The 57,028-nt window shown below is 68.6% G+C and carries 51 protein-coding genes and 2 tRNA genes (1 of these 53 cut by a window edge); 31 read left to right on the forward strand and 22 right to left on the reverse strand.

The features are described 5' to 3' along the window. From folK to HCX50_RS09655, 5 genes are all read left to right on the forward strand, one after another. Positions 1–494, forward strand: a 494-nt coding sequence (folK, locus tag HCX50_RS09635; protein WP_205828992.1) for a 2-amino-4-hydroxy-6-hydroxymethyldihydropteridine diphosphokinase, incomplete at its 5' end; no start/stop codon positions are given. Further along, on the forward strand, positions 491–973 hold the full coding sequence (locus HCX50_RS09640; protein WP_091035744.1) for a DUF3180 domain-containing protein: 483 nt from the start codon (positions 491–493) through the stop codon (positions 971–973). The genes folK and HCX50_RS09640, both read left to right, overlap by 4 nt. Beyond that, complete coding sequence (locus HCX50_RS09645) at positions 924–1,505, forward strand: PH domain-containing protein (RefSeq protein WP_091035741.1); 582 nt, start codon at positions 924–926, stop codon at positions 1,503–1,505. Before HCX50_RS09640 ends, HCX50_RS09645 begins: the two co-directional genes overlap by 50 nt. After that, on the forward strand, positions 1,502–3,520 hold the full coding sequence (locus HCX50_RS09650; RefSeq protein ID WP_167634054.1) for a PH domain-containing protein: 2,019 nt from the start codon (positions 1,502–1,504) through the stop codon (positions 3,518–3,520). The genes HCX50_RS09645 and HCX50_RS09650 overlap by 4 nt, the downstream gene beginning before the upstream one ends. A 2-nt stretch (positions 3,521–3,522) precedes the next feature. Beyond that, complete coding sequence (locus HCX50_RS09655; protein ID WP_091035736.1) at positions 3,523–4,215, forward strand: DUF2520 domain-containing protein; 693 nt, start codon at positions 3,523–3,525, stop codon at positions 4,213–4,215. A 13-nt stretch (positions 4,216–4,228) separates the two neighbouring features. On the opposite strand, the gene HCX50_RS09660 is transcribed toward HCX50_RS09655, so the two are convergent. Continuing rightward, a complete protein-coding gene (locus HCX50_RS09660; protein ID WP_167634056.1) occupies positions 4,229–6,106 on the reverse strand; it encodes a DUF2207 domain-containing protein in 1,878 nt (625 codons plus the stop codon). 79 nt (positions 6,107–6,185) lie between these two features. Here HCX50_RS09660 and lysS point away from each other — a divergent pair, with 79 nt between their 5' ends. Continuing rightward, complete coding sequence (gene lysS, locus HCX50_RS09665) at positions 6,186–7,718, forward strand: lysine--tRNA ligase (protein ID WP_091035731.1); 1,533 nt, start codon at positions 6,186–6,188, stop codon at positions 7,716–7,718. Positions 7,719–7,734: 16 nt separating this feature from the next. Here the strand turns inward: lysS and HCX50_RS09670 are convergent, their stop codons facing one another. Then, positions 7,735–8,865 carry a DUF4192 family protein gene (locus HCX50_RS09670; protein WP_167634058.1) on the reverse strand — a complete coding sequence of 377 codons (1,131 nt, stop codon included), beginning with the start codon at positions 8,863–8,865 and terminating at the stop codon, positions 7,735–7,737. A gap of 112 nt (positions 8,866–8,977) precedes the next feature. Here HCX50_RS09670 and HCX50_RS09675 point away from each other — a divergent pair, with 112 nt between their 5' ends. From HCX50_RS09675 to HCX50_RS09685, 3 genes are all read left to right on the forward strand, one after another. After that, a complete protein-coding gene (locus HCX50_RS09675; RefSeq protein WP_167381640.1) occupies positions 8,978–9,151 on the forward strand; it encodes a hypothetical protein in 174 nt (57 codons plus the stop codon). Between the two features lie 86 nt (positions 9,152–9,237). Further along, on the forward strand, positions 9,238–10,698 hold the full coding sequence (gene cls / locus HCX50_RS09680; RefSeq protein WP_167634059.1) for a cardiolipin synthase: 1,461 nt from the start codon (positions 9,238–9,240) through the stop codon (positions 10,696–10,698). A gap of 56 nt (positions 10,699–10,754) precedes the next feature. Further along, on the forward strand, positions 10,755–11,483 hold the full coding sequence (locus HCX50_RS09685) for a hypothetical protein (RefSeq protein ID WP_167634061.1): 729 nt from the start codon (positions 10,755–10,757) through the stop codon (positions 11,481–11,483). 108 nt (positions 11,484–11,591) lie between these two features. On the opposite strand, the gene HCX50_RS09690 is transcribed toward HCX50_RS09685, so the two are convergent. Continuing rightward, positions 11,592–12,590 (reverse strand): diacylglycerol/lipid kinase family protein, encoded by a 999-nt coding sequence (locus HCX50_RS09690; RefSeq protein ID WP_091035719.1) that lies wholly within the window; start codon positions 12,588–12,590, stop codon positions 11,592–11,594. An 83-nt stretch (positions 12,591–12,673) separates the two neighbouring features. On the opposite strand from HCX50_RS09690, the gene HCX50_RS09695 reads away from it, so the two are divergent. After that, entirely contained in the window at positions 12,674–13,204 is a 531-nt protein-coding gene (locus tag HCX50_RS09695) for an RNA polymerase sigma factor (RefSeq protein ID WP_167634063.1), read from the forward strand. A gap of 33 nt (positions 13,205–13,237) precedes the next feature. On the opposite strand, the gene HCX50_RS09700 is transcribed toward HCX50_RS09695, so the two are convergent. After that, complete coding sequence (locus tag HCX50_RS09700; protein WP_167634065.1) at positions 13,238–13,618, reverse strand: YybH family protein; 381 nt, start codon at positions 13,616–13,618, stop codon at positions 13,238–13,240. 111 nt (positions 13,619–13,729) lie between these two features. Between HCX50_RS09700 and serS the strand changes: the two genes are divergently transcribed. From serS to HCX50_RS09745, 9 genes are all read left to right on the forward strand, one after another. After that, positions 13,730–15,046 carry a serine--tRNA ligase gene (gene serS, locus HCX50_RS09705; RefSeq protein ID WP_091035711.1) on the forward strand — a complete coding sequence of 439 codons (1,317 nt, stop codon included), beginning with the start codon at positions 13,730–13,732 and terminating at the stop codon, positions 15,044–15,046. Beyond that, entirely contained in the window at positions 15,043–15,864 is an 822-nt protein-coding gene (locus HCX50_RS09710; RefSeq protein WP_167634067.1) for an HAD family hydrolase, read from the forward strand. The genes serS and HCX50_RS09710 overlap by 4 nt, the downstream gene beginning before the upstream one ends. Before the next feature lie 43 nt (positions 15,865–15,907). Then, positions 15,908–15,992 (forward strand) — tRNA-Ser (locus tag HCX50_RS09715). A gap of 50 nt (positions 15,993–16,042) precedes the next feature. Next, positions 16,043–17,278, forward strand: a complete 1,236-nt coding sequence (locus HCX50_RS09720) for an LCP family glycopolymer transferase (RefSeq protein WP_167634069.1) — start codon at positions 16,043–16,045, stop codon at positions 17,276–17,278. A gap of 63 nt (positions 17,279–17,341) precedes the next feature. Then, entirely contained in the window at positions 17,342–18,346 is a 1,005-nt protein-coding gene (locus HCX50_RS09725) for a LacI family DNA-binding transcriptional regulator (RefSeq protein ID WP_091035703.1), read from the forward strand. A gap of 179 nt (positions 18,347–18,525) precedes the next feature. After that, positions 18,526–20,166 carry a glycoside hydrolase family 13 protein gene (locus HCX50_RS09730; RefSeq protein ID WP_205829000.1) on the forward strand — a complete coding sequence of 547 codons (1,641 nt, stop codon included), beginning with the start codon at positions 18,526–18,528 and terminating at the stop codon, positions 20,164–20,166. Positions 20,167–20,208: 42 nt separating this feature from the next. Further along, a complete protein-coding gene (locus HCX50_RS09735) occupies positions 20,209–21,576 on the forward strand; it encodes an extracellular solute-binding protein (RefSeq protein ID WP_167634073.1) in 1,368 nt (455 codons plus the stop codon). A gap of 6 nt (positions 21,577–21,582) precedes the next feature. Further along, the gene (locus HCX50_RS09740) at positions 21,583–22,548 is read left to right on the forward strand and encodes a carbohydrate ABC transporter permease (protein ID WP_205828993.1); all 966 of its coding nucleotides are present in this window, start codon (positions 21,583–21,585) and stop codon (positions 22,546–22,548) included. Beyond that, positions 22,545–23,492, forward strand: a complete 948-nt coding sequence (locus HCX50_RS09745; protein ID WP_091035694.1) for a carbohydrate ABC transporter permease — start codon at positions 22,545–22,547, stop codon at positions 23,490–23,492. Before HCX50_RS09740 ends, HCX50_RS09745 begins: the two co-directional genes overlap by 4 nt. Positions 23,493–23,498: 6 nt before the next feature. Here HCX50_RS09745 and HCX50_RS09750 read toward each other — a convergent pair whose 3' ends face one another. Then, positions 23,499–24,506, reverse strand: a complete 1,008-nt coding sequence (locus tag HCX50_RS09750; protein WP_167634075.1) for a substrate-binding domain-containing protein — start codon at positions 24,504–24,506, stop codon at positions 23,499–23,501. Between the two features lie 149 nt (positions 24,507–24,655). Here HCX50_RS09750 and HCX50_RS09755 point away from each other — a divergent pair, with 149 nt between their 5' ends. Genes HCX50_RS09755 through rhaS form a run of 4 tightly spaced genes read left to right on the forward strand, consistent with a single transcriptional unit; the run spans position 24,656 to position 29,355 of the window. Beyond that, complete coding sequence (locus HCX50_RS09755) at positions 24,656–26,185, forward strand: sugar ABC transporter ATP-binding protein (RefSeq protein ID WP_091035689.1); 1,530 nt, start codon at positions 24,656–24,658, stop codon at positions 26,183–26,185. Beyond that, positions 26,182–27,210, forward strand: coding sequence for an ABC transporter permease (locus tag HCX50_RS09760; RefSeq protein WP_091035687.1), 1,029 nt, complete (start codon positions 26,182–26,184; stop codon positions 27,208–27,210). The genes HCX50_RS09755 and HCX50_RS09760 overlap by 4 nt, the downstream gene beginning before the upstream one ends. Further along, positions 27,207–28,256: an ABC transporter permease gene (locus HCX50_RS09765; RefSeq protein ID WP_167381639.1), complete on the forward strand. Its 1,050-nt coding sequence runs from the start codon at positions 27,207–27,209 to the stop codon at positions 28,254–28,256. The genes HCX50_RS09760 and HCX50_RS09765 overlap by 4 nt, the downstream gene beginning before the upstream one ends. 55 nt (positions 28,257–28,311) lie before the next feature. Then, positions 28,312–29,355: a rhamnose ABC transporter substrate-binding protein gene (gene rhaS, locus HCX50_RS09770; protein ID WP_091035684.1), complete on the forward strand. Its 1,044-nt coding sequence runs from the start codon at positions 28,312–28,314 to the stop codon at positions 29,353–29,355. Between the two features lie 197 nt (positions 29,356–29,552). On the opposite strand, the gene HCX50_RS09775 is transcribed toward rhaS, so the two are convergent. The 6 genes from HCX50_RS09775 to HCX50_RS09800 all read right to left on the reverse strand — a co-directional run bounded on the left by HCX50_RS09775 (position 29,553) and on the right by HCX50_RS09800 (position 36,999). Then, positions 29,553–30,950, reverse strand: coding sequence for a rhamnulokinase (locus HCX50_RS09775; protein WP_091035682.1), 1,398 nt, complete (start codon positions 30,948–30,950; stop codon positions 29,553–29,555). Between the two features lie 106 nt (positions 30,951–31,056). Continuing rightward, positions 31,057–33,093, reverse strand: coding sequence for a bifunctional aldolase/short-chain dehydrogenase (locus tag HCX50_RS09780; RefSeq protein WP_167634077.1), 2,037 nt, complete (start codon positions 33,091–33,093; stop codon positions 31,057–31,059). A gap of 94 nt (positions 33,094–33,187) precedes the next feature. After that, positions 33,188–33,949 carry a DeoR/GlpR family DNA-binding transcription regulator gene (locus tag HCX50_RS09785; RefSeq protein WP_167634079.1) on the reverse strand — a complete coding sequence of 254 codons (762 nt, stop codon included), beginning with the start codon at positions 33,947–33,949 and terminating at the stop codon, positions 33,188–33,190. 34 nt (positions 33,950–33,983) lie between these two features. Beyond that, positions 33,984–35,393, reverse strand: a complete 1,410-nt coding sequence (locus tag HCX50_RS09790) for a hypothetical protein (RefSeq protein ID WP_091035674.1) — start codon at positions 35,391–35,393, stop codon at positions 33,984–33,986. Between the two features lie 44 nt (positions 35,394–35,437). Further along, the gene (gene rhaI / locus HCX50_RS09795) at positions 35,438–36,604 is read right to left on the reverse strand and encodes an L-rhamnose isomerase (protein WP_167634081.1); all 1,167 of its coding nucleotides are present in this window, start codon (positions 36,602–36,604) and stop codon (positions 35,438–35,440) included. Further along, the gene (locus HCX50_RS09800) at positions 36,601–36,999 is read right to left on the reverse strand and encodes an L-rhamnose mutarotase (protein WP_167634083.1); all 399 of its coding nucleotides are present in this window, start codon (positions 36,997–36,999) and stop codon (positions 36,601–36,603) included. Before HCX50_RS09800 ends, rhaI begins: the two co-directional genes overlap by 4 nt. Positions 37,000–37,142: 143 nt before the next feature. On the opposite strand from HCX50_RS09800, the gene HCX50_RS09805 reads away from it, so the two are divergent. Next, positions 37,143–38,150 (forward strand): LacI family DNA-binding transcriptional regulator, encoded by a 1,008-nt coding sequence (locus HCX50_RS09805; protein WP_337749436.1) that lies wholly within the window; start codon positions 37,143–37,145, stop codon positions 38,148–38,150. Between the two features lie 21 nt (positions 38,151–38,171). On the opposite strand, the gene HCX50_RS09810 is transcribed toward HCX50_RS09805, so the two are convergent. From HCX50_RS09810 to HCX50_RS09830, 5 genes are all read right to left on the reverse strand, one after another. Then, entirely contained in the window at positions 38,172–40,766 is a 2,595-nt protein-coding gene (locus tag HCX50_RS09810) for an alpha-L-rhamnosidase (protein WP_167634085.1), read from the reverse strand. Positions 40,767–40,811: 45 nt separating this feature from the next. Continuing rightward, positions 40,812–42,425 carry an MFS transporter gene (locus tag HCX50_RS09815; protein ID WP_167634087.1) on the reverse strand — a complete coding sequence of 538 codons (1,614 nt, stop codon included), beginning with the start codon at positions 42,423–42,425 and terminating at the stop codon, positions 40,812–40,814. Then, positions 42,422–43,150: an ion channel gene (locus HCX50_RS09820; RefSeq protein ID WP_167634089.1), complete on the reverse strand. Its 729-nt coding sequence runs from the start codon at positions 43,148–43,150 to the stop codon at positions 42,422–42,424. Before HCX50_RS09820 ends, HCX50_RS09815 begins: the two co-directional genes overlap by 4 nt. Then, positions 43,147–44,616, reverse strand: a complete 1,470-nt coding sequence (locus HCX50_RS09825; RefSeq protein WP_167634091.1) for a DUF2252 domain-containing protein — start codon at positions 44,614–44,616, stop codon at positions 43,147–43,149. Before HCX50_RS09825 ends, HCX50_RS09820 begins: the two co-directional genes overlap by 4 nt. Before the next feature lie 170 nt (positions 44,617–44,786). Continuing rightward, on the reverse strand, positions 44,787–45,497 hold the full coding sequence (locus tag HCX50_RS09830) for a potassium channel family protein (RefSeq protein WP_167634093.1): 711 nt from the start codon (positions 45,495–45,497) through the stop codon (positions 44,787–44,789). A 186-nt stretch (positions 45,498–45,683) separates the two neighbouring features. Here HCX50_RS09830 and HCX50_RS09835 point away from each other — a divergent pair. Together HCX50_RS09835 and HCX50_RS09840 are read left to right on the forward strand one after the other, a co-directional pair. Continuing rightward, positions 45,684–45,772: transfer RNA gene (locus HCX50_RS09835), tRNA-Ser, on the forward strand. A gap of 58 nt (positions 45,773–45,830) precedes the next feature. Continuing rightward, positions 45,831–46,505: a haloacid dehalogenase type II gene (locus HCX50_RS09840; RefSeq protein WP_167634095.1), complete on the forward strand. Its 675-nt coding sequence runs from the start codon at positions 45,831–45,833 to the stop codon at positions 46,503–46,505. A gap of 25 nt (positions 46,506–46,530) precedes the next feature. Here the strand turns inward: HCX50_RS09840 and HCX50_RS09845 are convergent, their stop codons facing one another. Next, positions 46,531–47,043 (reverse strand): hypothetical protein, encoded by a 513-nt coding sequence (locus HCX50_RS09845; RefSeq protein ID WP_091035654.1) that lies wholly within the window; start codon positions 47,041–47,043, stop codon positions 46,531–46,533. Positions 47,044–47,198: 155 nt separating this feature from the next. Here HCX50_RS09845 and HCX50_RS09850 point away from each other — a divergent pair, with 155 nt between their 5' ends. The 3 genes from HCX50_RS09850 to HCX50_RS09860 all read left to right on the forward strand — a co-directional run bounded on the left by HCX50_RS09850 (position 47,199) and on the right by HCX50_RS09860 (position 49,898). Further along, positions 47,199–48,821 (forward strand): sodium-dependent transporter, encoded by a 1,623-nt coding sequence (locus HCX50_RS09850; protein ID WP_091035651.1) that lies wholly within the window; start codon positions 47,199–47,201, stop codon positions 48,819–48,821. After that, a complete protein-coding gene (locus HCX50_RS09855; protein WP_081859865.1) occupies positions 48,818–48,952 on the forward strand; it encodes a methionine/alanine import family NSS transporter small subunit in 135 nt (44 codons plus the stop codon). Before HCX50_RS09850 ends, HCX50_RS09855 begins: the two co-directional genes overlap by 4 nt. Positions 48,953–49,034: 82 nt before the next feature. Further along, positions 49,035–49,898, forward strand: coding sequence for an AraC family transcriptional regulator (locus tag HCX50_RS09860; RefSeq protein ID WP_167634097.1), 864 nt, complete (start codon positions 49,035–49,037; stop codon positions 49,896–49,898). A gap of 26 nt (positions 49,899–49,924) precedes the next feature. Here HCX50_RS09860 and HCX50_RS09865 read toward each other — a convergent pair whose 3' ends face one another. From HCX50_RS09865 to chvE, 5 genes are all read right to left on the reverse strand, one after another. Then, a complete protein-coding gene (locus HCX50_RS09865) occupies positions 49,925–50,704 on the reverse strand; it encodes an ATP-binding cassette domain-containing protein (RefSeq protein WP_167634099.1) in 780 nt (259 codons plus the stop codon). Then, entirely contained in the window at positions 50,701–51,879 is a 1,179-nt protein-coding gene (locus tag HCX50_RS09870) for an ROK family transcriptional regulator (protein ID WP_167634101.1), read from the reverse strand. Before HCX50_RS09870 ends, HCX50_RS09865 begins: the two co-directional genes overlap by 4 nt. Positions 51,880–51,916: 37 nt before the next feature. Continuing rightward, positions 51,917–53,095 carry a multiple monosaccharide ABC transporter permease gene (gene mmsB, locus HCX50_RS09875; RefSeq protein ID WP_029263765.1) on the reverse strand — a complete coding sequence of 393 codons (1,179 nt, stop codon included), beginning with the start codon at positions 53,093–53,095 and terminating at the stop codon, positions 51,917–51,919. Continuing rightward, positions 53,092–54,633 carry a multiple monosaccharide ABC transporter ATP-binding protein gene (gene mmsA / locus HCX50_RS09880; RefSeq protein ID WP_029263766.1) on the reverse strand — a complete coding sequence of 514 codons (1,542 nt, stop codon included), beginning with the start codon at positions 54,631–54,633 and terminating at the stop codon, positions 53,092–53,094. The genes mmsB and mmsA overlap by 4 nt, the downstream gene beginning before the upstream one ends. Positions 54,634–54,697: 64 nt before the next feature. Further along, positions 54,698–55,849, reverse strand: coding sequence for a multiple monosaccharide ABC transporter substrate-binding protein (chvE, locus tag HCX50_RS09885; protein ID WP_167634103.1), 1,152 nt, complete (start codon positions 55,847–55,849; stop codon positions 54,698–54,700). Positions 55,850–56,158: 309 nt separating this feature from the next. On the opposite strand from chvE, the gene HCX50_RS09890 reads away from it, so the two are divergent. Both HCX50_RS09890 and HCX50_RS09895 read left to right on the forward strand, forming a co-directional pair. Further along, the gene (locus HCX50_RS09890) at positions 56,159–56,794 is read left to right on the forward strand and encodes a GyrI-like domain-containing protein (RefSeq protein ID WP_167634105.1); all 636 of its coding nucleotides are present in this window, start codon (positions 56,159–56,161) and stop codon (positions 56,792–56,794) included. Positions 56,795–56,858: 64 nt separating this feature from the next. Then, positions 56,859–57,028 carry the 5' end (the start) of a DUF1206 domain-containing protein gene (locus tag HCX50_RS09895; RefSeq protein ID WP_167634107.1) on the forward strand. It continues 631 nt past the right edge of the window, so only the first 170 of its 801 coding nucleotides appear in the window; its start codon is at positions 56,859–56,861; the stop codon falls past the right edge of the window.

The following is a 57,028-nucleotide window of genomic DNA, read 5'->3' on the forward strand; positions in this document are numbered from 1 at the left end:
CTGCCCGCCCGGAGACCGTGGCGGTCGTCGCTCTCGGCGCGAATCTCGGAGATCGGCATGAGACGATCCGTGCGGCGGCCCAGCGGATCGCGCGGCTGCCGCTCGTGAGCGACGTGCGTCTCTCCGACCTGTTCGAGACCGTCGCACTCCGCCTCGACGGACCGGATCCCGAGGCACCGGGGTACGTGAACGCGGTCGCCCTGGTCACCACGCGTCTCGCCCCGGAGATCCTCCTCGGGATGCTGCACGCCATCGAGGACGAGAACGGTCGGGAGCGCCGCGAGCGGTGGGGCGACCGCACGCTCGACCTCGACCTCATCGCCTACGGTGACGTCGTCTCGGACGAGCCGCGTCTGCAGCTGCCGCACCCGCGCGCCGCGGAACGGCTGTTCGTGCTCGACCCCTGGCTCGACGTGGACCCGGATGCGGTGCTTCTCGGACGAGGACGCGTGGCCGACCTCGCGGCCGAGCTGCACGGTCGGGGCGAAGGATGAGGCGCACGTCTGCGGGGCTCCTGCTCCTCCTCGCGCTGCTCGCGGCCGGCGGCGGGTTCCTGCTCGATCATCTGCTCACGGCGTCCGGCCGCGTCACTTTCACGCCGTCGCTGCTGCTCCCGGTGCTGCTCCTGCTGATCGCTGCCGCCTCCCTGGGCGTCGCCTGGCCGGTGCGTCGCAGCGTGCGCTCGGGTGTGCGCATAGACCCGTTCCGCGCGCTGAGAGCGGCGACGCTCGCCCGTGCCTCCAGCCTGCTCGGCGCCATCATGGCGGGCTTCGGAGCGGGGCTGCTGGTGTTCCTCCTCTCACGGCCGGTCGATCCACAGGTAGGGTCGACTGTGGCCATGCTGGCCCTCGTCGGTAGTGCGATCGTCCTCACGATCGCCGCGCTCGTCGCCGAACAGTTCTGCACCCTGCCGAAGGATCCTGATGACTCAGAACCCAGAGACCGCGCCCCTGAACCCGGCGGAGGGCACTGACCTCGCCGCCCTCGACCAGGGCACGTACTCCGAGCTGCGGACGGCTCGGAACGAGGCCCGCCTGGAGCTCGACGGCGCGTGGCACCAGATCTCGCCGCGCTACGTGGTCTCGCAGATCGTGCAGAACGTGATCTTCCTCGTGATCGTCGCCGCCGCGGCGCTCGTGCTCAGCCTCGTGCTGCACCAGCAGTGGGTGTGGATCCCCGCCGGCATCGTCCTTCTCATCACGGTGATCGCGCTCATCATCCTTCCGCGCCAGGCGAAGGCGATCGGGTACATGCTGCGCGCCGACGACATCGTCTTCCGCAAGGGCATCCTCTGGCAGCGCATGATCGCTGTGCCCTACGGCCGCATGCAGCTGGTGGACATCACCCAGGGCCCGCTCGACCGCGGCTTCGGCATCGCGCAGCTCAAGATGGTGACGGCCGCCGCGACGACCGGCGTGCAGATCCCCGGTCTCACTCAGGAGGCTGCGGAGGCGCTGCGCGACACCCTCATCCACGTCGCCGAGACCCGCCGGACCGGCCTGTGAGCGAGCCGCAGCTCCCTCCGTCCCCGAGCGCGGCGGCGGCCGTCGGCGACTCGTCGACCACCCTCGCCAACGGCGAGTGGCACCGCATGCATCCGCTCACGCCGCTCTTCAAGGGCGGGCTGGTGCTGATCATCGTCGCCGGCATCGTGATCACGAACATGCGCGATCGTCTCATCACGTGGGCCGTCGCGCTCTTCGCGCCGGAGGAGGCGCACGTCGGCGACTACTCCGGCGGCGATCCCGTCGACTGGGTGCTCTCCAACAACCTGATCCTCGTCGCGCTGCTCAGCGTGCTCGGGCTCGTCATCGTTCTCGTGCTGATCTTCTGGTTCGTCTGGCGCTTCCATCAGTTCCGGATCACCGGCGACCACGTCGAGGTGCGCAAGGGGTTCATCTTCCGCTCGCACCGACGGGCTCCGCTCGATCGCGTGCAGGGTGTCAACCTGACCCGTCCCTTCCCGGCGCGCATCATCGGACTCGCGAAGCTGGAGGTCGTGGGCGCCGGAAACGATGCGAACGTCGAGCTCGAGTATCTCGCGACATCGCGCGCCGAGTCCGTGAGGTCGGACATCCTGCGCCTGGCATCGGGCGCCAGGGCGGCCCGCAACGCGGCGCTGAACCCGGGTTCCGCCCCGGCCCCGGCTGCGACCGCGCCGGGATCCGCGCGCGCGCAGCTGGTCGGATCGGTGAATTCCGGAGTCAACGACCTCCTCGCGGGTGTCGACCTCGCCGACGTCGTCCCCGAGAGTGTCGTCAAGATCCCGACCGGACGCCTCGTCGGATCGCAGTTGATCTCGGGCCTGCTGTGGGTGGTGTTCTTCGGCGCGATCTTCGCGATCGCGTTCGGCAGCGCGCTGATCGGCCTGCTGATCGACGGCGACACCGACGGCGGCGTGCTGCTCGGCCTGGGCTTCGGCATGGGAGTACCGCTGGTGATCGCCGTGGTCGGTATCACCTGGGCGCAGATCTCGAAGTCGCTGCGCTACTCGATCGCCCCCACCCCCGACGGCGTGCGCATCACGTACGGGCTCCTCACGACCGTGACCGAGACGCTCCCGCCGGGGCGCATCTTCGCCGTCGAGGTGACGCAGTCGCTGCTGTGGCGCCCGTTCGGCTGGTGGACGATCAAGATCAACCGGATGAGCGGCAAGAGCGCCGCTCAGCAGTCCTCCGGCAGTGGACAGCAGTTCAACGTGGTGCTGCCGGTCGGCAAGCGCGCCGACGTCGAGCGCGTGCTCGCGCTGGTGCTGCCCGATGTTCCCGCCGAGAGCATCCACTCCCTCTGGGAGCAGGGTGTCGTCGGCCCGATCGAAGGCGACACGTACCGCACGATGCCGCGGCGCGCGTGGTGGCGGCGTCCGTTCTCGTGGAAGCGCCACGGCTACCTCGTCGAGGAGTTCGGCCTGCTGCTGCGTCGGGGCATCGTCTGGCGCAAGCTCGCCGTGTTCCCGCTCGCGCGCCTGCAGGGCGTCTCGCTCAGTCAGGGGCCGATCGACCGGTCGCAGCGGGTCTCGGGCGCACAGGTGCATTCGGTTCCGGGACCCATCACCGGCTACCTCTCCGGCCTCGAGCGCGCCGATGCCCTGGCGCTGCTCGACGACGTCAGCCGGGCGGCCGCCGAGGCCGCATCGCGCGACACGACCCACCGCTGGAGCGAGCATGCGGCCGCCGCATCCGAGGCGCAGCCCGTGGGGCCGCCCGCGTACGCAGGTCCGCCGTCCGTGACTCCGCCGCCGCCATTCGTGCCGAACCTCGCGCCCCCGGCGCCGGGGGCGCGACCGGCGCCGTTCGCCCCGCCGGCATCGTACGCGCCGCCGGCATTCACGCCGCCTGCTGCGGCGCCGCCCGCCCCGGCAGCTCCGGCTGCCGCGCCGTCGGCCGCACCTGCGGTACCGCCCGCCCCTGCTGCCGCGCCGCCGGCGCCTCCCGCTGCGCCGGCCGCGCCTCCCGCCGAACCGCAGTTGCGGCGGCGGAGGACGCCGCCGCCCGCACCGTCGGATCAGCCGGAGGAGTGACGGTGGCGCGGGACGGGCGTCTCGGCGTCGGCATCATCGGCGCGGGACGTGTAGGTCCGGTGATCGGTGCGGCGCTCGGCGGAGCGGGGCACGCGGTGATCGGGATCACGAGCGGCTCCGATGACGAGCGCGCCTCTGCCGTGCTGCCGGATGTGCCCGTGCTCGACGCGCTGGAGGTCGTGCGTCGAGCCGAGCTCGTGGTCATCGCGGTTCCCTCCGAGCAGTTGCCGTCACTGGTCGCCGGCATCGCCGAGGTCGGGGGCTGGCAGATCGGGCAGCTCGTGCTGCACACCGATCCCGCGTACGGCATCGACGTGCTGCGGCCGGCCGCCGAGCGCGGCGCGATCCCGCTCGCCGTGCACCCCGCCATCACGTTCACCGGGACCTCGATCGACCTGCGTCAACTGCAAGCGGGGTTCGCCGCGGTGACGGCTCCGGCCGCAGTGCTGCCGATCGCCCAGGCGCTCGCGGTGGAGATCGGATGCGAGCCGGTCGTGATCGCGGAGGCAGACCGACCGGCCTATGCCGATGCGATCGCGACGGCCACCGAGTTCTCGCGATCGATCATCGGCCAGTCGACGGCCCAGTTGCGCGAGCTCGGCGTGGAGAATCCGGGCGGCTACCTGTCGGCGCTGGTGCAGTCGACGGTGGAGCGTGCGCTGCGCGAAGCATCCGACGCTCCTCCGTTGATCTGACGGTAGCGGCGGCTCATCGTCCGCCCGAGAACCCTCCGCCTCCGCCACCACCGGAGAACCCGCCGCCGAACGACCCGCCGGCACTCGACGAGCCGCCGGCTGATGGTGCGGAATACGTCGCTGCCGATTGCGACGACGCCATGAACGACGCCAGCTGCATGCGCAGGGCGAACGAGGTCGGGTCGCCGATCCAGGAAGCGCCGTGCTGCTCCTGTGCGTATGCACGCTCGAGCACGTCGCCCCATTCGTCCTCCATGCCGAAGAGGATCGCGTAGGGGAGGAGCCGCTCGTACACGTGGATGACATCGGCCGTGCCGTCTTGACGGCGCTCGGCGCCGCTGTAGGACTGCAGCATCTGCAGACGGTCGGCGTCTGCGACCCGGATGAACTCCTTCACCCCTTGCAGGTACTCGGAGGTGCGCGCTCCTTCTGCCGTGAGGACCGTGTGCTTCGAGAACGCGTACACGCTCGACAGGAACACGAGGAACGCGACGAACGACATGACGACGAGGGCGGGGATCGCCGAGAGGCGGCCGCTGGTGGCTGCCCAGATTCCCAGGCCCAGTCCGATCAGCGCGACACCGATCGCGCACCACTGCACGATCACGGCGCCACGACTTCGCACCCTCTCGGTGAAGCCACGGGATGCCGCTGCGGTCGTCCCGCTCTGCTGAAGCGCGGTCATGCGGGCGGCGAATGCCTCATCGGCGGCGGGCAGATCGACCACCCCGTCGGCGTCGGCGTCGAGGAACAGTGCGTCCAGCGCCTCGGCATCCAGCTCGTCCGGTGCTTCCGCCCCCGGGATGCGGCGCAAGCGTGACTCTTCGGCCTCCACGCCTTCTTCGATGCGCAGGCTTCCGCGCACGGCGAGGTGCACGATCTCGGCGGGGATCACGTCCTTCGCGCCGGTGATGACCGTCGCCGCGATGAGTGGGGGCAGGGAGTCCGGCACGTCGTACTGCGCCACGACGATGCCGGTGGCCACTCGGCGTCGGCGGCGGAACGCCCAGACGGCGAACCAGCTGCCGACCGTCAGGCCTGCAGCTCCCGCGGCCGCGACGAACGGAGCAACGTCGCCGACCGGGTCGGGTGTGCGCGCGAGGGGCTGTGCGACTGTGCCCGGCTCGAACCCGATCGCCACGGTGACCCCGTCGCCGGCGGCTCGCTCGCCGGATTCGACGCCGAACACCGTCACGCTGCCATCGGTCTGAGGACCCCGCAGCTCGCACTCCGTCCGGGACCCCGTCGGCCCGGTGTAGCACCGCGTCGAGCCGGTGAGTGCCGCGCCCAGCTCCTCATCGAGAACGATGTCAGCGCGAAACCGCTCGATGGGCTGCGTGCTGTCGAGGGGGAGCAGGTTCCAGTAGAACTCGTCCACCGACGGTGTCGACGCCCCCGCGGCCGGCTTCGTCGCGATGACCGTGTCGCGCATCTCGTACTCGATCACGTAGGTGGTGAGCCCGTGCACGTAGGTGTCGTCGTCGCCGGTGAGAACGTACAGCAGCCCATCTTCTTCGTCGGTCTCGTGCGGCACCTCCTGGCCATCCTCATCGGTCACGGAGAGGACCTGCGTCTCGGTGCTCGCCCCCTCGTAAGACGTCAGCAGGCCGCGGACGATGCCGTGGTTCTGGTCGGTCTCGGGGAAGCGGGCGACCAGCGTCTCGGTCACATGCGTCCGCGCCCTGCCTTCGTCGTCGAGCCCGACCTCGTACACGGCATCCCATGACGCATACGAGAAGTCGTCGACGCCGCCCGGTTCCGTGTCCGCGCGCACCTGCGGTGCGAGTCCGGGTCCGACATCGGCAGCGGCTGCCGCGGGCGGTGCGACGGCGGTGGTGGCGAAGGCGACGGCGAGGGCGGCGAACGCGCGGAGGATCCGTGGATGGGCCATTCTTCGAGGCTACCCAGCATGCGCCGTGAGCCGGCACGTCGCCTCGGTAAACTGGGAAGGACTTCCAAGGAGCCCCCACATGACTGACGCGTCTGCCGCGCCCGAATCGGCCTCGACCGACTCTTCTCCCGAAGAGGACGTCCACGAGCAGAAGGCCGTGCGCCTCGCCAAGCGTGAGCGCCTGATCGAGAAGCGTGCGGATGCCGGTGGGGGAGCTTTCCCCGTCGCAGTGCCGGTCACGCACACGATTCCCGCGCTGCGCGCCGAGTACGGCGAGCTCGAGGCGGGCGCCGAGACGGGTGTCATCGTCGGCATCGCGGGCCGCGTCGTCTTCAGCCGGAACACGGGAAAGCTCTGCTTCGCCACCCTGCAGGCCGGTGACGGCTCTCGCATCCAGGCGATGATCTCTCTCGCGAACGTCGGCGAGGAGTCGCTCGCGGACTGGAAGGAATACGTCGACCTGGGCGACCACGTCTTCGTTCACGGTGAAGTCATCTCCAGCCGCCGCGGAGAGCTGTCGGTCATGGCCGATGGCTGGGCGATCGCCTCCAAGGCGATCCTCCCGCTCCCGAACGCGTACTCCGAGCTCAGCGAGGAAGGCCGCGTGCGCAGCCGCTACCTCGACCTCATCGTCCGCGAGCAGGCACGAACGACCGTGCGTGCCCGTGCCGCCGTGAACGCGAGCCTGCGCGCGACGTTCACGAGCCACGACTACCTCGAGGTCGAGACCCCGATGCTGCAGGTGCAGCACGGTGGCGCCTCCGCTCGTCCGTTCATCACGCACTCGAATGCGTTCGACACCGAGCTGTACCTGCGCATCGCGCCCGAGCTCTACCTGAAGCGTGCGGTCGTCGGCGGCATCGAGCGCGTGTACGAGATCAACCGAAACTTCCGCAATGAGGGAGCCGACTCCACGCACAGCCCCGAGTTCGCGATGCTCGAGGCCTACCAGGCGTACGGCGACTACAACCAGATGGCCGCGCTCACACAGGAGCTCGTGCAGAAGGCGGCGATCGCGGTCGCCGGCTCCACGACCGTGACCTGGGCCGACGGCACCGACTACGACCTCGGCGGGGAGTGGGACCGCATCTCGATGTACGAGTCGCTCTCTGCTGCATCCGGTCGCACGGTCACACCGCAGGACTCGGTCGCGGACCTCATCGCCTTCGCCGAGGCGAACGACGTCGATCTTCCTCCGCAGGCCACCCACGGCAAGCTCGTCGAAGAGCTGTGGGAGCACTTCGTGAAGGGCGACCTGGTTCGCCCGACCTTCGTGATGGACTTCCCCGTCGACACGTCGCCCCTCGTGCGCGAGCACCGCTCGATCGCCGGCGTCGTCGAGAAGTGGGACCTGTACATCCGGGGCTTCGAGCTGGCGACCGGATACTCCGAGCTCGTCGACCCCGTGATCCAGCGTGAGCGGTTCGAAGAGCAGGCGAAGCTCGCCGCGCGAGGCGACGTGGAGGCGATGCCGGTCGACGAAGAGTTCCTGCGGGCGCTCGAGCACGGCATGCCGCCGTCCGGGGGAATGGGCATGGGGATCGACCGTCTGCTGATGGCGATCACCGGCCTCGGCATCCGCGAGACGATCCTCTTCCCGCTCGTCAAGTAGTCCCTGCAGCCGGCGGTCATGCCGCCGTGCTGCGATGGAACGCCCACTCCGGAAGCATCGCGCCGGCGATCATGGTCTCCAACAGGGCGGCCAGGGAGTACCGCGGGTCGATCTCGCGGACCAGCTCCAGATAGCGGGCGGCGTGGGTGGCTCTTCCCAACGCCCACGACAGCCATGCCGCCGCGGTGAGCGGTGCCGGTCGTGCATCGCGGGGTGCCCGCGCGGCCGCCTCGCGCACGACGGACAGTGCGAGGCGGAGTCGATCGAGGTCCGGGGCGGGGCCCTGGCCCAGGAACAGCCGCCCGAGCTCGTCGGGGACCATCTCACCGGACTTCGCGAAGGCGGTCTGCGCGTCGAGTGCGCGGATGCCTCCCGCGAGGTCGCTCGCCCACTGCGCGATCGCCACGTCTCGGAGCAGCGGACGCTCCAAACACCACAGCAGCGTCGCGGTCGCATAGGGCGGAAGAGCATCGGGGGCTGCGAGCACCGATTCGAAGAACGCAGGCACGTCTTCGAGCATCACGAGCGCAGCGATCAGCTGCGGATTCTCCCGCCCGGTCAACCGTCCCTTCCCCTCTCCCTCTCCCTCTTCGTCGAGCAGCGCCGCGAGTTCGAGTGCCGCTCTGCCCACCCGCTCCTTCTCGGAGAGATCGACCGCGGGGAGTCGAGCCCCGGCCGCCTGGTCTTCGCAGATGTCAGGTGCAGCGGTGCCCTCGGATGGGTGGCGGATCTCTGCCAGCGGGTGGAGGGCGGGGTCGCTCTCCGCATAGTTCGACCACCCGGAGGGCGTCACACAGAGCGCATCGACGATGCGCAGCCCCGCATCCTCCGCGCAGCCGAGCAGTTCGTCGACGGCCACGGCATGGGGGAGGACGAGCCCGTCGCGGGTGGCGTGCGAGCATTCGTCCGTGTACACGACGACGGCGATGGCATCCGTCCCCTGAACGCGGGCGACGAGACCGACCGCGGCGTCGGCGTACGTCTCGAGGTCGGTCCCGTCCGAGGGGAGATCGAGTCGCATGGCCCCATCGGTGCGCGTGCCGTGGAAGGGCAGCAGCACGACGCTCCGGCGAGGAGTGAAACCCGCGAGAGCGGGGACGATGCCGAGGAATGCGGCGGAATCGGTGGCGCGAAGCAGTGTTGTCATGCCGAGAGTGTCTCGGAGCGGAGATCCCTCGGGGGCGGGAAAGCCGGATTGTGGACGCGGAAGCTGAACGCGCGGCGGTGTGCACGAGGAGTGGCTCGCGTACCATGGGGTGATGGACAACTTCTGGCTCGCTGCGGCATGGTCGCTTCTGCCGACCATCGGGGTGAGCGTCGTGTTCGTCTTCGTGCTCCGCGGCATCCTCCGCTTCGACCGCACGGAGCGCAAGGTCCACGCGCAGATCGAGGCGGAAGAGCGCGCGGCACGGGGCCTTCCGCCGCGCGTCTGAGTCCCAGCCATCCGCTACTGTGAAGCCAGCGCCCCGGCTTCGGCGCGCTCCCGAGGTGATCGTCACCGCGGTGGGGAAGGTGCACGATGACCGCGGAGACCTGGGGCTGGTGGATCGCCGCCTTCCTGCTGGTGCTCGACATCGCGATCCGCGTCACGGCGATCATCGTCATCCCGCGCAATCGGCGTCCGACCGCCGCGATGGCTTGGCTCCTCGCGGTGTTCTTCATCCCGTTCGTCGGAGTCTTCCTCTTCCTGCTGATCGGAAACCCGCGCCTGCCGCGCGCGCGTCGACGCAAGCAGGACCAGATCAACGAGTACATCGCCGAGACGAGCGAGCACCTGCACTTCGGCACTCTGCGCCCGAACGCCCCCGCGTGGTTCGGGCCGATCGTCCAGATGAATCAGAAGCTCGGAGCGCTGCCGCTCTCGGGTGACAACGGTGCGCACCTGATCTCCGACTACCAGGAGTCGCTCGACGAGATGGCCGAGGCCATCCGCACTGCACAGGACTACGTGCATGTCGAGTTCTACATCCTCCAGTCGGACACGGCGACCGACAACTTCTTCCGAGCTCTCGAAGAGGTGTGCGCCCGCGGCATCGAGGTGCGCGTGCTTCTCGATCACTGGGCCAACCAGGGCAAGCCCCGGTACCGGCAGACCATCGCCCGACTCAACGCGATGGGTGCGGACTGGCACCTGATGCTGCCGGTGCAACCGCTCAAGGGCAAGATGCAGCGCCCCGATCTGCGCAACCACCGCAAGCTCCTCGTCGTCGACGGCAACATCGCGTTCCTCGGATCGCAGAACATCACGGATTCGACATACAACCTGCCGAAGAACATCAAGCGCGGGCTGCACTGGGTCGATCTCATGGTCCGCCTCGACGGCCCGGTGGTGCTGAGCGTGAACGCGATCTTCGTCGCCGATTGGTACAGCGAGACCGACACGGTGCTCGAGGGAATCGACATCGCCCATGCGAACATCGGCTCCGGCGACCTCGACTGCCAGGTCGTGCCGTCCGGCCCCGGGTTCGAGGTCGAGAACAATCTGCGTCTCTTCCTCGGCCTGCTGTACGCCGCGAAGAAGAAGATCATGATCGTCAGCCCCTACTTCGTCCCCGACGAGGCGCTGCTGCTCGCCGTGACCGCGGCGGTCGATCGTGGGGTCCACGTCGAGCTCTTCGTCTCGGAAGAGGGCGACCAGGCGATGGTCTACCACGCCCAGCGCAGCTACTACGAGGTGCTGCTCAAGGCCGGCGTCCGCATCTGGATGTACCGCAAGCCGTACATCCTGCACACCAAGACGCTCACGATCGACGACGAGGTCGCCGTCATCGGGTCCAGCAACATGGACATGCGCTCGTTCGGTCTGAACCTCGAGGTCTCGATGCTGGTGCGCGGCGAGGAGTTCGTCACAGAGATGCGCGAGGTCGAGGACAAGTACCGTTCGCTCAGCCGTGAGCTGACGCTCGAGGAGTGGATGCAGCAGCCGCTGCGCTCGACCGTGCTCGACAACCTCGCCCGCCTGACCTCCGCCCTGCAGTAGTCGTCGCGGTCCATCCGGGCTTTCCGGGCGATCTGCCCTCGGGCTACCCTGTGAGCATGACCTCTGCGCTTCGTCCCCTCGCCTCTGTCGTCGGCCTCGTCGCCGCAGCACTCCTCGTCGCGGGATGCACCGCCGGCCCCGGCTCCGACGCCCCGTCGAGTTCGCCGGCCCCCGGCGCGGGAGACGTGGACGACCAGAACGACTTCGAGGGCGCGCTGCTCGACAACGGCCGCATGTTCGCCGTGATCACGGTGGGCTCGTCGACGTGCGTGCCGCAGGTCGATCAGGTGACGGCCGAGGGGCAGACCGTCACCGTGACGCTCGTCGACCCCGAGGGCGAATCGCCGAAGCCGTGCACGAAGGATCTCGCTCCGCGGGCGAGCCTCGGCGCGCTGCCGGAGGGCGTCGACCCGAAGTCGGACATCACCCTGAACGTGACCTATGGCGACCTCACCGACGACGTCGACATCGACGGTGACCCGGCCGCCACCGGCACCCCGGGAACCACGACCGAGTTCCAGCCCTCCGCTGCTTGGCTCGACGACGACGGCCTCGTGCTGCTCACCTGGGGATCTTCGAGCTGCCTGCCGCAGGTCGAGTCTCTCGAGGGTGCGGGAAACACCGGAACCGCGTACTTCGTGACCGACGAGAATCAGGTCTGCACGATGGACATGGCACCCCGTGCGACCTTGCTCGCGTTCGGGGAGGACACGGTCGAGGACGACGGCACTTTCACGCTGACCCTGGTCGGCGGTGGACTCGACGGCACGGTCGAGGTCCGCTGACCCCTGCGGGAACCCGTGGAGATCTTCTGGGCCACGCTCATCTTCTTGGCCGTGATCAGCGTGGTGATAGTGAACAAGCGACGTAAGCGCTGACGGGCGCCACCCGCGTCAGAGCAGGTGAACCGGGTGGCCGGGCGGCAGCGCGAGCAGCAGCGCGCCGGGGTCGGCCCAACACGTGATGCGCACGGCGACGCCGAACTCGTCGCCGTCGAGCTCGATCGGAATCGGGGTCGGAGCGGCAGCCTCGGCCGCGGCCCCGTGGAAGAAGTGCACCGACGCGTTCTTGCCGCGGCGTTCGAGCACACGGCGCCCCGCACGGAAGCGCCGCAGCACGGAGTTGTCCCACCAGATCTTGCGCCACACGGCGAACCAGCCGAGCACTCCGGTGGGTTGGATGACGGCGATGTCGAGGGCGGCATCCGTGATCGATGCGTCCGGGATGAGGGCGATGCCGGCGGGAAGGGTGCCGCAGTTCGCGAAGAGCAGACTGTACGCACGGTGCGAATGCAGTCGCCCCTCATCGACCTGGTACACGGCGCGGAACGGCTTCGCGCGGGGGAGGGAGCGGGCTGCACCGTCGACGTAGGCGATCCATCCCACGGACTTCTTCAGATCAGAGCGGGTGTTCGCGATCATGTCGGCATCCAGTCCCATGCCGGCCAGAACCACGAACGCGTGCTCCTCCTCGTCGCCGTTCTCGCGGGTCAGTCGCGCCCGACCGATGTCGATCGGATGGCGGAAGTCGCCGAGCGCCGCTCGGATCATCTCACCCGGGTCGGCGAGCGGCAGGCCGAGATTGCGTGCGAGCAGGTTCCCCGTGCCGCTCGGCAGGATCGCCAGGGGAACTCCGGAATTGGCGATCGCCTCCGAGACCGCGCGCACGGTGCCGTCGCCGCCGGCGACCAGTACGACATCGACGTTGCGTGCGAGCGCCTGTGCGGTCGCGCCCTGCCCGGCATCCTCGATCGTCGTCGGATAGAAGGCCGGGTGATCCCATCCGGCCTCACGCGACAGATCGCGCACCGTCGCACGCAGATGCTTGCCGTCGACCTTGATCGGGTTGTAGATGAGCGCCGCCTGTCGCAGAACCGGGGCGCTAGAGGTCATGGCGCTACTCTAAACCGGGACACACCCGAGTGGCCTCACAAACGGACCGCGCTATTCCGGTCGCCAGGAAGAGGAGCATTCGGATGCACGATGACTCCGACGACGCGACCCGCGCGGTGCTCTCCCGGCTGATCACGGCCGAACCCGACAGACTCCGTCGGCGCAGCATCTCGTTGGGGGTACCGGCCGCGGACGCCGAAGACGCTGCGCAGACATCCCTCCTGCGCGCCTGGCGCTCGGTCGCACATCTGGAGACGCCGCAGCCCGGCCGCGTGTGCTCCTGGCTCGACGCCATCGCGCGGAACGTCGCCATCGACCTGGCACGGCAGCGTGCGCGCCGACCGGAGGCGGTTCTCGACGACGACACCGCCGGGGACCAGACGGGTGTGGATGCCGCGGTGGAGATCCGCGTGTTCCTCGACGGCGCGCTCGAGGCTCTGCATTCGCTGCCGGAGACCATCCGGGAACCGCTGCTGCTGACGGTGGTCGACGGGCTCTCCACCGAGGAGGTGGCGACGCGCCTCGGGATCGAGCCGGCAGCCGCGCGGCAGCGGATCTCCCGGGCGCGCAAGGCGCTGCGGGCCTGCCGCGCGACGGGCATGGGTGACGGCTGAGGGAGGCCCGACCTTCGGACCTCCCCGAGAGGTTCAGGCCGTGCCGAAGGGATTGTCGACGGCGTATCGCCAGCCGTGCACCTCGTCGTGCACCGCGACATCGGCCGTGGTGCCTGCGAGAGCGATCTCGGAGCCGTCGGGGCCGGTGCCGGTGATGGTCCAGTCCGCGATCGCGAGTCCGGTGCCGGCACTCTCGAAGACGTGACGGACGCGCATCGAGATGGGCAGGTTCAGCCCGAGGAACTGCTCGAGCGCGCCGCGCACGGCGGCCGTGCCCGTGACGGCCGTTCCCGGCGCCGGGGCGAAGACGACGTCCGATGTGTTCAAGGCCATCAGGCCGTCGAGGTCGCGGGCGTTGAACCGGTCGGCGAACGCGAGGTTCAGCTGGTCGAGGGAGGTCACGGGGATGGTCATGGGGTTCCTTTCCTGGGTCGACCGATTGCCGACCTCTGCAGAGGAAGACGACGCAGCCGCGAGCCTGTGACATCCGGATTCGCCGTCGGCACGGCACCGTAGACTTGGGAGATGATCGACCTCGCACTCCTCCGCGAAAACCCGGAGATCGTCCGCCGTTCACAGGCTGCCCGTGGAAACGACCAGAGCACCGTCGACGTCGCACTCGAGGCCGATCGATCGCGCCGGGCCGCACTCTCCGCTTTCGAGGAGCTGCGCGCCGAGCAGAACGCGTTCGGCAAGCAGGTCGCGAAGGCTCCCAAGGACGAGAAGGCCGCCCTCGTCGCGCAGGCGAAGGACCTCGCCGAGCGCGTGAAGCAGGCGCAGCATGCGGCGAACGAGGCGGCGGAGGCGGCATCCGCAGCCCTCGCCCGGATCGAGAACGTCGTCGTCGACGGCGTCCCCGCCGGCGGCGAGGCCGACTTCGTCGAACTGCGTCGGGTGGGCGAGGTGCCCGCATTCGACTTCGAGCCGCGCGACCACCTCGAGCTCGGTGAGCTCCTCGGCGCGATCGACATGGAGCGCGGAGCGAAGGTCTCCGGTGCGCGCTTCTACTTCCTGCGCGGCATCGGGGCCCGCCTCGAGATCGCCCTCATGAACCTCGCGCTCGACAAGGCCCTGCAGAACGGGTTCGTGCCTCTGATCACGCCGACCCTCGTGCGCCCCGAGATCATGCAGGGCACCGGGTTCCTCGGCGAGCACGCCGACGAGGTCTACCACCTCGACAAGGACGACGACCTGTACCTCGTCGGCACCAGCGAGGTCGCGCTCGCCGGGTACCACAAGGATGAGATCGTCGACCTCGCCGACGGAGCACTCCGCTACGCGGGCTGGTCGACCTGCTACCGCCGCGAAGCGGGTTCGCACGGCAAGGACACCCGCGGCATCATCCGGGTGCATCAGTTCAACAAGCTCGAGATGTTCGTCTACACGACCGCAGAGGAGGCCGAGGCGGAGCACCTGCGCCTCGTCGCGCTGCAGGAGGAGATGCTCACCTCCCTCGGGCTTTCCTACCGTGTGATCGATGTCGCTGCGGGCGACCTCGGCTCGAGCGCAGCACGCAAGTACGACATCGAGGCGTGGGTGCCGACGCAGGGCGCGTTCCGCGAGCTCACATCGACGTCGAACTGCACGACCTTCCAGGCGCGCCGACTCGACGTCAGGCACCGCCCGGCCGTCGATGCGACGGATGCTGCCGCGCAGGGCTCCGCGAAGACGCAGCACGTCGCCACCCTGAACGGCACGCTCGCCACCACGCGTTGGATCGTCGCTCTGCTCGAGACGCACCAGCAGGCCGACGGATCGGTGCGTGTGCCCGAGGTGCTGCGTCCGTACCTCGGCGGCCTCGAAGTGATCCTGCCCCTCGGCGACGGGCGGGCTGCTCGATGACGGGGCACTGGCTGGTCGGCCTCGACGTCGACGGCACCATCCTGCTGCAGGACGAGACCATGAGTCCCGGTGTGCCCGAGGCCATCGCGCGCGTGCGCGATGCCGGGCACGTGGTGACCATCGCGACCGGGCGCAGCTGGATGGCCACGCGCCGCTACGTCGAGGAGCTCGGTCTGACCGCCGACTACGTCGTGTGCTCCAACGGCGCCGTGACGATGCGCCGCGACGGCGACGACTGGGAGCGCTGGAACGTCGAGACCTTCGACCCCACTCCCGTCCTCGGGCTACTGCGCGACCGTCTTCCCGACGCCCGGTACATGGTCGAGCTCGCCTCCGGGCAGCGGCTGTTCACCGAGCAGCTCGACGACTGGACGCTCGACGGCGGCCGACAGGTCGACTTCGACGAACTCGCCGCGCTGCCGGTCTCGCGCATCGTGGTCGTCTCGCCCGGTCACGACGAAGACGACTTCCACCGCCTGGTGGCGGATGCCGGTCTCAACGAGGTCTCCTACGCGATCGGGTGGACCGCGTGGCTGGACATCGCCCCGCAGGGCGTCGACAAGGGCACCGCCTTGGAGCAGGTGCGCACCGAGCTCGGGCTCGACAGTGGACGCATCCTGGTCGCCGGCGACGGGCGCAACGACATCGGCATGTTCGGGTGGGCGCGCTCCCTCGAGGGACGGGCCGTGGCGATGGGGCAGGCTCCGGACGTGGTGAAGGAAGCCGCGAGCGAGGTCACCGCCGACGTCGAGGACGGCGGTCTGGCGCAGGCGCTCGACACGCTTCCAGCGCCCGCCCAGGTCAGCGGGGGAGAATAGAACTCGGCTAGACTCACGCCTTGTCGACAGATACGTCTGTCGAGGAGGGTTGTCCGAGCGGCCGATGGAGCTGGTCTTGAAAACCAGTGGGCAGAGATGTCTCGTGGGTTCGAATCCCACACCCTCCGCATACTGAGCACGGTGACCCCGCACCGGTGCTGAATCCGAAAGGGCCCGTGTGAGCGAGAACACCCGCCGCCGCACCATCGCACGACACGGTCAACTCGCGACGCCGAGCTCGCTCAGCCAGCTGCTGAAGTTCATCGCGATCGGTCTGGCCGTGGTGCTCGTCAGCGGGTTCGGCGTGGCGATGTACATCGCTTACGACTTCTCCAGCACGGTCGCGGCGAACGCCGTCGACCTGGACGGCCAGGAAGTCATCCCGCCGGACATCGGCGAGTACGAGAGCGGCTTCAACCTCGTCCTCACAGGTGTCGACACCTGCGAAGAGAAGTACAAGGATCTGTTCGGTGACCGGTGCACCGGGGGCGACGCCGAGGGCACACTCAATGACGTGAACCTTCTGGTGCACGTGTCGCAGGAGCCCCGCCGGATCACCGTCGTCAGCTTCCCGCGCGACCTGATGCTGCCCATCCCGGAGTGCACGGACGAAGACGGCAACGTGCACTCGGCGATGAGCAAGCAGCCTCTCAACACGGCCTACACTGACGGCGGCCTGAACTGCGTCGTCCAGACGATTTCGCAACTCACCGACCAAGAGGTCCAGTTCGCGGCATCCGTCACCTTCGGTGGCGTGATCGAGATCACCAACGCCATCGGCGGCGTCGACGTGTGCCTGGCGAACCCGATCAAGGACCGCTACACGGGCCTCGACATGGCCGCGGGAACCCACACCGTCGAGGGCCTGCAGGCGCTGCAGTTCCTTCGCACCCGTCACGGTGTCGGCGACGGCAGCGACCTGGGCCGTATCGGCAACCAGCAGCAGTACATGTCGAGCCTCGCCCGCAAGATGATCAGCGGGGAGGTGCTCGGCAACGTTCCGGTCATGCTCAAGCTGGCCAACACGGCCCTGAGTAACCTCGAGGCCAGCACGTCGCTGGCGAACAACCCGATGACGCTCGTCCAGATCGCCCTCGCGGTCAAGTCGGTCCCGTTCGAGGACATCGTGTTCGTGCAGTATCCGACCGGTGCCGACTACGCCGACCCGAACAAGGTCGTCCCCAACGCGGAAGCGGCCGCGGCGCTCTGGGATGCGCTCGAGGCCAACGCGCAGCTGCAGATCACCCACGAGAACAACAGCAACGACGGTGTCGTCGTGCAGGAGCCGACGGCGCCGGTCGAAGAGGCGACGCCGGACCCCTCCGCGACGCCGGACAACGTCGTGGCGCTGCCGGACTCGATCAAGGGCAACTCTGCTGCTCAGGAGACCTGCTCCAACGGCAACGTCCGCTGAGTCGCGACTGCATCCGCGCAACCCGTTTGCGCGTTCTTGCAAGAACTTACGTAAACTGACCCCATGTCGAAGCGACTCGCCGAGGTGGCGCGCAAGGTCGGAGTGAGTGAAGCCACGGTCAGTCGTGTGCTCAACGACAAGCCGGGCGTCTCGGATGCCACTCGGCAGGCGGTGCTGACCGCCCTCGACGTGCTCGGCTATGAGCGCCCGACGAAGCTGCGCGGCGAGCGCGCGCGCCTGGTCGGCCTGGTGCTGCCCGAGCTGCAGAACCCGATCTTCCCCGCGTTCGCCGAGATCGTCGGCGGCGCACTCACGCAGAACGGGTACACCCCGCTGCTGTGCACGCAGAACGCCGGCGGGGTGACCGAATCGGACTACGTCGACCTGCTCCTCGCGCAGCAGGTGTCCGGGGTGATCTTCCTCGGCGGCAACTACACGCAGGCGGATGCCGCCCACCAGCATTACGAGCGGCTGCGACAGGTGAATCTGCCGACCGTGCTCGTCAACGCCCGCGTCCCCGAACTGCAGTTCGCGACCGTCTCGACCGACGATGCGGCTGCGGCCGAGCAGGCGGTCCTGCACGTGCACCAGCTGGGGCATCGCCGCATCGGGCTGCTGCTGGGGCCGCAGGATCACGTGCCTTCCCAGCGCAAGCTCGAGTCCGCGCGCCGCCTGCTCGAGAAGCTCGGAGCACCGCTCTCGGATGACCTCGTCGTGCGCGGCATGTACTCGCTCGAATCGGGGCAGGCCGGTGCGGCGCGACTCTTCGCCGCCGGCGCCACGGCCATCGTGTGCGCAAGCGATCCGATGGCACTCGGGGCGGTGCGTGCCGCACGTCGCGCGGGGCTGTCGGTGCCGGGAGAGGTGAGCATCGTCGGGTTCGACGACTCGGCGCTGATGAGCTGCACCGAACCGCCGCTGACCACGGTGCGGCAGCCGATCGAGTCGATGGGGCGCGCGATCATCGCGCTGCTGCTCGCGCAGATCGCCGGCACCTCCCAGCCGAGCGACGAGCTGCTGTTCGAGCCCGAGCTGGTGCTGCGCGCCTCGACGGGGCCGCTGGCCTGACCGGCATCCGGAAGACGCCGTCTTCCGTGCGCCCGCAAGTCATTGCAAAATTCCAACAATCTGTTTAGTTCTTGCGTGGAACGTTAGGAAAAGCTACATTCGACTCATCGCCACCGACGACGAGGAGTTCCGTGGACACCGACGTTCTGCGCACGGCCGCACCCGCACGCACTCTGACCATGCCCTCGGGCGAGGGATGGTGGCGCACGGCGGTGATCTACCAGGTGTACGTGCGCAGCTTCGCGGACGGCAACGGCGATGGGATCGGCGATCTCGCCGGCGTGCGCTCACGGCTGCCCTACCTGAAGAGCCTCGGTGTCGACGCCCTCTGGTTCACGCCGTGGTACCAGAGCCCGCTCGCCGACGGCGGCTACGACGTGCAGGACTACCGGCTCATCGACCCGCGCTTCGGCACGCTCGAGGAGGCGGAGCAGTTGATCGCCGAGGCGCTCGAGTACGGCATCCGCACCATCGTCGACATCGTGCCGAACCACATCTCCGACCGGCACGCATGGTTCCAGCAGGCGCTGGCGGCGCAGCCGGGGAGCCCGGAGCGCGAGCGCTTCTGGTTCCATCCCGGTCGAGGCGCGGACGGCGACGAGATGCCGACGAACTGGGTGTCGAGCTTTCAAGGCGAGACGTGGACGCGCACGCGGAACCCCGACGGCACTGCAGGGGAGTGGTACCTGCACCTGTTCACGCCGCAGCAGCCCGACCTCAACTGGAACCACCCCGATGTCCGGCGCGAGCACGAAGACGTCCTGCGCTTCTGGTTCGACCGCGGAGTCGCCGGGGTGCGCATCGACTCGGCCGCCCTCCCGGTCAAGGACTCGGCGCTGCCCGACCTTCCCGCCGGCACGGCGCCGACCTCGGGGCATCCGCACATCGACCGCGACGAACTGCACGACATCTACCGCGACTGGCGTGCCGTCGCCGACGAGTACGACGGCGAGCGCGTGCTCGTCGGAGAGGTCTGGCTCGACGACGCGGAGCGCTTCGCCCGCTACCTGCGCCCTGGCGAGATGCACACCGCCTTCAACTTCGGCTTCATGACGCAGCCGTGGAGCGCCCAGGCGATGCGTGACTCCATCACACGCACCCTCGCCGAGCACGCGCCCGTCGGCGCGCCCGCGACCTGGGTGCTCTCGAACCATGACGTCACCCGGCCGGTCACGCGGTACGGGCAGGCCGATTCGTCGTTCGCGTTCGAGCGCAAGCGGTTCGGCACCCCGACGGATGCGGCTCGGGGCGCGCGCCGGGCCCGCGCGGCCTCGCTGCTCGTCGCCGCTCTCCCGGGCAGCCTCTACATCTACCAGGGGGACGAGCTCGGTCTGCCCGAGGTGGAGTTGCCGCTCGACGCGATCGAGGACCCCATGCACTTCCGCTCCGGTGGTGTTGATCCGGGACGCGACGGATGCCGGGTGCCGCTGCCCTGGGCGGGCACGGTGACCCCCTACGGCTTCGGCGGCACCCCGTGGCTTCCGCAGCCGGACGACTGGGTGACGCTCACCGTCGAAGCGCAGGATGCCGACCCCTCCTCGACTCTGAACCTGTACCGCGCGGCTATCGCCCTGCGCGCGCAGATCGCCGACTTCACCGGCAGCGATCTGGAGTGGTTGGAGCTCGGAGCGGACGTCCTCGCGTTCCGCCGGGGCGACGGCACCGTCAGCATCACCAATCTCGGGGCCGTGCCGGTGCCCCTCCCCGCGCACCACGAGGTGCTTCTCGCCAGCGCTCCGCTCGACGGTGCGCTGCCCGCGGATTCCACCGCCTGGCTCGCGCTCCGCCCGGCGGCGGTCTCGTCGCGAGCGACCGACTAGCCCTGCACCACCCGATCAGCACCACCTGGAAGGACACAGACAATGAAGTCACCGATGAAAGCCCTCGTCGCCGGCGTCGCCGTGCTCACGACGGCCGGAGCCCTCGCCGGCTGCTCGTCGAGCGGCAGCGACAGCGCCGACGGCAAGACCGAGCTGCGGGTCGCGACGTTCCCCCCGGGAGCCGATGCGGCCGCCTATGAGGCGTTCGCCGAACAGGAGAAGCAGTTCGAGAAGGAGCACCCCGACATCGACATCGTGGGTGTCGAGTACGAGTGGGAGGGCCCGACCTTCGCCGTGCAGCTCGCCGGCGGAAGCCTGCCCGATGTCTTCACCGTGCCGTTCACCGACTCCAAGACGCTGCTCGAGAACGGGCAGCTGACGGACGTCACCGACGCGATCGAGGAGCTCGGCTACACCGACAAGTTCAACCCGATCATCCTTGACGGTGTCACAGGAGACGACGGCAAGATCTACGGCTTCCCGCGCCAGGCGTATGCGGCCGCACTGCACTACAACCGTGACCTGTTCGAACAGGCCGGACTCGACCCCGACAGCCCGCCGGAGACGTGGGACGAGATCCGCGAAGCGGCCAAGAAGATCACGGATGCCACGGGCAAGGCCGGCTACGCGCAGATGGCGATCAACAACACCGGCGGCTGGCAGCTCACCTCGCAGACGGTGGCGCGCGGCGGCCGCACGCAGACCGACAACGGCGACGGCACGGCGGAGTCGACGATCGACAACGACGCCACCAAGGCCGCGCTGCAGTTCCTGCACGACGTGAAGTGGGAGGACAACGCCTTCGGTTCCAAGGTCGACCTCGACTGGGGAACCATCAACCAGGAGTTCGCGGCCGGCAACATCGGGATGTACACCTCGGGCTCGGACATCTACACCGCGCTCGTGCGGGACTTCGGCATGGACTCGGACATCTACGGCATGACGGTCGTGCCGATGGAGGGCGATGACCCCGGCACTCTCGGCGGCGGCGACATCGCCGTGATCAGCCCTACGGTCGACGACACGACGAAGGCCGCCGCGGTGACCTGGATCGACTGGTACTACATGCAGAAGCTCATGGACAAGGATGCCGCAGTGCTCGACGCGAAGACCCTGAACGAGTCCGGGCAGGCCGTGGGCACCCCGCTGCTTCCCGTGCTCAGCCGCGAGCTGTACGACGAGTCGCAGGAGTGGATCGCCGACTACATCAACGTGCCGGTCGACCAGATGGCGCCGTTCAGCGACCGCATCTGGGACCAGACGCCGGTCGGTGAGCCGAAGGTGAAGACGCAGGAGGTCTACGCGCTCCTCGACACCGCGGTGCAGACCGTTCTGACCGACCAGAACGCCGACATCGACGCGCTGCTCGCCCAGGTGCAGACCGATGCACAGGCGAAGCTCGACGAGTAACGCTCCATGACGATGACGCTCCTCGAGCAGCGGGCGGCGGCGGAGGACTCTCCGCCGCCCGCTGTGCGCCGTTCCCGCCGCCGCTCACCGCTCACGTGGTTCCGCGGCGGCGGGCTCGCGAACCTCCTGTTCGTGCTCCCCATGCTGTTCGTGTTCGTGTTCTTCTCGTGGTCGCCGATCGTGCAGTCGGTGATCATGAGCCTGCAGAAGACCAACCTGATCGTGTCCGAGTGGGTCGGATTCGACAACTACCTCGCCGTGATCGGCGACCCCGAACTCGGCCGCGCCGTGATCAACACCCTGTGGTTCGCGGTGCTCGCTCTGCTGTTCGGCTTCCCGTTGCCGCTGCTCATGGCCGTGCTGATGAGCGAGGTGCGCCGCGGCAAGGGCATCTACTCGGCGCTCGCGTATCTCCCCGTCGTGATCCCGCCCGTGGTGGCGGTGCTGCTGTGGAAGTTCTTCTACAGCGCCGACCCGTCCGGTGTGTTCAACACGGTTCTCGGCTTCGTCGGCATTCCCCCGCAACCGTGGATCCAGGACGCCGTGCAGGCCATGCCCTCGCTCGTGCTCGAGGCGACGTGGGCGGGAGCCGGAGGTTCGATCATCATCTACCTGGCTGCGCTGCTGGGCGTGCCGCCCGAGCTGTATGACGCGGCCGAGGTCGACGGCGCCGGCATCGGGAAGAAGATCTGGCACGTCACGCTGCCGCAGCTGCGCGGCATCCTCTTCATCATGCTGATCCTGCAGGTGATCGCCACCGCGCAGGTCTTCCTCGAACCGTTCCTCTTCACCGGCGGCGGTCCGGCTGGAGCGACCAAGACCGTGCTGCTGTACATCTACGACAAGGCCTTCCGCAACAGCCTGGGCGGCGACTACGGAGAGGCGACGGCCGTCTCGGTGCTGCTCGCCATCGTCCTCGCCCTCCTTTCCTGGCTGTACTTCAAGCTGACCGACCGTTGGAGCACGACGTGAGCCTCACCACCCGCCTGTCGACCCGTGCCGCGGAGAAGGCGGCAGAGAAGGCCGCCGACCGCGTCGGAGATCGCACGGTCATCTCCGACTCCGAGCGCCGGCGCCCCGGCATCCGCGTCGGGATGTCGATCACGCATGTGTTCCTCACCGTCGGGCTGGTCGTCGCCGGCCTCGGCCCGATCCTGTGGCTCGCGAAGTCGGCCATCACGCCGACGCAGGACACCCTGCAGCAGCCGTTCGCGCTGTGGCCGAACGGCATGGACTGGGAGAACCTGTCGACCGCGTGGAACGACATCCACATCGACCAGTACTTCTTCAACACGGTGATCATCGCGCTCGGCGCCTGGTTCGTGCAGCTGTTCATCGCGACGACCGCGGGCTATGCGCTCTCGGTGTTGCAGCCGAAGTACGCGCCGATCCTGAACGCGCTGGTGCTGGCGACGCTGTTCATCCCCGGCATCGTGCTGCTCGTGCCGCTGTACCTGACGATCGTGCATCCGCCGCTGCTGGGGGATGTGAGCCTGCTCAACAACTACCTCGCCGTGTGGCTGCCGATGGGGGCGAATGCGTTCAACATCCTGCTGGTCAAGCGGTTCTTCGACAGTCTGCCTCGTGAGGTCTTCGAGGCCGCGCGCACCGACGGTGCCGGGCCCTTCCGACTGTTCTGGTCGATCGTGCTGCCGATGTCGAAGCCGATCCTCGGCGTGGTCTCGGTGTTCGCGATCATCGCCGCGTGGAAGGACTACCTCTGGCCCATGCTCGTGCTGCCCGACCCGTCGGTGCAGCCGCTGTCGGTGCGGCTTCCCGCCGTGCAATCGCAGACCGAGCTCGACGTGTTCCTCGCGGCCCTCGCGATCGCGACCCTCATCCCGATCGCAATGTTCCTGATCTTCCAGTCGGTGTTCCTGCGCTCGGCCGGACTCGGGGGTGCGGTGAAGGGCTAGTCCGGCTCAGCCGGTGGTCGAGCGCCGCACGATGAGCTCCGGTGGGAACACGGTCTGGCGGGGGATGCTCTCCGGGTCGGAGGCCTCTTCGAGCACGATGCGCAGGGCCGTGCGGCCGATCATCCGACTGGGCTGTCGGATCGATGAGAGCGGCACCGCGGCGGCCGCGGCGAACGGGATGTCGTCGAAACCGATCAGCGCGATCTCGTCCGGGACGAGCACTCGTCCGCCGGCGACGAGCGACTGCAGCAGACCGAGCGCCAGCAGGTCGTTCGCGGCGAACAGCGCATCCGGCCATTCGCGGCGCGGGCGGGTGAGCAGCTTCGCGCCGGCGGCGGCTCCCTCCTCCACCGTCATGGCCGAGGTGGGGACGACTTCGAGGTCGACGTGCACGGAGGCGTTCTCGGCGGCGGCGCGCGCCCCGGCGAGTCGGTCGGTGACCTGACGCATGTCGAACGGGCCGCCGACGAAGGCGATGCGGCGCCGTCCCACCTCGATGAGGTGCTCGACCGCGAGACGTCCGCCCGCGACGCTGTCGACGGAGACCGAGGAGAATCCACTGTCGGCGCTGAACCTGTCGACGAGCACGGTCGCGATGCCGCTGGCGCGGAACCGGCGGAGCTGCGTCATGACATCGCCGTACGGGGCGATCAGGAGGCCACGCACCTGCTGCTCGCGGAAGAGGTCGAGGTAGACCTTCTCGCGGGAGGGGTCGTCGTCGGTGTTGCCGTAGAGGATCGCGATCCCGTGACTGGACGCCTCATCTTCGGCGCCGCGCACCACGTCGCTGTAGAACGGGTTCTGCCCGTCGAGGACCACGAAGCCGACCGTCGTGCTGACGCCGGCGCGCAGTTTGCGGGCGGCGTCGTTGCGCACGTACCCGAGTTCCTCGATGGCCCGGCTCACGCGAGCCACCGAATCGCTGGAGACCTCTTCCGGACGGTTGAGAACGTTCGAGACGGTGCCGACGGACACCCCGGCGCGGAGGGCGACATCACGGATGCTGACCGGCACGGCTCTCCTCTCGTCGTCGGGCGGATCACGGTTCGAGCATCGGGGCTTGACCTGAGGCTCGCATCACATACACTAGCCTGAAACCCGCCTGAATCGATTCAGGTAGATTCATTCCGCACAATCATCCCCCTCAACGGAGAGGAAAGCCCGTGGTCGACGAAGCACCCGCCCGCAGTGCTCCCCCCACCGCGCTCGAGCTGCACCGTGTCGTGAAGTCCTTCGGGCCCGTCATCGCGCTGCGCTCCGGAAGCCTCACGCTGCAGTCGCGGTCCATCCACGCCCTCATCGGCGAGAACGGCGCCGGCAAGTCGACGCTCGTGAAGATCATGGCCGGGCTCTACCGCCGTGACTCGGGCGACTTCCGTCTGCACGGCGAAGACGTCGACTTCACGAGCACCGCCCAGTCGAAGGCCGCGGGCATCGCGGTGATCTACCAGGAGCCGACGCTCTTCCCCGACCTCTCGGTCACCGAGAACATCTTCATGGGTCGCCAGCCGACGGGTGCTCTCGGTCGAATCGACCGCAAGGCCATGCGCACCGAGGTCGACCAGATCTTCCGTCGCCTCGGTGTCGCGCTCGATCCCGACCGCATCACCGAGGGCCTCTCGATCGCCGACCAGCAGATCATCGAGATCGCGAAGGCCATCTCGCTCGACGCCAGTGTGCTGATCATGGACGAGCCGACCGCGGCGCTCAGCGGCGTCGAGGTCGATCGGCTGTTCGCGGTCGCGCGGAGCCTGCGCGACGAGGGCCGCGCGATCCTGTTCATCTCGCACCGCTTCGACGAGGTGTTCGACCTGTGCGACACGGTCACCGTCATGCGCGATGGTGCCTACATCGACACGACGCCCATCGCCGAGACCACGGTCGACGACCTCGTGCGGCAGATGGTCGGACGCGACGTCACCGAACTCTTCCCGAAGCAGGCGGCCGAGATCGGCGAACCGCTCCTCGAGGTGCGCGGGCTCACCAGCCCCGGTGTCTTCCACGACATCTCCTTCACGGTGCGCGCGGGCGAGATCGTCGCGCTCGCCGGACTCGTCGGCGCCGGCCGCAGCGAGGTCGCCCGCGCCGTGTTCGGTGTAGACGGCTACCGCGAGGGCGAAGTGCGGATGCTCGGCGCCGGTGTGCCGCGCCGCAACCCCACCGCCGCCATGCGCCACGGCCTCGCCCTCGTGCCGGAGGACCGGCGCAAGCAGGGCCTCGTGATCGATGCGAGCGTCGGCGGTAACATCACCCTCGCCATCCGTCGCAATCTCGCCAAGTGGGGCCTGATCACCACCGGCATGGAGAACCGTGCGGCGAAGATCTGGGCGTCTCGCCTCGAGGTCAAGACGCACGCGCTCGACACCGTGGCGGCCACCCTCTCCGGCGGCAACCAGCAGAAGGTCGTGCTGGCCAAGTGGCTGGCTACCGACCCGCGAGTGCTCATCATCGACGAGCCGACCCGAGGTATCGACGTCGGCACCAAGTCCGAGGTGCACCGGCTGCTCTCGCAGCTGGCGGGCGAGGGGATGGGGATCCTGATGATCTCGTCCGAACTCCCCGAGGTGCTCGGCATGGCCGACCGCGTGCTCGTCATGCGCGAGGGCCGGATCACCGCCGAGCTCGACCGTGAGGACGCCACCAGCGAAAACGTCATGTTCGCCGCCACGCACGCATCGGAGCAGCACGCATGAGCACCACGGCACTGGCCGCACCGGCACCCGCGTTCGCGAAGAAGCCCGGCGGCATCGGACGCGCGCGCGAACTCGGCATCTTCGCCGCCCTCGTCCTGGTGGTCGTCGCGGCCACCGTGAAGAACCCGAACTTCCTGTTCAGCGCCGACGGGTGGCGCGACCTGCTGCTGACGCCGTCGATCCTCGTGCTCGTGGCCGTCGGACAGGCGATCGTCATCATCACCCGCAACGTCGATCTCTCGGTCGGCTCGGTCATGGGGCTCACCGCCTTCCTGACCGGACGGCTCTTCATCGACGTGCCCGGCATCCCGATCCCGATCGTCGTCATCGCCGCCGTGATCTTCGGCGCTCTCCTGGGGCTGGTGAACGGCGCGCTGGTGGCTTTCGCCAAGGTGCCGGCGATGGTGATCACGCTGGGCACGCTGTATGCCTACCGCGGCATCAACGTGCTCTGGACCGGCAGTGACCAGGTGCACCCCTCCGATCTCCCGAAGGACTTCCTGCGCCTGGGAACCCAGCAGATCCTCACGATCCCGGTGCTCTCCATCGTCGCGATCATCGTGCTGGCGCTCGCCGCCTGGTACATGCGCAACACCCGCGGCGGCCGCGAGTACTACGCGATCGGATCCGACCCGGGAGCCGCCGAGCTCTACGGCCTCAAGACCACCCGCCGGGTGCTCAGCGCGTTCGTGCTCTCGGGAGCTCTGGCCGGACTCGCGGGTGTGTTCTATGTGACGCGGTACGGATCGGTGAGCTCGCAGGTCGGCTCGGGCTGGGAGCTGGATGCCGTGGGTGCGGCCGTCATCGGCGGCATCGCGATCACCGGCGGCGTCGGCTCCGTGTGGGGTGCGGCGATCGGCGCGATGCTGCTGATGACCATCAACCGGGCGCTGCCCATCCTCGGCATCCCCGACTTCTGGCAGCGCGCCGTGGTGGGCGTGCTCATCATCGGAGCAATCGTGCTCGACCGGCTGCTCGCCGTACGACAGAAACGGCAGCTCATCGAGGCAAGGGACGAATCATGACCACGACCACCACCTCCGGGGTCCGGGTGATCCGGGACTACGACCGGCCCCTGTGGCGACGCATCCTCATCAACCGCGAGTTCGCGACGATCGGCCTGCTCGTGCTGGTCGTGCTCGTGTCCGTCGTGTCGATCCGCGGGTTCGCGCAGCCCATCACCGTCAACTACCTGCTGCTCGACGTCGCCCCGATCCTGCTGATCGCCCTGCCGATGACCCTCGTCATGATCACCGGCGAGATCGACCTCTCGGTCGGTTCGATGGTGGGCCTCGCCAGCGTCGTCACGGGTGTGCTCACCGAGTCGGGCGCACCGTTCGAGGTCGCCGCCCTGGCCGCTCTCGCGGTCGGTGTCATCGGCGGAGCGTTCAACGGCTTTCTCGTCACGGTCGTCGGGCTGCCATCGCTCGCCGTCACGATCGGCACGCTGGCGCTGTTCCGCGGACTCGCCGTCGGCCTGCTCGGGACCACAGCCGTGACCGACTTCCCGGAGATGTGGACGGCACTGGCGAAGGCGAAGATCGCCGGCACCACCATCCCGTACATCGTGATCCCGTTCCTGATCCTGCTCGCGATCTTCGCCGTGATGCTGCACTTCACCCCGTTCGGCCGCGGCATCTACGCGATCGGACTCTCGAAGGACGCGGCCCGATTCTCGGGTGTGCACGTCGAGCGGACGAAGTTCATCCTCTTCATGCTCTCGGGGGTGGTCGCGGCGTTCGCCGGCATCTTCTACACGCTGCGCTTCGGCAGCGCCCGCGGCGACAACGCCACCGGGCTCGAGCTCCAGGTCATCGCGGCCGTGGTCCTCGGTGGGGTGTCGGTGTTCGGCGGGCGGGGGCACCTGCACGGCGTCGTCGCCGCGGTGCTCCTGATCGGGGTGCTCGGCAGCGGTCTTCGCCTCGCCGGCGTCACCTCCGACGTCATCAACATCATCACCGGTGGCCTGCTGATCTTCTCGGTCGTCGCAGCCAGCGTCCTCGCCTGGGCGCAGCGCGTCCGTGCCAAGGCCGGGCCACCGCTCCGCGTCGCAGCCTCTCCCGCACCATGAGGCAGCCTCTCGTCGTCGGCATCCGCCCACGGCGATCATCACGAAAGGAAGAACAATGACGTTTGCACGCAAGAGGGTCTCGGCGTTCGCCGCCGTGGCCGTCGCCGCAGCGCTCGTGCTGACCGGCTGCGCCGACACCGGCAGCGGGTCGGGCGACGCAGGCTCCGGCGAGGGCGGCGGATCCGACAACCTGTCGATCACGTTCCTGCCCAAGAACCTCGGAAACCCGTACTTCGACACCTCCAGCGAGGGTGGCAAGAAGGCCGTCGAGGAGTTCGGCGGCACGTTTGCCGAGGTCGGCCCGGCCGAGGCCACGCCCGACGCCCAGGTGAGCTACATCAACACCGCCACGCAGCAGGCGGTCGGCGCGCTCGTCGTCTCGGCGAACGACCCGAAGGCCATCTGTGACGCGCTCAACGAGGCACGGGACGCCGGAGTGAAGGTCGTCACCTTCGACTCCGACACCAACCCCGAGTGCCGCGACCTGTTCATCAACCAGGCCGACTCCGAGGGAATCGCCAAGGTGCAGATCGATCAGATCGCCGAGCAGATCGGCGGAGCGGGCGAGATCGCCGTGCTGTCGGCATCGGCCAACGCCACGAACCAGAACGCCTGGATCGAGCTGATGAAGGAGTACGTCGCGAGCGACTACCCCGACATCACGATCGTCGAGACCGTCTACGGCGACGACGAAGACCAGACGTCGTTCGACAAGACGGCGGCCCTGCTGCAGAGCCACCCCGAGCTGAAGGGCATCGTCTCGCCGACCACGGTCGGTATCGCGGCAGCGGCGCGCTACCTCTCCACGTCGGACTACAAGGGCAAGGTCGCGCTGACCGGGCTCGGCACGCCGAACCAGATGCGCGAGTACGTGGAGGATGGCACCGTCACCTCGTTCGCGCTGTGGAACCCGGCCGACCTCGGCTACCTATCGGCCTTCGCGGCCAAGGCACTGGTCGAGGGCGACATCACCGGCAAGGAGGGCGACACCTTCGAGGCCGGTGACCTCGGCGAGTACGAGGTCGGCGCCGACGGCGTGGTCCTGCTGGGAGACCCGTTCGTGTTCAACGCGGACAACATCGGCGACTTCGACTTCTGAGTCGCCTCGCGAGAGGGCGTCGGGGCTTCGGCTCCGGCGCCCTCTTCGCGTACGCCCCGGGGTCTCTTCGCGTACGCTTCGGCGTCGGGCGGACTTCTCGGCGATGGGCGGAGGTCTGCCCCGCGATCGTCCGCCCGACGGCGAGAACTCCGCCCGAGGCGTGGACCCCGCGGAGCGGGGGCGCGGGTCGGCGTGGGTCAGCGCGGGTCGAAGCGCGTCGGAGCGTGCGTCGCGGCGACCACGGCGCGCAGCTCCTCGAGCGACGCGGGTGCGGCGCCGAGGGCCCGGGCCTGGACGAGCACGTTGCCGAGAGCCGTCGCCTCGACCGGACCCGCGAGCACCGGCAACCCCGTGCGGTCGGCCGTGGCCTGGCACAGGAGTCGGTTGAGCGATCCGCCGCCCACGAGATGGATGCTGTCGAGTTCGCGGCCCGAGAGGTCCGCGGCCGTCTGCACGGCGTCCGCGAAGGCCGCGGCGATCGACTCCACGATCGAACGGGTGAACGCCGGTCGTGAGCTCGGGGCATGGTCGCCGAGGACTGCCGCGATCCGCCCTGGCATGTCGCCGGGCGCACTCAACGACGAGTCGTTCGCATCGAACACCGGCACCTCGTCGGCGACCTCGGATGCCGCGGCGAGCAGCTCCGGCAGATCGATGCGTGAACCGTCTTCGGCCTCCCAGGCGCGCACGGTCTCGCTGAGGAGCCAGAGCCCCGTGACGTTGTGCAGGAACCGATAGCGACCGTCCACGCCGAGTTCGTGGGTGAAGTTCGCGGTGCGAGCGGCATCCGTCAGCACCGGCTCCGTGAGCTCCACGCCGACCAGGCCCCACGTTCCGCAGGAGATGTACGCGGAGTGCGGTGTCGACAGGGGAGCGGCGACGACGGCCGATGCGGTGTCGTGCGAGCCGACCGCGATCACGGGCAGGTCGATGCCGATGGTCGCCACGAGCTCGGGCCGAAGGCGGCCGATGGTCGTGCCGGGATCGACGAGCGGCGGCAGGATGCGCGACGGGATGCCGAGGCGACCGGCCAGCTCGTCGTCCCAGTCGCCGGATTCGACGCCCAGCAGACCGGTGGTCGAGGCGTTCGTGCGCTCGGCCACCGCGACACCGGTGAGCAGGAAGGCGATGAGGTCGGGGATCAGGAGCGCAGTATCGGCGTCGGCGAGGCGTTCGTCGACGCGGTACTGGTACAGCGTGTTGAAGGGCAGGAATTGCAGGCCGTTGCGCTGATACAGCTCGGCGAACGGCGCGATCGCGTGCACTTCGTCGACGCCACGCGCAGAGCGCCCATCGCGGTAGTGGAACGGCTCTGCGAGCAGCTCGCCGTCTTTCAGCAGACCGTAGTCGACGGCCCACGAGTCGATGCCGATGCTCTCGATGCGCGGCTCACGGCGCACGGCCTCGGCGAGTCCCGCCACGACGTGCTCGTACAGGGCGCCGAAGTTCCAGTGCAGTCCGTCTGCGCGCTCGACCGGTCCGTTCGGGAACCGCGACACGAGCTCGAGGTCGAGTTTCCCGTCGCCGATCCGCCCGATCATCACGCGCCCGCTGGTCGCGCCGAGGTCGACCGCCGCGACCGCGCGGACGCTCATCGGGGTTCTCCGTTCGTCGAGTGCACGGCATCCGCCCGAGTGCACGGCCGGTCGACGTGAACAACGCGTGCACTCGGCGCGAAGCCGTGCACTCGACGGACGGGAGTCATCGCAGGAACGCCGCGGCGACGCCGGAGTCGACGGGGATGTGCAAGCCCGTGGTGCGGCTGAGCTCGGGGCCCGTGAGCACGTAGACCGCGTCCGCCACGTTCTCGGGGACGACCTCGCGCTTGAGGATCGTGCGGTTGGCGTAGTACTGGCCGAGGTCCTCTTCCGCGACACCGTAGGTCGCTGCGCGGTTCGCGCCCCAGCCCGAGGCGAAGATGCCGGAGCCGCGCACGACGCCGTCGGGGTTGATGCCGTTCACGCGGATGCCGAACTCGCCGAGCTCGACCGCGAGCAGGCGCACCTGGTGGGCCTGGTCGGCCTTGGTCGCGGAGTAGGCGATGTTGTTCGGACCGGCGAAGACCGAGTTCTTCGACGAGATGTAGATGATGTCGCCGCCGAGCTTCTGATCGATGAGCACGCGCGCGGCGGCCTTCGACACGAGGAACGAGCCCTTGGCCATGACGTCGTGCTGCAGATCCCAGTCCTTCTCGGTGGTCTCCAGCAGCGGCTTCGAGAGCGAGAGCCCGGCGTTGTTCACGACGAGGTCGACGCCGCCGAATGCGAGCACCGCCTCGTTCAGCGCGGCCTGCACGGCATCGGCATCCGCGACGTTCGCGGCGACGCCGATCGCGACATCCGTGTTCCCGAGTTCCGCGGCGGCGGCCTGGGCCTTCTCGAGGTCGAGGTCGGCGATCACGACGCAGGCGCCCTCGGCGGCGAGACGGGTGGCGATGGCCTTGCCGATGCCGGAGGCGGCGCCGGTGACGAACGCGATGCGGCCCTGGTGTGTCTTCGGCTTCGGCAGGCGCTGCAGCTTGGCCTCTTCCAGTGCCCAGTACTCGATGCGGAACTTCTCGGCATCCGAGATCGGCGCGTAGGTCGACAGCGCCTCGGCGCCGCGCATCACGTTGATCGCGTTGACGTAGAACTCGCCGGCGACCCGGGCGGTCTGCTTGTTGGCGCCGTACGAGAACATGCCCACGCCGGGGATCAGAACGATGAGCGGATCGGCTCCGCGGATCGCGGGCGACTCGGCGGTGGCGTGCGCGTCGTAGTAGGCCTGGTAGTCGGCGCGGTACTGCTCGTGCAGCTCGTGCAGACGGGCGATCTGCTCCTCGGCGGAGGCCGTGGCCGGCAGGTCGAGGATCAGCGGCTTGACCTTGGTGCGCAGGAAGTGATCGGGGCAGCTGGTGCCGAGAGCGGCGAGTTCGGGCGCCTTCTCGGATGCCAGGAAGTCGAGGACCACGTCGGCGTCGGTGAAGTGTCCGACCATCGGCTTGTCGGTCGATGCGATGCCGCGGACAGTGCCGGCGAGGGCCGCTGCGCGCTCGCGGCGCTCGGTCGCGGCCAGAGCCTCGAAACCGGAGCGGACGCCGCCGAACGGCTGAGCCTTGCCGTGCTCGGCGATGTATGCGGCCGCGGTGTCGATGATCCACAGCGAGTTGGCCTCGGCCTCTTCCGAGGTGTCGCCCCAGGCCGTGATGCCGTGGCCGCCGAGGATGGTGCCGATCGCCTGCGGGTTCTGCTTCTTGATCGCGGCGATGTCGAGTCCGAGCTGGAAGCCGGGGCGACGCCACGGAACCCAGACGACCTTGTCGCCGAAGATGGTCGCGGTCAGCGCCTCTCCGTCGGCGGCCGTCGCGATCGCGATGCCGGAGTCGGGGTGCAGGTGGTCGACGTGCGCGGCGTCGACGAGCCCGTGCATCGCGGTGTCGATCGAGGGGGCGGCGCCGCCCTTGCCGTGCAGGCAGTAGTCGAACGCGGCGACCATCTCGTCTTCCCGGTCGATGCCGGGGTACACGTCGACCAGAGCGCGCATGCGGTCGAGGCGCAGCACAGCGAGGCCGCTCTCCTTCAGGGTGCCGAGGTCGCCACCCGAGCCCTTCACCCACATGAGCTCGACGGGCTGCCCCGTCACGGGGTCGATCTCGGTGCCCTTGGCGGAGGTGTTCCCGCCGGCGTAGTTCGTGTTCTTGGGGTCGGCGCCGAGGCGGTTCGACCGAGCGATCAGGGCGGCGGCAGTGGGGTTCGTCATGACTCTCCAAGACAGGGGCGATGCACACGACCATGTGCACTCATGCTGTTACTTCTTGTGAAAGATAACACGAAACCACGTCAGTGCGAAGTGGTCAGAGGATGTCGGCGGTCTGCCGGAAGGCGTTGAGGCGCTCGTCTCCCGGGTCGAGTTCCGTGATGAGCACCGAGATCTCCTCGCGTTCCAGTGCGCGGGCGACGGAACGGCGCTCGAGCTTGCTGGAGTCGATGCACACCACCGTGGTGCCGGCGTTCGCGGCCATCGCCTGCTTCAACTCCGCCTCGTCGACCGACACCTCCGAGGTGCCGTCGGTGCTGTCGAGTGCATCTGCCGACGAGAAGAAGATGTCGAAGTACACCGATCGCATGCTCCGGCGCGCGATCGGTCCGACGAGGCTGCCCGTGGTCGGCTCGGCGGTCCCGCCGGAGATCACCGCCGTCACGCCGTCGAGTGGTTGCAGGAGCTGGAACGACTCGAACGAGTTCGTGTACGCCGTGAGTCCGGCTCTCGGGCCGACGATCGAGGCGAGCATGTTGACCGTCGAGGAGGCGTCGAGCGCGATGCTGCCCTGAGCGGGAACGAGCCGGAGCGCCTTCTCGGCGATCGCCCGCTTCGCGCTCGCGCGGATGGCCCGCCGCGCATCGAACGGGCGAGCTCGCGGAGCCGCGGTCGCCCCGCCGCGCACGCGCCGCACGCGCCCCTCGGCCTCCAGCTCGAGGAGGTCGCGCCGGATCGTCATCGACGACACGGAGAAGAGCTCGGCAGCGGCCTCGATCATGACGCCCTGAGGGCTGTTCGCGAGTTCGACGAGTTCGTCTCGGCGGCGCTGCGCCTCGAGATTGCCGGAAAGAGCCATGGGAGGAATCTATCCGGTGCGCGCGAGGCCGACGCTATCGGGTGCGACGTCGACGAGCCGCGACGGACAGGTGGATCAGTGCAGCTCCGAGCGCCACCGCGAGCATGCCGGACAGGAGCGCCGGAAGGGGCTCGGACCCGCTGTCCGCCAGGACGGGGCCGCCCGTCGGCGAAGGATCGGGCGTGGCCGGTGCGGCGGCGAAGCCCACCGATGTCGCTGCGGGCGCGAGCAGCCCGGTGAGTTCGTATGCGACCGGATCGAGGACGTACTCGCCCCCGGACGACACGAGGTCCAGCGCGAGCGAGCACGAGACGTCCGTCGGTCCGAGGCTGCCGCGACCGACGATGCTCGCCGACGTCACATCGAGCGCGCCGTTCGGGCAATCCGTCTCGATGGCGGGGTCGTCCGCGGGAACGAGACCAGCGGGCAGGGCGAGGTCGAAGCTCCATTCCGGTTTCGCCCCGCTGGGCACGATGGGCGATCCTGCGAGATGCGTATTGGTGACGGTGAGCAGCAGGCGGGCCGGCTGGTCGGCGGCGTAGGCGTCGCCGCTCGGGGGCGCCGCGATCACCGCATCGAGCTGCGGAGTCGTGTCGATGAGGGCGAGGTTGTCGAAGGCGTTGTCATCGCCACCGCCTCCACCCAGGGTGTTGAGCAGCGCCACCTCCATGCTCGTCGACCGCGCCAGCAGCGAGGTGAGTCCGCTGAAGGTCCCCACGTTGTTCCCGTTGATCTGATGGACGGGCAGATCGCACGCGGCGATCGGGCCGGGAAAGGCGTCGACCGGAGCGGACGCGCCGTCGTCCAGGCTCAGTGCCAGGTTGACGGGGTTCGTGGTCCAGCAGTTCGCCTGGGCCACATCGATGGTCGCCGTGTAGTAGTGCCCGACGGTCACCGGCACCACGGTCGCGGCCATCACTCCGGCCGGCGAGTCGCCCTGCGTGTAGGAACTCACCGCGTGGTTCGCTCCGGGTTCGGGGCGGGGCACTGCGGGATACGGGTACTCCGGATCGGATGCCCACGCACCCAGCGTCTCGGCGAGACCGCGCGACTGGTTCCACCCGCTCTGCTGGCAGTCCGCCGCCTGGGAGGCCGTGGGAAGGGTCGAGACGTCATCACCGGCGACGATGAGCCCGTTGCAGAATTGGCCGTTCCAGGCCGGGTCGGCCCGGTACAGCTCCCCGTTGCGGCCGACGTATCCCGGCACCGGCGGGGCGATGCCGTCGTCATAGTCCGCGATCGTCTGCACGAACTCCGGTGTCGCCGGAGGCACGGGGCCCTCGAAGCCCTCATACAGCACTACGGTCGGCGCTCCCATGACTCCCGGCGACCCCGGTGCGGCAGTGGCAGTCGAGGCGCCCGACGCGATGATCACGCCGAGCGCCGCGGTCGCTCCCAGGAAGGGGAGCGACCGACGGGCGCGTGACCTGCGAAGGGCCGGCATGCTCCGAAGATACGCCGTGCATTCCCCGCTGTCGACGGGTGTGGTCAGGCGCCCCAGCCGGCCTGCACGCCGCCGACGCGGTCGGCGGCGATCTTCTGCTGGTAGCCGGACGCAGCGTAGGCGGCCATCGGGTCGGCGGCCAGACCGCGCGACTCGCGCCACTCGGCCAGGGCCGGGCGCACGTCGGTGTAGAACGCATCCATGAAGACGGCGTTCGCGGCGAGCACGTCGCCCGACTTCTGCGCGGCGGTGAGCGCATCGTGGTCGACGAGCAGCGCGCGGGCGGTCATCTCCTGCACATTGAGCACGGAGCGGATCTGGCCGGGGATCTTGTCCTCGACGTTGTGGCACTGGTCGAGCATGAATGCCACATCGGGGTTGTTGAGGCCGCCACCGCGGATGACCTCGAACAGGATGCGGAACAGCTGGAACGGATCGGCCGCGCCGACGATCAGGTCGTCGTCGGCGTAGAAGCGCGAGTTGAAGTCGAACGAGCCGAGCTTGCCGAGGCGCAGCAGCTGCATCACGATGAACTCGATGTTCGTCCCGGGCGCGTGGTGACCGGTGTCGAGGCAGACCATGGCCTTATCGCCGAGGGCGCTGACCTGCGCGTAGGACGTGCCCCAGTCGGGAACATCGGTGTGGTAGAAAGCCGGCTCGAAGAACTTGTACTCGAGCACCAGGCGCTGGTCGTCGCCGAGGCGTGCGTAGATCTTCTGCAGCGACTCCTGCAGGCGGTCCTGCCGGCCGCGGAGGTCAGCCTGGCCCGGGTAGTTCGAGCCCTCGGCCAGCCAGATCTTGAGGTCGCGGCTGCCGGTGGCGTCCATTACGTCGATGCAGGCGAGGTGGTGGTCGATGGCCTTCTGGCGGACGCCTGCGTCTTCGTGGGTGAGGGCGCCGAACTTGTAGTCGTCGTCCTGGAAGGTGTTGGAGTTGATGGTGCCGAGCGTGACGCCCAGGTCTTCGGCGTGCTTACGCAGATCGTCGTACGAGTCGACGAGGTCCCACGGGATGTGCAGCGCGACCGAGGGGGCGAGGGCGGTGTACTTCTGTACCTGCGCCGCATCGGCGATCTTCTCGAACGGGTCGCGCGGGGTACCGGGGGTGCCGAACACCTTGAACCGGGTGCCCGAGTTGCCGAACGCCCAGCTGGGCAGTTCGATGCCCTGCTTCTCGAGGGTTGCGAGGTGGTCGGGGGAGAGGATGCTCACGATGCACTGCTTTCTGAGTCGTTGCCGGATGTGGAGTCGTCGTCGGATGCTGCGTGCCCGCCGGCGGTGGCGAGCTGGTCTTCGAGGTGGAACACCTCGGTGAGTGCGGTGGCGGCCTGGTCGGGCCGACCGTCGAGGCCCTGGAAGAACCGGCTCATCTCGGCCTCCCAGCGCGCGGCGACCGGAGAGGCGGCGAGGTACGCCTGGGCGGCGGCATCGTCATCGGTCTCGTAGTAGCCGATGAGGGTGCCGTGACCGCCGAGGAACAGTGTGTAGTTGCGGCGCCCGGCGGCGGCGATCTCGGCCAGCATCTCCGGCCACACCGGAGAATGCCGAGCGAGGTACTCGTCGAGCAGCTCGGCACGGATCTGCAGCTGGAAGGCGACGCGCGTCATGGGGCTCCTCTGCCGTGGTGACGGGAAGATCTGAATCGTTTCAATACTCATGCTACGCAGGGCTCCGGCTGCCCGTCAAGCCGGAGCCTCGACGATCGATTGCCGTACACTGCGGACAGCATCCGAAGCGACGAGGAGCAGCAGTGGCAGTGAGTGTGCGCGACGTCGCAGCGGCGGCAGGTGTGTCCGTCGGAACGGTGTCGAACGTCCTGAACCAACCGGACAAAGTCGCGGCGACGACGGTCGAGCGGGTGCAGGCGGTGATCGCCGAGCTCGGTTTCGTGCGCAACGATGCAGCCCGCCAGCTGCGCGCCGGTCGCAGCCGCAGCATCGGGCTGATCGTGCCGGACGCGGGCAACCCGTTCTTCGCCGACGTCGCCCGTGGCGCCGAAGCGCGCGCCGACGACGACGCCCTCGCCGTGCTGCTCGGCAACAGCGACGAGAACCCCTCGCGGGAGGACAGCTACCTCGACCTCTTCCGCGAGCAGCGGGTGAACGGTGTGCTGATCACCCCCGCATCCGAAGACAGCGACAAGCTGCTGCGCGTGCAGGCATCGGGCATCCCGGTGGTCTTGGTCGACCGTGAGGTGCCGGGGTCGGCGTTCTGCTCGGTGTCGGTCGACGACGTCGAGGGCGGATTCCTCGCCGCCCGGCATCTCCTGCAGATCGGACGGCGTCGTCTCGCCTTCGTGGGTGGCCCGGAGGGGATCACCCAGGTCGCCCAGCGCCTCGAAGGCGCTCGCCGAGCGGTCGCCGAGGTCTCCGATGCGACGCTCGAGGTGATCCGGATGCCGGCACTCACGGTGCTGCACGGACGCGCTGCCGGCGAGGAGATCGCCGCGCGTGCCGTGGGAGAACGTCCGGATGCGGTCTTCGCGGCGAATGACCTGCTCGCGGTGGGGATGCTGCAGGCGCTGACCCTCTTGCGCACGATCCGGGTGCCGGAGGACATCGCGCTGGTCGGCTACGACGACATCGACTTCGCGACCGCCGCCGTCGTGCCGTTGACGTCGGTGCGCCAGCCCGCCCAGCTCATCGGACGCACCGCGGTCGAGCTGCTGCTGCGGTCGATCAGTGATCCCGACGGCGAGTATGAGCGGCGGGTGCGGTTCCGCCCCGAGTTGATCGTGCGGCAGTCGACTGACGGCTGACCTTCGGCTCACGGCCGGCAGTCACCCCGACAGTGGCACCGAGCGCGTATGGGGGCCGTGCCCGAGTTCCTCGACGTCCGAGCCCAGAAGGTCGAGCTCGGCGGTCGCACCGACGGGCACGACGAGGTCGACCTGCAGTTCGTCCTGCTCGACGCGCCACGAGATCGACGCCTTGCCGTACGGGGTGAGCTGTGTCGCCGACGCATGGGTCAGCCCGCCCCCTGGTCGGGGCGCGAACCGGATGCGTCGGTAGCCGGGCTCGGCGGGGGCGAGCCCGGCGACACTGCGGTGCAGCCAGTCGGCGACCGCTCCCAGCGCGTAGTGGTTGAACGAGGTCATGGTCCCCGGGTTGACCGAACCGTCCGGAAGCAGTGCATCCCACCGCTCCCAGATCGTCGTCGCCCCCTGCACGACCTGATACAGCCAGGACGGGCAGTCCTTCTCGAGCAGCAGGTCGTATGCGGTGTCGACGTGGCCGGTGAGGGTGAGGGCGTCGCACACGAGGGGAGTGCCGACGAAGCCCGTCGCGATGCGGTTGCCGTCGGCATGGACGAGTTCGGCGAGACGATCACCCGCTTTCGCGCGCTGGGCAGGGTCAGGGAGTAGATCGAACGCGATGGCGAGCGCGTAGGCGGTCTGCGCATCCGAGGGCATCGTGCCGTCGGGCTTCACGTACGCGGCACGGAAGGCTGCTGCGACCTCCGCGGCGAGAGCGGCGTACCGGTCCGCATCCGCTGAGCGGTCGAGCACGCGAGCCATGTCGGCGACGGCGCGCGCCGATCGCGCGAAGTAGGCGGTCGCGACCAGATAGCGGTCGGTTCGCCCATTGCCCGGGTCCTGCGGAGGAGCTGCGGGGTCGAGCCAATCGCCCAACTGGAAGCCCTCGTTCCACAGCCGGTCGGGGCCGGCGACCGATTCGATCTTGTCGACCCATCGCCGGGCGCTCTCGAACTGGGCAGCCAGAACACCGACGTCGCCGAAGCGCTGGAAGAGAGTCCAGGGCAGCAGGGTCGCGACGTCACCCCACGCGGCGCCGGGCCGGATCGGATCCCACACCTTGTGGGTCGGGATGACGGGGACGAACCAGGGGACCGTCCCGTCGGGAAGCTGGTCCGCCTCCACGTCGCGCAGCCAGCCGGAGAGCATTCCCGAGACGTCGAACAGCGTCGACGCGGTCGGGCCGAACACCTGGATATCGCCCGTCCACCCGACGCGCTCGTCGCGCTGCGGACAGTCGGTCGGGATGTCGACGAAGTTGCCCCGCATGCCCCAGACGACGTTGCGGTGCAGCTGCTCGACCAGCGGGTCCGAGCAGGCGAACCAGCCGGTGCGCTCGAGGTCGGTGTGCAGCACGCGCGCGGTGAGCGCGCCGGCGGCGGCGTCCACATCGAGGTCGCCCGGCCAGCCGTCGACCTCGACGTAGCGGAAGCCGTGGAACGTGAACCGCGGCTCCCACTCCTCGCCGTCGGGGCGCCCGGCCAGCGTGTAGTGGTCGGTGGCTCGGGCGCTGCGCAGTGGACGCGTGTAGATCTCGCCTTCCTGCAGCACCTCGGCCGTGCGGAGTGTGACGGTCGAGCCCCGCGGTCCCGTGACGCGGATGCGCACCCGTCCGACCATGTTCTGGCCGAAGTCGAGGATGCGTGCCCCGCTCGGTGAGGTGAGCACGGCGATGGGCGCGACGGCTTCGGTCACTCGGACGGGCGGTCCGGTCGGCGCCACGAGGGTGCGCGGGTCGCGATCGCGCACGGTGACCGGCATACAGCCGCTGTCGTCGAATGCGGCGGTCGACCAGCGCGGCAGCTCCTGCCGCGCGTCGTGGTCCTCCCCGTCGTAGATGCCGGAACGGAGGATCGGGGAGGGCGCGCCCTCCCAGGTGTCGTCCGTCGCGAGGGTCTGACGTGTTCCGTCGGTGTAGGTAATCTCCAGCTGGCCGAGGAACGACAGGTCCCCGCCGAAGATGTTGCGGCGACCGCCCCGCCAACCGAGTCGACCTCGGTACCAGCCGTCGCCGAGCCAGGCGCCGAGCGCGTTCTCGCCGTCGCGCAGCAGGTCCGTCACGTCGTACGTGTAGTAGCGGAGTCGCTCGCGATAGACCGTCCAGCCCGGTGAGAGGGTGTCGGAGCCGACGCGGATGCCGTTGATCTCGGCGTCGTACAGGCCGTGCGCGGTGGCGTACAGCCGCGCGCGGGCGATCTCGCCGTCGATGAGGAATCCCCGCCGCACAAGAGTCGCCCGACGGGCATCGCTCTCCGGATTCTCGTCGAGCTCCAGTCCGACCGGCCGCGCGGACCAGTCCTCCGGGTGCAGCAGACCCGTCTCCAGCCACGTCTCCGGGCTCGGGTCGGACCAGCTGCCGTCGGCACCCTGCACCGCGACGCGCACGGCGACGCGATCCCGAGAATCGAGCGCGCGGCTCGGCCAGGGCACCAGCACCTGCTCGGCGGAGGCGACCTCGACGGTTTCCTCTCCCGCGGGGCCGACCACGGTGATCGCGTACGCCTGCTGGCTCCAAGCGCGGGGAGCGTCGCTGAGCGTCCAGCTCAGTCGCGGGCGGGATTCGCCGATGCCGAGTGGCTCCCGGTGGTGTTCGATGCGCGGCGCGGAGACGGTCGTCATGGTGTTCATCCTTGCGGATGGCCCCTCCTCGCGCCCGCTCAGGCCTCAGACCGTCGTCTCTCGACGGGGTCGATGCACGTCCTTCGCGCTCGGTATCCCCTTCGAGAAGAGCAGCGAGAAGAGGCTGATCAGGATCAGCCCGAAGAAGGCGATGCGCAGCGACGACAGCTGAGAGTCGCGGTAGACCGTCGCGAGGGTGTCAGCATCCGCGTCGCTCAGGCCGGCTTTCTCGGCGATGGCGGCGACGTCCGCGGCGGGCACGATCGTCACGCCGTGCTCCGTCGCGGCTGCCACGGTCGTCTTCGTGGCGTCGGGCAGGTCGCTCGCCGCCACCCCCGAGGCGAACGACGTCGACAGCGCCCCGATGAGGATCGAGCCGATGAGCGCCGTTCCCAGCGACGAGCCGAGGTTCTGGAACACTCCCTGCAGGCCGCCGACCTCGCTCGTCTCTTTCTCGGTCACACTCGACATGTTCACGTTGCCGAGCTGCGAGGCGAGCAGCCCGAGCGCGGCGCCGGCGAGGAACATCCCGGTGGCGAAGAATCCGCTGCGCAGATCGCTGGTGGCGGAGCCGAGCAGGATGAGCGCGCTGACGACGAGCACCAGTTGACCGATCCGCACGATCGTGCGCGGAGACAGCATGCGCGAGAGCCGGGTGCCGACGATGGAGAACAGCACGAGGGCGATCGAGAGCGGGAAGATCCGGATTCCGGTCTCCAGAGCGTCGAGTCCGAGCGTCATCTGCAGGTACACCGGCACCATGAAGAACAGGCCGGCGGTGACCGTGTACTGCGCACCGAGCACCGACAGCCCGCTGCGGAGGGAGCGGATCGCGAACATCCCGACATGTACGAGCGGTGCGCGGCCGGTGCGTTCGAGGCGCCGCTGCCGGGAGAGGAACAGCGCGAGCAGGACGACCCCGAGCACGATCAGCCATGCGGCGGGGGAGATGCCCAGCGGCGCGATCACGACACCGCCGACGACGGGCGGATTCAGGGGAAGGACCCACCCCCACGTCTTGCTCTGCAGCATGCCGAACACCACGGCCACGAGTCCGAGCGAAGAGAGCGCGACGCTGAGGATGTCGATGCGCACACTCTGCCTCGGCGTCGGATCCGTGACGATCCGCGCGCACAGCACCACGCCGATCATGATGAAGACCTCGGCGACGAACACGTAGCGCCAGTCGAGGTACGTCGTCACGAATCCGCCGATCAGCGGCCCGGCAGCGACGGCCGCGCCGGAGACGGCGCCGATGATCGCGAAGGCGGTGATCCGCTCGCGACCGACATAGTTGTCCGCGACGAGCGCCGCGATCGCCGGGATGACGAGCACGGCACCGAGTCCTTCGACGATCGACCAGCCGAGGAACAGGAACTGCACGTTCGGACTGAGTGCCGTGATCAGCGAGCCGGCGGCGTATACGCACGACCCGATCACGAACGCCCTGCGGCGCCCCCACACGTCGCCGAGCTTCGCGCCCAGCAGCATGAATGCGGCCATCGTGAGCGTGTAGAAGGTGATGGCGCCCTGCATCGCGGCGACGGTGGTGTCGAGGTCGGTGACCACGGTCGAGATCGAGACGTTCATCACGGTGCCGTCGAGGACCATCACGAACTGGGCAGATCCGAGGACGGCGATGACGCCCCATCTCTTCATGACGACTCCTTCGATGGTGCGGGGGCGGCGGTGGTGGTGTTCGCTCCGGCACCGCGCATGATGCGGGCGACGGCGGTGATGAGGAACAACTGACCGGTGATCGCCTCGGCGACGGCGACCGCCTGAGACGTCGCATTCGCGGGAACGAGATTGCCGTAGCCGGTCGTCGTGAGTGTGGTGAAGGAGAAGAAGAGCTGGTTGGCGAGGGAGTCGTCGTCGGGGCCGCCGAACATCGGCTCGGGGGAGACGAGGGAGAGCAGATTGAAGACGAAGGTGAAGAACAGGCCGACCAGCACATAAGCGGTGACGGCCGCCAGCAGTGCCTCGGCATTGAGCCCGCGGCGCTTCACCTGGTCCCCGATGATCGCGACGGGGGATGCGAGCAGCGCGATCATCGTCGCGGCGGAGAACGCGATGTCGAGGATGTGGCCGCTCGCGCCGAGGAGCGTCGCCACGATCGTGGCCACCCCGGCGGCCGACAGGATCACCCACGCCACGTGCTGCACCATGCGGGGCGCGGCGGTGACCCGGAAGACCACGGCGACCGTCATGAGGGTCACCAGGAAGGCCCACGGGCTCGGGTTGGGGCCACGCTGCGCGGCGCACAGCGCATACGACACGACGACCAGGGCGGCGACGACCGCATACCCGGATGCCCCGCTGAAGAGCAGATCGGGGCGCCGTTGCTCGACGCGGGACCTCGCTGTCCGTGCGGAGGCGCTCACCGTCCCGGCTCCCCGGTGCCCATCGTCGGCAGTCGCCCGGAGGCGCGGGCAGCGAGGAAGGTCGCGTAGTCCTCCTCGTTCTGATCGGCGTAGGCATCGGCGAAGGCGCAGATCGCCTCTTCGAACGCCCGGCCCCGGCCGAGGTAGCCGGCGACCTCGAGGCGGTCTCCGCTCCTCGCGTGCCCGCGTGCGAGGGTCTCGCCGCAGATGCGCGCGTAGAGCGCAGCCCCTCTCGGGGTCATCGTCTCCGGATCGATCCCGCCCTTCCAGTCGTGGAGCTGGCGCACATAGAAGTCGCGCGTGACGCCGTCGGTGCCGGTCACCCGCTGCCAGCCGAGGAAGAGGTCGCTGGCTGCCTGCATGAGCCGTTGCCCGCGCACGACCCGTTCTCCCTCGCTGTCGTGGGTGCCAGGGCCGAGGAACCGTTCGAGCACCGACGGCTGTGCGGTCTTCGCCTGCAGCAGCAGGGGATCTCTGTCGTCTCTGCCGCTGAGGAGGATGATCCAGGCGCGCGTGCCGACGCTGCCGATCCCGCCGACCGTCCTGGCCATGTGTCGGTAGCGGTACTCGGAGATCGGATGCCGGTCGCCCGGCAGCGTGTCCTGATACGCCGCGAGGAGATCGCGCATGATGCCGACCTCGTCGCGATCCTGAACGGCTCCGGGAAGGAGATCTTCGACCGGCGTCACCAGCGGCGGGTTCGAGATGATCCTCAGCCGGCCGTCCACGACCTGCACCAGTTTCGCGAACGAGCGCATCCGGTGGCGCTTGCGCGCCTTCTTCACGGCCGCGTCAAGCCGCGCGACCGTCTCGTCGTCTGCGCGTCGCCGGTCTCGTTCGGCACGGATGCGTCTGCGTGCGCTGTCGGCATCGAACCGTTCGTACCAGGCGTCGAGCACCGGGGCGTCGGCCGCTCGCCGCATGGTCTTCCGATACCCGATGACCGAGGCGCGGACGCACGCCTCGATCTCGGCCGCCGTGAATCCGCGATGGCGTCCGGCCACCGCGAAGCTCGTCGCCAGCCGCTTCAGGTCCCACTCGAACGGCCCGGGGAATGTCTCGTCGAAGTCGTTCATGTCGAAGAGCAGCCGACGCTCCGGCGTGCCGAACAGGCCGAAGTTCGACAGGTGGGCGTCGCCGCACAGCTGCACCGTGATGCCGGTATGCGCCGCGGTGGCGAGGTCCGACGCCATCAGCAGTGCGGAGCCCCGGAAGAAGGCGAACGGCGAGGCGGACATCCGCTCGTATCGCAGGGGCACGATGTCGCGATCGCGGGTCGTGGCCTGCCCCTCGAGCAGCGCGACCGGGTCGGGGCGGTCCGCGCCCGGAAGCCACGGCCCCTGCTGCGAGCGGGGTGCGCGGGTGCGCGCGTCGCGGCCGCGGTTTCGTCGGACGACGAACTCCGGCGCCACCGCATCCGGCGCCGCGAAGTCGTCGCGCCCGTCGGCGTTTCGGTCACTGGCCATGTCGCACCTCGCACCCGTCTGATGACGGCGCGGGATCCGGGTGACCGGGGCGGATCCCCGGGGTCGGGTGCGGGCGGCGTCGCATCGCTCATCGTGGCAGTGCACGACGGGCTCGACGTGGTGCACGTCACCCTTTTCGGGCGAGGGCGTGGGGCGGACCGCCTCGCCCCTCAGGCGTCGCTGGTGGTGGCGCGCTTCGCGCTCGCGCCCCGCATGATCCGTGCGACCGCCGTGATCAGGAACAGCTGACCGGTGATGCCCTCGGCGATGGCGACCGCCTGGCCGCCGGTACCGACCGGCACGAGATTTCCGTAACCGGTCGTGGTGAGCGCCGTGAAGGAGAAGAACAACTGATTGCCGAGCGAGTCGAGACTCTCCTCGCCGAACAGCGGGTCCGCCGAGATCTGCGACATCAGGTTGTACACGAAGGCGAAGAACATGCCGACGAGGATGTAGGCGGTGATCGCCGCCAGCAGCGCCTCCAGATTGAGGCCGCGCCGGGTCACCTGGTGGGCGATGACGACCCACGGGGCGACGAGCAGCGCGATCATCGAGGCGGCCGAGAGTGGGATGGCGAGCAATGGTCCTTCGAGTCCGAAGAGGTCGGCGAAGACGGCGGTGACCCCGGCGACGGAGAGCACGACCCAGGAGACCCGCTGCACCAGGCGGCGGGCCCGGGTCACATGAAAGACCATGGCGACCGTCGCAAGCATGGGGAGGAAGGCCCACGGGCTCGGGTCGGTGCTGGGCTGTATCGCGCACAGGCCGTACGACACGATGAGCAGGACGAGGACGATTCCGTACCCGAGGGCGCGGTCATCCCATCGGCGGCCGAGCCGACCTCTGACGTGCTGCTCGTCCACCGCTTCATTCGGGGGCATGGCGACTCCACTTCGGTGCGGTGGACGCCGTCGTCCACGATGTGCGGCCAGTATCCCAGCGCCGGGGTGCATCCCCTCTCAGGGCGAGTGCGCGTCGGCCGGAAGGGGAACCGCGGCCCCGGTTCGAGACTGCCCGCCGAACCCGTTATGATGGCTGAGTGCATCCGATCTTCGGGTCGGATCCACGGAGACGTCGCATAGTCCGGCCGAGTGCACCACCCTGCTAAGGTGGAGTCCCCTCACGGGGACCAGGGGTTCAAATCCCCTCGTCTCCGCACTTTCTTTCCTCGCTTGCGGCCCCGGTCGTCTGTCGTTCACGGCAGACTCGAGAGCATGTTCCGCGACATCACGACTGTCGTCTTCGACGTGCTCGGCACCCTCGTCGACGAACCCCGCGGCCTTCGCACCGCCATCGTCGAAGCGGCGGGTCCACCTTCCGACTCCGAGGCGCTGCTCGGCATCTGGCAGGGTCACATCGAACGCGAACAGGCTCGCATCGGGCGGAGCGAACGCGACTACGCCGACACCGAGACTCTCGATCGCGAGGCAGCGCTGCAGGTGGCTGAAGCGGCGGGTCTCGACGACCAGGCTCGCATCGGCCGCCTGGCAGCTGCGGCTGAGCGGCTTCCACCCTGGGACGACTCCGCCGACGGTGTCGCGCGACTCGCGCAGAGGTTCCGCGTGCTCGGGCTGTCGAACGCGACGACGAAGACGCTGCATCGGCTGGGAGCGCACGCCGGCCTCGAATGGGATCTGGCGCTGTCGGCGGACGCTGTCCGCGCCTACAAGCCTGCCCCCGAGGTCTACGCTCTGGCGGTGGAAGCGGCGGGCGGTGATCCGTCGCGAGCGCTGATGGTCGCGGCCCATGCCTGGGATCTGCGGGGCGCGCAGGCGGTGGGAATGCGCACCGCATACGTGCGACGCCCGGTGGGGGACCCGCCGACTCCGTCAGACGGGTTCGACGGTCGGTTCGACGGACTGCACCAGTTAGCCGCCGCGCTCATCTAGAGTGCGGCGCATCGATCCTCTTCTCTCAGCAGCAGCCGCCCGCCGAGCGCGCGCTGCCGATGGGCTCGACCTCCGTCGACTCGTCCGCGATGCCGAAGCGGATCAGCGCGCGCGGGTCGAAATGGTCATCCGGTGGTGCGACATCGGGCGCCACTGCGTGGAGAAGGGTGAAGTCGGCCGCAGCGCCCACCACCAGCAGGGCTCCGACCGGGAAGCAGTCGATCACGACCTGGAACTCGTTCTCGCGCTGGTGCACGGTCAGCCCGGAGATCGACCAGGCGGTGAACTCGTTCGCCGTCGGCGTGCTGCGCCAGTTCTGCTGCACCACGCCGGTCACCCGCAGCAGTGCGGTGGTGCCACGCAGACGTGTCGACTGTCCCAGCTCCAGGAGCACACCGACGGTTCCGCCGAGCACATCGACGAGGATCCGTGTGATCTGGGAGCCCACCAGCGCATCATCCGTCAGGAACGGATTCTCCCCGTCCGGGAGTGGCGGAAGCGCGCCGGGTACGCCGATGAGCAGGTCGTTCACGTTCATGGCTATTCGCTCTCCCCAGAGATCCCCCGACCGTTCGAGAGTATGTGATCGCGGTTCACAAATTCTGAACGCCGAATGTGAAGGGGCACCAGGGGTGCGGGCGACGCCGACGAGGTGCGCTGCGTTCGTCGTGGCCCTCCGGTAGTCTCACCGGCATGGCCACCGCATCGACGCAGACCCATAAACGCGAGGCTTTCGGATCGCGGAACGTGTTCATCCTGTCGGCGATCGGATCTGCGGTCGGCCTCGGGAACATCTGGCGGTTCCCCTATGTCGCCTATGAGGGCGGCGGTGGGGCCTTCCTCATCCCCTATCTGTGCGCGCTGCTGACCGCCGGCATCCCGCTGCTGTTCTTCGACTACGCGATCGGGCATCGGTTCCGCGGGTCGGCGCCGCTGGCGTTCCGCCGCATGCACAGGGCGGCCGAGCCTCTCGGCTGGTGGCAGGTCCTCATCTGCGTCGTGATCGCGGTGTACTACGCGGTGATCATCGCCTGGGCGGCCATGTACACGTGGTTCTCGGCCCAGCTCACCTGGGGGCCGGGCAACGAGAACGACTTCTTCTTCATCGACTTCCTGCGGTCGGCGGACGTCGCGGAGGTCGGCGTCTCGACCGAGTTCGTGCCGCAGGTCGGCATCCCCCTGGTCGTGGTCTGGCTGATCGTGATCGTGATCATGGCGCTCGGCGTGAAGCGCGGCATCGGCCGCGCGAACATGATCCTGATGCCGTTGCTCACCGTGATGTTCGCGATCCTCGTGGTGCAGTCGCTCTTCCTCCCCGGTGCGATGGAAGGTCTGAACGCGTTCTTCACCCCGAACTGGGAGGCGCTCGCCGACCCGGGCGTCTGGGCCTCCGCCTATGGGCACATCTTCTTCTCGCTGTCGGTCGCCTTCGGCATCATGGTGACCTATTCCTCCTATCTGAAGCGCAAGACCGACCTCACCGGATCCGGGCTGGTCGTGGCTTTCGCCAACTCCGGCTTCGAGATCCTCGCCGGTATCGGCGTCTTCGCCGCACTCGGGTTCATGGCGCAGGCACAGGGGACCGAGGTCGCCGGCGTCGCGTCCTCGGGCATCGGGCTGGCGTTCATCGCCTTTCCGACGATCGTCTCTCAGGCCACCGGGGGCTCGATCATCGGTGTGCTGTTCTTCGGCGCGCTCGTGTTCGCGGGGGTCACCTCACTCATCTCGATCCTCGAAGTGATCGTCGCCGCGCTGCAGGACAAGCTGGGCTGGGCGCGCGTGCGCACGACGCTCACGGTGGCCATCCCGCTCGCGATCGTCTCGATGGCGCTGTTCTCGACCACCACGGCGCTCTCCGTGCTCGATACGGCGGATGCCTTCGTCAATGCGTTCGGCATCATGGCCGTCGCGCTGGTGGCGGTGATCATCGTGGCGTGGCTGCTGCACAAGCTCCCGGTGTTCGTCGAGCACCTCAATCGCCGCTCCAGCTTCCGGGTCGGACTGCTCTGGAAGCTGCTCGTCGGCGTGCTCGCGCCGCTCGTGCTCGGCTACCTGCTCGTCAGCGAGCTCATGGCGAAGATCAACGAGCCGTACAGCGGGTACCCGGGGTGGTTCCTCGCGATCTTCGGCTGGGGCATGGTGATCGCCCTGGTCGTGTTGGCGCTGCTGCTGTCGGCGCTGCCGTGGAGCGGACGCTCGCACGCGAAGGACGACCCGGAGTACGACGAGTTCCTGGTCGAGGAGCAGTACGAGCCGGATGCGGAGACGTCGGCTGTTCCGATCGTCGCGACGCCGGAGAAGGGAGAACGCGCATGACCACGACAGCGATCGTCATGATGATCATCGCCATGGTCACGATCTGGGGCGGCCTCGTCGCCGCGATCGTGAATCTCGCCCGTCATCCCGAGGCCGCCGAGAACGAGCCGGCACCGCCCGTCGAACTCTGACGGGGAGCCGATCGCATCCGACCGGAGAAGTCGGGTGCCGGCGGCGCTGGCGCGGCGACGATGGTGGGGAAAGGAGGACCTCATGATCGGAACGCTCAACGCCCTGGTCGACCGCGTCGAAGCCAGCCGCTCCGACGAGATCGACGTCGCCGGGTTCGCACGCGAGCACGGCACGACCGAATACCACCTGCGTCGGATGTTCTCGGCGCTGGCCGGCATGCCGCTCTCGGAGTACGTGCGGCGCCGTCGCATGACGCTCGCCGGGGCGGAACTCGCCGCCGGCGCCTCGAGTCTGCTCGATGTGGCCGTGCGCCACGGGTACGGCTCGGTCGAGGCTTTCGCCCGTGCCTTCCGTGCTGTGCACGGCATCGGCCCGGCCGACGCGCGCCGAGATGGGGGTCCTCTCCATACACAACACACGCTCCGGTTCCGCCTGAGCGTCGAAGGGAGCACCCCGATGGACGTCACCATCACCCACCGTCCCGCATTCGTCCTCGCCGGCCACGCCGCCGAGGTCCCGCTGATCCACGAGGGCGTCAACCCGCACATCCAGGCGCACATCACCGCGATCCCGCCCGAGGAGCACGAGCGCCTCAAGGCGCTCGCCGACGCCGAACCGGCGGGGATCCTCGCGGTCACCGCCGATGTCGAGCCGGATGCGCCGGAGGGCACACTGCTCACGTATCTGCACGGCGTCGCGCTGCAGGACACCACCGCGGTGCCCGACGACCTCGATTCCCTGCGCCTCGACGAAGGGTCCTGGGCGGTTTTCGCCGCGCGGGGTCCGTTCCCGGCGACGCTGCAGAACCTGTGGGCGGCCACGGCGACCGAGTGGTTCCCCTCGAACCCGTGGCGGCTGCGGCCCGGCCCCTCGATCGTGCGCTACCTCGAATTCACCGGCGACTTCGCGTCGTGCGAGCTCTGGCTGCCGGTCGAACAGGGCTGAACCCAGGTGCCCCGCGTGGAGATCGCTCAGCGCGGGGCATCGCCCTTCCTCGGCGGGCGATAGGTGCCGATGATCGCAGCGATGAGGTCGGAGTAGGCGGCATCCTGGCTGGAGAAGCTGCCGTTGTTGCGGCCATGCCGCAGCACCTCGACCCGGTCGGACACCGCCTGCACGTCGGCGATGTTGTGACTGATGAACACGACGCCGAGTCCGAGCTCGCGCAGCTGCTCGATGTGGGTGAGCACGTCGGCGGTCTGCGCGACGCTGAGCGAGGCGGTCGGCTCGTCGAGCACGACCAGCCGGGGCTGGCTGATGAGCGTTCGCGCGATCGCCACGGCCTGTCGCTGGCCGCCGGACAGGGAGTTGAGCGGCGTGCGGGTCGACGGGATGTTGGCCGCCAGATCGGTCAGCGCCTGCCGGGTCGCATTCTCCATCTCGCCCTCGCGCAGCATGCCCTTGGAGGTGCGCAGCTCGCGTCCGAGGAAGACGTTCGCCGTGACGTCGAGGTTCTCGCAGACGGCGAGGTCCTGGAAGACCGTCGCGATGCCGAGTCGGTTCGCCTCGGCGGGGGAGGAGATGTCGACGCGCTCGCCGTTGATGCGGATCTCGCCGGAGGTCGGGGTGAGAGCACCCGCGATGACCTTGGCCAGCGTCGACTTGCCCGCGGCGTTGTCGCCCACGAGACCGACCACTTCACGGGCGTTCACCGTGAAGTCGACGTCGGTGAGCGCCTCGACGGCGCCGAAGCGCTTCGTGATGCCGCTCAGGGTGAGCAGCGGCTCCGCCTGCGACGCCGAGAGAGTCATGGGCGTCCCTCGAGAAGCTGGGAGGGGTCGGTCGACTGCAGGATGTGGATGGTCGCGCCGACGAGCACCGTGTCCTTGCCGAACGACGCGGGGATCGGTTCGCGGCGAGGAGCGCGCCGCTGTGGCGCATGCTCGCGCAGCGCCGCGGCGAACGGCAGCAGGAAGACCGGGCCGGCGTCGGTCAGCTCACCGCCGATCGTGATGATCTCGGGGTCGAGCGTCTGACAGACACCCGCGACCACGCGGCCGAGCGTCGTACCCGCATCGGACACGACTCGCGCGCAGCCAGGGTCGCCGGCGGCGGCGCGGGCGATGACGTCCTTGAAGGTGACCTGGCCGTAGGCGGCCCGCAGCGGTGCCGTGACCGCCTCAGCTCCGACGACGGTCTCGAGGCAGCCGCGCTGACCACAGGGGCAGATGGACCCGGTGGGATCGACCTGCACGTGCCCGATCTCCCCCGCCGTGCCGCCGCGTCCGCGGTAGAGCTTCGAATCGATGATCACGCCGGCGCTCGTCGTGTACGAGGCGTTGACGAACAGACTGTCCGAGACGTCCCGAGCCGTGCCGAGCGTCGCCTCGGCGAGCGCGGCGAGGTTGGCGTCCTTCTCCACCAGCACCGGGCATCCGAGGCGCTGCTCGACGACCGCGGCGATGGGCTGCGATTCCCACCGCCGCATGACGCCGGGATAGGCGACCAGACCGGTGTCGGGGTCGATGGGCGCCGGAATCGCGATGCAGAGGCCGATCAGCTCATCGGCCTGCGCCGCGATCATGTCGAGCATCTCGATGATGAGGAGCGTGATGCGATCGAGCACAGTGTCCTCGGCGTGGTCGGCGGGCAGCGGCATCGACCGGTCGGCGAGCACGGACTGCCCGACGTCGTTGAGACGCACCCGCATGCTGCGGCTTCCGATATGCACGGCGGCCACCAGCCCGGCACGCCGAGCGATGGTGACCAGCTGTGCGCGCCGGCCACTCCGCGAGGTGGGGTGGGTCTCCACAAGGCCCGAGAGCGAGAGCTCCTTCACGATCGCCGACACCGTCGCCGTCGACAGGGTGGTCGCTTCGGCGAGCTCGACCTGGGTGAGCCCGCCGAAGCGCTTGACCGCGTCGACGATCTTGGCCGTGTTGGCCTCGCGCAATCCCGATTGGGAACCGCTCGACCATCTGCTCATAGCGGGAGCATATCGCGTGGGATCGGCACCGCCGGGGTCAGCGTGCGGCACCCGCCCGACGCTTGTTCCAAACGTCGAACGCCACAGCGATCAGGAGCACCAGACCCTTCACGACCTGCTGCGTCGCCTGGTCGAGACCCATGAGCTGCATGCCGTTGCTCATCACCGCCATGATCAGACCGCCGACGATCGCTCCGCCGACGCGCCCCACGCCACCGGTGACGGCGGCGCCGCCGATGAAGCAGGCGGCGATCGCGTCGAGCTCGAACATGTTCCCGGCTCCCGGCTGTGCGCCGTTCGTGCGTGAGGAGAAGACGACTCCGGCGACACCGGCGAGCAGTCCCATGTTCACGAAGATCCAGAAGTTGACCCGGCGCACGTTCACGCCGCTCAGCAGGGCGGCGTGCAGGTTGCCGCCGATCGCGTAGACGTGACGCCCGAACACGCTCTTCTGCGTAATGACCGAGTAGGCGATGATCAGCACGGCGAGGAGGATGAGTACGAAGGGGAGACCGCGGCTGGTGGACAGCTGGTAGCCGAACCACATCACGACGGCGGCGATCAGGGCGATCTTCAGGATGAACCAGCCCAGCGCCTCGACCGACTGCTGGTGTGCGACCTTCGAGCGTCGGCTGCGCACCTGCCACACCGCATAGCCTCCCACGCCGATGGCGAAGATCACGAGGGTGAACACGTCGACCCCGTAGCCGCCGAAGAGTCCGTTGAAGAATCCGTTGGCTATCGAGTAATAGGTGCCGCCGAAGGGCGACAGCGAGACGTTGCCCAGCACGATGAAGGTCAGGCCGCGGAAGAGCAGCATGCCGGCGAGCGTCACGATGAACGCCGGGATGCCGACGAACGCCACCCAGAAGCCCTGCCATGCCCCGACCAGGAGGCCGACCACCAGCGCGGCGATGACGCCGACCCACCAGGGCAGCTGCATCCGGATCACGAGGACCGCGGCGGTGGCACCCGTGAGGGCGACGACCGAGCCGACCGAGAGGTCGATGTGACCGGCGATGATGACGATCACCATGCCGATCGCGAGGATCAGGATGTAGGAGTACTGCAAAACGATGTTCGTGAGGTTCCCCGGGGAGAGGAACGTCGGGTTCAGGATGGCGAAGAAGGCCACGATCGCGATGAAGGCGACGAGGATGCCGCTCTGGCGCAGGTTGCGCGTGGCGAGGCTCAACAGGTTGGTGACGCCGGTCATCGTTCGGCCGTCCTTTCGACAGTCATGAGTTGCATGAGGTTCTCCTGGGTGGCCTCGGCGGCCGGCAGCTCGCCGGTGATCCTGCCGAAGGCCAGGGTGTAGATGCGGTCGCAGATGCCCAGCAGCTCGGGCAGCTCGGACGAGATGACGAGCACGCCCTTCCCCGCCGCGACCAGGCGGTTGATGATGGTGTAGATCTCGTACTTGGCACCGATGTCGATGCCGCGCGTGGGCTCATCGAGGATCAGCACGTCGGGCTCCGTCTGGATCCACTTGCTGAGCACGACCTTCTGCTGGTTGCCGCCGGAGAGGTTGCCCACGAGCTGGAGCACACTGGGCGTCTTGATGTTCATCTCGGCGCGGTACTGCTCCGCGATCCGGAGTTCCCTGTTCGCGTCGATCCAGCCGCCGGGGCTGATCATCCGCAGCGACGCGAGGGTGATGTTGTGGCGGATGTCGTCGATGAGGTTCAGCCCGAACTTCTTGCGATCCTCGGTCGCGTAGGCGATCCCGGCGCGGATGGCGGCGCTCGTGGTCGACGTGTCGACCTCTTTGCCGCGGACGAGGACTCGTCCCTTCGCGTTCCGCCCGTAGGTGCGGCCGAAGACGCTCATGGCGAGTTCCGTGCGTCCGGCGCCCATCAGCCCGGCGATGCCGACGACCTCTCCCGCGCGCACGGTGAGGGAGGCGTCGTCGACCATGATCCGTCCCGGCTGGGTCGGGTGATGCACGGTCCAGTTCTCGATCCGCAGCACCTCCTCGCCGAGTTCCGGCACCCGCTCCGGGAAGCGGTGGGCGAGGTCGCGCCCGACCATGCCGCGGATGATCCGGTCCTGCGTCGAGGCCGGATCGCTCATGTCGAGCGTTTCGATGGACCGGCCGTCGCGGAGGATCGTCGTGCGGTCGGCGATCGCGTCGATCTCGTTGAGCTTGTGCGAGATGATGATCGACGTCATCCCGCCGTCGCGCAGGCGCCGGAGTAGGTCGAGCAGGTGCGCCGAGTCGGTGTCGTTGAGCGCGGCGGTCGGCTCGTCGAGGATGAGCAGGCGCACGTTCTTCGACAGTGCCTTCGCGATCTCGACGAGCTGCTGCTTGCCCACGCCGAGCTGGCCGACCGGCGTGGCGGGGTTCTCGTCGAGACCGACCTGGGCGAGCAGCTGCGAGGCCTCGGAGTTCGCTCGGTCCCAGTCGATGAGCCCGCCCGCCCCCCGACGCTCGTTGCCGAGGAAGATGTTCTCCGCGACGCTGAGGTAGGGGATCAGCGCGAGCTCCTGATGGATGATCACGATGCCGACGTGCTCGGAGTCGCTGATGGATCCGAACTTCGCCTCTTCGCCCTCGTAGACGATCTCGCCCTCGTACGCACCGTGCGGGTAGACACCCGACAGCACCTTCATGAGAGTGGACTTCCCCGCGCCGTTCTCGCCGCAGATCGCGTGGATCTCGCCGCGGCGGACATCGAGGTCGACGCCCTGGAGCGCCTTGACGCCGGGAAAGCTCTTCTCGATCTCCCGCATCTGCAGTACCGGTGTCGTCATGAACCGGCTCCTTTCCGTCGAGAGGGGCGTGACGTCGTGTCGACGCCACGCCCCGGAGCGATGATTACTCGGCGACGCCGGAGTCGACTTCGGCCTGGGTCCAGTAACCCGAGTCGACCAGCAGCGGGGTGATGTTGTCCTTGTAGACGATGTCCGACTGCAGGAGGTACGACGGCACGACCTTCACGCCGTTGTCGTAGGTCTCCGTGTCGTTCGCCTCGGGCTCCTCGCCCTCGAGCATGTCCTCCGCGACGACGACCGACTGCTCGGCGAGCTTGCGCGTGTCCTTGAAGATCGACGCGAACTGCACGCCCTGATCGATCAGGCTGATGGAGCCGATCTCGGCATCCTGTCCGGTGACGATCGGGAGACCGTCGGCGATGGTCGCGCCGAAACCGCCGGTGCCCTGGAGTGCCGTGATGATGCCGCGCGAGATCCCGTCGTAGGGGGAGAGCACTCCATCGAGCTTGGTGTCGCCGCCGTACGTCGAGGTGAGCAGATCCTCCATGCGCTTCTGCGCGGTCTCCTGCTGCCAGCGCAGGATCGCCGCCTGCTCGATGTCGGTCTGACCCGACGGCACCGAGAGCACGCCCTCGTCGATGTAGGGCTGCAGCGTGTCCATCGCCCCCTGCCAGAAGAAGTGCGCGTTGTTGTCGTCGAGCGAGCCGGCGAAGAGCTCGATGTTGAACGGGCCCTTCTCTCCGGTGTCCTTGCCGTCCTCGTCGAGCACGCCGAGGCCGACCAGCAGCGAGGTGGCCTGCTGCACGCCGACCTTGTAGTTGTCGAACGTCACGTAGAAGTCGACGTTTTCGCTGTCGCGGATGAGGCGGTCGTAGGAGATGACCGGGATCTTCGCTGCCGCAGCGGCGTCGAGCTGCGACGACAGCGCGGTGCCGTCGATCGCGGCGATGACCAGGAGGTCTGCGCCCTTGGTGATCATCTGGTCGATCTGCTGGCCCTGCGTCGGGATGTCGTCGCCGGCGTACTGCAGCTCGACCTGATAGCCGGCCTTCTCCAGCCCCTCCTGCACGGCGGTGCCGTCGGCGATCCAGCGTTCGGAGGTCTGCGTCGGCATGGACACGCCGATCAGCAGGTCACCCTTGTCGCCGGAGGCCTTCGTGTCGCCGCCCGCGGAGCCGGCTCCGCCGCCGCCGCAACCGGCGAGGGCGAGGACTCCCGCGAGGCCGAGGGCCGCGAGTGCATACTTCTTCTTCATTCCGAGCTCCTTTGCTGTGCAATGCGTCCTCCGGCCGAAGTCCGGAGGGTCAGCGTCCCGGCCATTCGGGATCCGCCTCGGATCACTTTCTTGAGTTCGAGACTCGAAGTCAAGGGAACGTGATCGTTTCGTGATGATCCACGTTAGATGGCTGGATGACCCAGAACTCTCCCGGACGACCGGAGATTTGCGGACGAAGAACGAAAAAGGCCGGAGTTACCTTCGAGACTCGAAGGTAACTCCGGCGAGACCGACTCCCGTGTCTGCACCTCGTGTCACACTGGGCGCACGGAACCAGGGAGGCACGTCATGGCGGCGATCGACCCCAAGAAGACCCTCGACGCGTATCGGGCGAAGCGGGGTGAGTTCCGCATCGTCGAGGTGCCGCCGATGCAGTATCTGATGATCGACGGCGCCGGAGACCCGAACACCTCTCCGGCCTATTCGGAGGCGGTCTCGGCCCTGTTCCCTGTGGCCTACACGCTCAAGTTCGCCAGCCGAAACGAGCTCGGCATCGACACGGTGGTGATGCCCCTCGAGGGACTCTGGCACGCATCCGACATGGAGTCGTTCACCACCCACCGAGACAAGTCGGCCTGGCAGTGGACGCTCATGATCATGGTCGGCGACCACATCACGCCTTCCATATTCGCCGACGCGGTGGAGTCCGTGGCGCAGAAAGCGGCGAAGAAGAAGGAGCCGGTGCCTGCACTCGGAGCCGTGCGGCTCGAGACCCTCGACGAGGGGACGAGCGTGCAGACTCTGCACGTCGGTCCGTTCGACGACGAGGGGCCGGTCCTCGACGACCTGCATCACCGCTTCATCCCCGAGCACGGTCTGACGATGAGCGGTCTGCATCACGAGATCTACCTGAGCGACCTGCGTCGCACCGATCCGGCGAAGCTGCGTACCATCCTCCGGCAGCCCGTGTCTTCGAGCGTCTGATGCCGAGAGGCGCCGGGAAAGCAAGCCCCTCCACCGCGTCCGCTGCCGGCGATACCCTTCAATGATGAGCACGGTCAAGCACGCTGCGCGCGTCGCCAAGGGGTCCACCGCCTTCCGCCGCATCGCCCGTGTCGGGTTTGTCGTCCTCGGCCTGATCCACGTCATCATCGGCGCGATCGCCATCACCATCGCCGCGGGGGCGTCGGGAGACGCCGACCAGGACGGCGCGATGGA

The organism is Microbacterium sp. B19(2022) (assembly GCF_012030385.1).
GTDB lineage: Bacteria > Actinomycetota > Actinomycetes > Actinomycetales > Microbacteriaceae > Microbacterium > Microbacterium oxydans_B.

Coding starts and splice junctions, on each gene's coding strand:
- HCX50_RS09890 (WP_167634105.1), top strand. CDS start 56,159: ATGGCGGCGATCGACCCCAAGAAGACCCTCGACGCGTATCGGGCGAAG.
- mmsB (WP_029263765.1), bottom strand. CDS start 53,095: ATGACCGGCGTCACCAACCTGTTGAGCCTCGCCACGCGCAACCTGCGC.
- HCX50_RS09725 (WP_091035703.1), top strand. CDS start 17,342: ATGTCGAAGCGACTCGCCGAGGTGGCGCGCAAGGTCGGAGTGAGTGAA.
- HCX50_RS09790 (WP_091035674.1), bottom strand. CDS start 35,393: ATGCCGGCCCTTCGCAGGTCACGCGCCCGTCGGTCGCTCCCCTTCCTG.
- HCX50_RS09775 (WP_091035682.1), bottom strand. CDS start 30,950: ATGAGCGTCCGCGCGGTCGCGGCGGTCGACCTCGGCGCGACCAGCGGG.
- serS (WP_091035711.1), top strand. CDS start 13,730: ATGATCGACCTCGCACTCCTCCGCGAAAACCCGGAGATCGTCCGCCGT.
- HCX50_RS09840 (WP_167634095.1), top strand. CDS start 45,831: ATGTTCCGCGACATCACGACTGTCGTCTTCGACGTGCTCGGCACCCTC.
- HCX50_RS09760 (WP_091035687.1), top strand. CDS start 26,182: ATGAGCACCACGGCACTGGCCGCACCGGCACCCGCGTTCGCGAAGAAG.
- HCX50_RS09830 (WP_167634093.1), bottom strand. CDS start 45,497: ATGCCCCCGAATGAAGCGGTGGACGAGCAGCACGTCAGAGGTCGGCTC.
- HCX50_RS09640 (WP_091035744.1), top strand. CDS start 491: ATGAGGCGCACGTCTGCGGGGCTCCTGCTCCTCCTCGCGCTGCTCGCG.
- HCX50_RS09780 (WP_167634077.1), bottom strand. CDS start 33,093: ATGACGAACCCCACTGCCGCCGCCCTGATCGCTCGGTCGAACCGCCTC.
- rhaS (WP_091035684.1), top strand. CDS start 28,312: ATGACGTTTGCACGCAAGAGGGTCTCGGCGTTCGCCGCCGTGGCCGTC.
- HCX50_RS09710 (WP_167634067.1), top strand. CDS start 15,043: ATGACGGGGCACTGGCTGGTCGGCCTCGACGTCGACGGCACCATCCTG.
- HCX50_RS09810 (WP_167634085.1), bottom strand. CDS start 40,766: ATGACGACCGTCTCCGCGCCGCGCATCGAACACCACCGGGAGCCACTC.
- HCX50_RS09860 (WP_167634097.1), top strand. CDS start 49,035: ATGATCGGAACGCTCAACGCCCTGGTCGACCGCGTCGAAGCCAGCCGC.
- HCX50_RS09670 (WP_167634058.1), bottom strand. CDS start 8,865: ATGACAACACTGCTTCGCGCCACCGATTCCGCCGCATTCCTCGGCATC.
- mmsA (WP_029263766.1), bottom strand. CDS start 54,633: ATGACGACACCGGTACTGCAGATGCGGGAGATCGAGAAGAGCTTTCCC.
- HCX50_RS09800 (WP_167634083.1), bottom strand. CDS start 36,999: ATGACGCGCGTCGCCTTCCAGCTGCAGATCCGTGCCGAGCTGCTCGAC.
- cls (WP_167634059.1), top strand. CDS start 9,238: ATGACCGCGGAGACCTGGGGCTGGTGGATCGCCGCCTTCCTGCTGGTG.
- lysS (WP_091035731.1), top strand. CDS start 6,186: ATGACTGACGCGTCTGCCGCGCCCGAATCGGCCTCGACCGACTCTTCT.
- HCX50_RS09690 (WP_091035719.1), bottom strand. CDS start 12,590: ATGACCTCTAGCGCCCCGGTTCTGCGACAGGCGGCGCTCATCTACAAC.
- HCX50_RS09660 (WP_167634056.1), bottom strand. CDS start 6,106: ATGGCCCATCCACGGATCCTCCGCGCGTTCGCCGCCCTCGCCGTCGCC.
- HCX50_RS09685 (WP_167634061.1), top strand. CDS start 10,755: ATGACCTCTGCGCTTCGTCCCCTCGCCTCTGTCGTCGGCCTCGTCGCC.
- HCX50_RS09765 (WP_167381639.1), top strand. CDS start 27,207: ATGACCACGACCACCACCTCCGGGGTCCGGGTGATCCGGGACTACGAC.
- HCX50_RS09675 (WP_167381640.1), top strand. CDS start 8,978: ATGGACAACTTCTGGCTCGCTGCGGCATGGTCGCTTCTGCCGACCATC.
- HCX50_RS09730 (WP_205829000.1), top strand. CDS start 18,526: ATGCCCTCGGGCGAGGGATGGTGGCGCACGGCGGTGATCTACCAGGTG.
- HCX50_RS09855 (WP_081859865.1), top strand. CDS start 48,818: ATGACCACGACAGCGATCGTCATGATGATCATCGCCATGGTCACGATC.
- HCX50_RS09645 (WP_091035741.1), top strand. CDS start 924: ATGACTCAGAACCCAGAGACCGCGCCCCTGAACCCGGCGGAGGGCACT.
- HCX50_RS09865 (WP_167634099.1), bottom strand. CDS start 50,704: ATGACTCTCTCGGCGTCGCAGGCGGAGCCGCTGCTCACCCTGAGCGGC.
- chvE (WP_167634103.1), bottom strand. CDS start 55,849: ATGAAGAAGAAGTATGCACTCGCGGCCCTCGGCCTCGCGGGAGTCCTC.
- HCX50_RS09815 (WP_167634087.1), bottom strand. CDS start 42,425: ATGAAGAGATGGGGCGTCATCGCCGTCCTCGGATCTGCCCAGTTCGTG.
- HCX50_RS09740 (WP_205828993.1), top strand. CDS start 21,583: ATGACGATGACGCTCCTCGAGCAGCGGGCGGCGGCGGAGGACTCTCCG.
- HCX50_RS09695 (WP_167634063.1), top strand. CDS start 12,674: ATGCACGATGACTCCGACGACGCGACCCGCGCGGTGCTCTCCCGGCTG.
- HCX50_RS09825 (WP_167634091.1), bottom strand. CDS start 44,616: ATGGCCAGTGACCGAAACGCCGACGGGCGCGACGACTTCGCGGCGCCG.
- HCX50_RS09850 (WP_091035651.1), top strand. CDS start 47,199: ATGGCCACCGCATCGACGCAGACCCATAAACGCGAGGCTTTCGGATCG.
- HCX50_RS09870 (WP_167634101.1), bottom strand. CDS start 51,879: ATGAGCAGATGGTCGAGCGGTTCCCAATCGGGATTGCGCGAGGCCAAC.
- HCX50_RS09700 (WP_167634065.1), bottom strand. CDS start 13,618: ATGACCATCCCCGTGACCTCCCTCGACCAGCTGAACCTCGCGTTCGCC.
- HCX50_RS09785 (WP_167634079.1), bottom strand. CDS start 33,949: ATGGCTCTTTCCGGCAATCTCGAGGCGCAGCGCCGCCGAGACGAACTC.
- HCX50_RS09845 (WP_091035654.1), bottom strand. CDS start 47,043: ATGAACGTGAACGACCTGCTCATCGGCGTACCCGGCGCGCTTCCGCCA.
- HCX50_RS09735 (WP_167634073.1), top strand. CDS start 20,209: ATGAAGTCACCGATGAAAGCCCTCGTCGCCGGCGTCGCCGTGCTCACG.